39 protein-coding genes and 1 tRNA gene are annotated in these 40,928 nt (G+C 66.8%); 21 read left to right on the forward strand and 19 right to left on the reverse strand.

The window, feature by feature from the left end:
* Positions 1-119: 119 nt before the first annotated feature.
* On the reverse strand, positions 120-863 hold the full coding sequence (locus tag RH90_RS09265; protein WP_010185291.1) for a class I SAM-dependent methyltransferase: 744 nt from the start codon (positions 861-863) through the stop codon (positions 120-122).
* A gap of 383 nt (positions 864-1,246) precedes the next feature.
* Here RH90_RS09265 and mutM point away from each other — a divergent pair, with 383 nt between their 5' ends.
* From mutM to RH90_RS09290, 5 genes are all read left to right on the forward strand, one after another.
* Entirely contained in the window at positions 1,247-2,056 is an 810-nt protein-coding gene (gene mutM / locus RH90_RS09270; protein WP_010185293.1) for a bifunctional DNA-formamidopyrimidine glycosylase/DNA-(apurinic or apyrimidinic site) lyase, read from the forward strand.
* 91 nt (positions 2,057-2,147) lie between these two features.
* Positions 2,148-2,411, forward strand: a complete 264-nt coding sequence (gene rpsT, locus RH90_RS09275) for a 30S ribosomal protein S20 (protein WP_010185294.1) — start codon at positions 2,148-2,150, stop codon at positions 2,409-2,411.
* A gap of 499 nt (positions 2,412-2,910) precedes the next feature.
* Positions 2,911-4,314, forward strand: a complete 1,404-nt coding sequence (gene dnaA / locus RH90_RS09280; protein ID WP_029625187.1) for a chromosomal replication initiator protein DnaA — start codon at positions 2,911-2,913, stop codon at positions 4,312-4,314.
* 50 nt (positions 4,315-4,364) lie between these two features.
* Entirely contained in the window at positions 4,365-4,592 is a 228-nt protein-coding gene (locus RH90_RS09285; protein WP_010185297.1) for an AbrB/MazE/SpoVT family DNA-binding domain-containing protein, read from the forward strand.
* Positions 4,582-4,983 (forward strand): PIN domain-containing protein, encoded by a 402-nt coding sequence (locus RH90_RS09290; protein WP_010185299.1) that lies wholly within the window; start codon positions 4,582-4,584, stop codon positions 4,981-4,983. Before RH90_RS09285 ends, RH90_RS09290 begins: the two co-directional genes overlap by 11 nt.
* Here RH90_RS09290 and trpS read toward each other — a convergent pair.
* The 3 genes from trpS to secB all read right to left on the reverse strand — a co-directional run bounded on the left by trpS (position 4,980) and on the right by secB (position 8,283).
* Positions 4,980-5,981, reverse strand: a complete 1,002-nt coding sequence (gene trpS / locus RH90_RS09295) for a tryptophan--tRNA ligase (protein WP_010185300.1) — start codon at positions 5,979-5,981, stop codon at positions 4,980-4,982. The genes RH90_RS09290 and trpS overlap by 4 nt on opposite strands.
* Before the next feature lie 3 nt (positions 5,982-5,984).
* A complete protein-coding gene (gene murJ, locus RH90_RS09300) occupies positions 5,985-7,577 on the reverse strand; it encodes a murein biosynthesis integral membrane protein MurJ (protein ID WP_010185301.1) in 1,593 nt (530 codons plus the stop codon).
* A gap of 193 nt (positions 7,578-7,770) precedes the next feature.
* Positions 7,771-8,283, reverse strand: coding sequence for a protein-export chaperone SecB (secB, locus tag RH90_RS09305; RefSeq protein ID WP_010185302.1), 513 nt, complete (start codon positions 8,281-8,283; stop codon positions 7,771-7,773).
* A 191-nt stretch (positions 8,284-8,474) separates the two neighbouring features.
* Here secB and RH90_RS09310 point away from each other — a divergent pair, with 191 nt between their 5' ends.
* From RH90_RS09310 to RH90_RS09325, 4 genes are all read left to right on the forward strand, one after another.
* Complete coding sequence (locus RH90_RS09310) at positions 8,475-9,119, forward strand: Tim44/TimA family putative adaptor protein (protein WP_010185304.1); 645 nt, start codon at positions 8,475-8,477, stop codon at positions 9,117-9,119.
* A 71-nt stretch (positions 9,120-9,190) separates the two neighbouring features.
* Positions 9,191-10,435, forward strand: coding sequence for a murein transglycosylase A (gene mltA, locus RH90_RS09315; RefSeq protein WP_157134672.1), 1,245 nt, complete (start codon positions 9,191-9,193; stop codon positions 10,433-10,435).
* A gap of 55 nt (positions 10,436-10,490) precedes the next feature.
* Positions 10,491-11,060, forward strand: a complete 570-nt coding sequence (locus RH90_RS09320; protein ID WP_010185306.1) for a Smr/MutS family protein — start codon at positions 10,491-10,493, stop codon at positions 11,058-11,060.
* Between the two features lie 66 nt (positions 11,061-11,126).
* A complete protein-coding gene (locus RH90_RS09325) occupies positions 11,127-12,839 on the forward strand; it encodes a putative bifunctional diguanylate cyclase/phosphodiesterase (RefSeq protein WP_010185307.1) in 1,713 nt (570 codons plus the stop codon).
* A gap of 24 nt (positions 12,840-12,863) precedes the next feature.
* Here the strand turns inward: RH90_RS09325 and RH90_RS09330 are convergent, their stop codons facing one another.
* The gene (locus RH90_RS09330; RefSeq protein WP_051124778.1) at positions 12,864-13,496 is read right to left on the reverse strand and encodes a peptidylprolyl isomerase; all 633 of its coding nucleotides are present in this window, start codon (positions 13,494-13,496) and stop codon (positions 12,864-12,866) included.
* A gap of 267 nt (positions 13,497-13,763) precedes the next feature.
* Here RH90_RS09330 and RH90_RS09335 point away from each other — a divergent pair, with 267 nt between their 5' ends.
* On the forward strand, positions 13,764-14,129 hold the full coding sequence (locus RH90_RS09335; protein ID WP_010185311.1) for a hypothetical protein: 366 nt from the start codon (positions 13,764-13,766) through the stop codon (positions 14,127-14,129).
* 96 nt (positions 14,130-14,225) lie between these two features.
* Positions 14,226-14,501, forward strand: a complete 276-nt coding sequence (locus tag RH90_RS09340; protein ID WP_010185312.1) for a DUF3297 family protein — start codon at positions 14,226-14,228, stop codon at positions 14,499-14,501.
* A gap of 251 nt (positions 14,502-14,752) precedes the next feature.
* Here RH90_RS09340 and RH90_RS09345 read toward each other — a convergent pair whose 3' ends face one another.
* The gene (locus RH90_RS09345; protein ID WP_010185313.1) at positions 14,753-15,553 is read right to left on the reverse strand and encodes a LytR/AlgR family response regulator transcription factor; all 801 of its coding nucleotides are present in this window, start codon (positions 15,551-15,553) and stop codon (positions 14,753-14,755) included.
* Positions 15,550-16,674 carry a sensor histidine kinase gene (locus tag RH90_RS09350; protein ID WP_010185315.1) on the reverse strand — a complete coding sequence of 375 codons (1,125 nt, stop codon included), beginning with the start codon at positions 16,672-16,674 and terminating at the stop codon, positions 15,550-15,552. The genes RH90_RS09345 and RH90_RS09350 overlap by 4 nt, the downstream gene beginning before the upstream one ends.
* 204 nt (positions 16,675-16,878) lie before the next feature.
* On the opposite strand from RH90_RS09350, the gene RH90_RS09355 reads away from it, so the two are divergent.
* Positions 16,879-17,478, forward strand: coding sequence for an HD domain-containing protein (locus RH90_RS09355; protein WP_010185316.1), 600 nt, complete (start codon positions 16,879-16,881; stop codon positions 17,476-17,478).
* An 80-nt stretch (positions 17,479-17,558) separates the two neighbouring features.
* On the opposite strand, the gene RH90_RS09360 is transcribed toward RH90_RS09355, so the two are convergent.
* Positions 17,559-20,876: a TonB-dependent receptor gene (locus tag RH90_RS09360; protein ID WP_010185318.1), complete on the reverse strand. Its 3,318-nt coding sequence runs from the start codon at positions 20,874-20,876 to the stop codon at positions 17,559-17,561.
* Between the two features lie 179 nt (positions 20,877-21,055).
* Positions 21,056-23,191, reverse strand: coding sequence for an NAD-dependent DNA ligase LigA (gene ligA, locus RH90_RS09365; protein ID WP_010185319.1), 2,136 nt, complete (start codon positions 23,189-23,191; stop codon positions 21,056-21,058).
* Positions 23,192-23,382: 191 nt separating this feature from the next.
* Here ligA and RH90_RS09370 point away from each other — a divergent pair, with 191 nt between their 5' ends.
* Complete coding sequence (locus tag RH90_RS09370) at positions 23,383-24,213, forward strand: carotenoid biosynthesis protein (protein ID WP_198283399.1); 831 nt, start codon at positions 23,383-23,385, stop codon at positions 24,211-24,213.
* 275 nt (positions 24,214-24,488) lie between these two features.
* On the opposite strand, the gene RH90_RS09375 is transcribed toward RH90_RS09370, so the two are convergent.
* Entirely contained in the window at positions 24,489-24,695 is a 207-nt protein-coding gene (locus tag RH90_RS09375; protein ID WP_010185321.1) for a cold-shock protein, read from the reverse strand.
* A gap of 346 nt (positions 24,696-25,041) precedes the next feature.
* Between RH90_RS09375 and RH90_RS09380 the strand changes: the two genes are divergently transcribed.
* Positions 25,042-25,362: a hypothetical protein gene (locus tag RH90_RS09380; RefSeq protein ID WP_010185322.1), complete on the forward strand. Its 321-nt coding sequence runs from the start codon at positions 25,042-25,044 to the stop codon at positions 25,360-25,362.
* 34 nt (positions 25,363-25,396) lie between these two features.
* Here the strand turns inward: RH90_RS09380 and recN are convergent, their stop codons facing one another.
* On the reverse strand, positions 25,397-27,061 hold the full coding sequence (gene recN / locus RH90_RS09385) for a DNA repair protein RecN (RefSeq protein WP_010185323.1): 1,665 nt from the start codon (positions 27,059-27,061) through the stop codon (positions 25,397-25,399).
* 81 nt (positions 27,062-27,142) lie between these two features.
* Positions 27,143-28,093, reverse strand: coding sequence for an outer membrane protein assembly factor BamD (locus RH90_RS09390; protein WP_010185324.1), 951 nt, complete (start codon positions 28,091-28,093; stop codon positions 27,143-27,145).
* Positions 28,094-28,207: 114 nt separating this feature from the next.
* Here RH90_RS09390 and RH90_RS09395 point away from each other — a divergent pair, with 114 nt between their 5' ends.
* Both RH90_RS09395 and RH90_RS09400 read left to right on the forward strand, forming a co-directional pair.
* Positions 28,208-29,032: a class I mannose-6-phosphate isomerase gene (locus tag RH90_RS09395; protein ID WP_010185325.1), complete on the forward strand. Its 825-nt coding sequence runs from the start codon at positions 28,208-28,210 to the stop codon at positions 29,030-29,032.
* A gap of 69 nt (positions 29,033-29,101) precedes the next feature.
* Complete coding sequence (locus RH90_RS09400) at positions 29,102-30,274, forward strand: glycosyltransferase (RefSeq protein ID WP_010185326.1); 1,173 nt, start codon at positions 29,102-29,104, stop codon at positions 30,272-30,274.
* Here the strand turns inward: RH90_RS09400 and RH90_RS09405 are convergent.
* From RH90_RS09405 to yajC, 5 genes are all read right to left on the reverse strand, one after another.
* Positions 30,260-31,432, reverse strand: coding sequence for a DUF3089 domain-containing protein (locus RH90_RS09405; protein WP_010185327.1), 1,173 nt, complete (start codon positions 31,430-31,432; stop codon positions 30,260-30,262). The two genes, RH90_RS09400 and RH90_RS09405, sit on opposite strands and share 15 nt — an antisense overlap.
* Before the next feature lie 54 nt (positions 31,433-31,486).
* Positions 31,487-31,867: an Mth938-like domain-containing protein gene (locus RH90_RS09410; protein WP_010185328.1), complete on the reverse strand. Its 381-nt coding sequence runs from the start codon at positions 31,865-31,867 to the stop codon at positions 31,487-31,489.
* Complete coding sequence (gene secF / locus RH90_RS09415; protein WP_010185329.1) at positions 31,867-32,826, reverse strand: protein translocase subunit SecF; 960 nt, start codon at positions 32,824-32,826, stop codon at positions 31,867-31,869. Before secF ends, RH90_RS09410 begins: the two co-directional genes overlap by 1 nt.
* Positions 32,827-32,926: 100 nt before the next feature.
* Positions 32,927-34,513 (reverse strand): protein translocase subunit SecD, encoded by a 1,587-nt coding sequence (secD, locus tag RH90_RS09420; protein ID WP_010185330.1) that lies wholly within the window; start codon positions 34,511-34,513, stop codon positions 32,927-32,929.
* Positions 34,514-34,517: 4 nt separating this feature from the next.
* The gene (yajC, locus tag RH90_RS09425) at positions 34,518-34,859 is read right to left on the reverse strand and encodes a preprotein translocase subunit YajC (RefSeq protein WP_010185331.1); all 342 of its coding nucleotides are present in this window, start codon (positions 34,857-34,859) and stop codon (positions 34,518-34,520) included.
* 250 nt (positions 34,860-35,109) lie between these two features.
* On the opposite strand from yajC, the gene RH90_RS09430 reads away from it, so the two are divergent.
* The 5 genes from RH90_RS09430 (at position 35,110) to RH90_RS09450 (ending at position 38,515) form a co-directional block, all read left to right on the forward strand.
* Positions 35,110-35,784: a hypothetical protein gene (locus tag RH90_RS09430; RefSeq protein WP_010185332.1), complete on the forward strand. Its 675-nt coding sequence runs from the start codon at positions 35,110-35,112 to the stop codon at positions 35,782-35,784.
* A gap of 66 nt (positions 35,785-35,850) precedes the next feature.
* Positions 35,851-35,927, forward strand: a tRNA-Pro gene (locus RH90_RS09435).
* 65 nt (positions 35,928-35,992) lie between these two features.
* Positions 35,993-36,580, forward strand: a complete 588-nt coding sequence (locus RH90_RS09440) for a hemerythrin domain-containing protein (RefSeq protein ID WP_010185333.1) — start codon at positions 35,993-35,995, stop codon at positions 36,578-36,580.
* 47 nt (positions 36,581-36,627) lie between these two features.
* A complete protein-coding gene (locus tag RH90_RS09445) occupies positions 36,628-38,109 on the forward strand; it encodes a diguanylate cyclase domain-containing protein (protein WP_037492716.1) in 1,482 nt (493 codons plus the stop codon).
* 148 nt (positions 38,110-38,257) lie between these two features.
* Positions 38,258-38,515: a hypothetical protein gene (locus RH90_RS09450; protein ID WP_010185335.1), complete on the forward strand. Its 258-nt coding sequence runs from the start codon at positions 38,258-38,260 to the stop codon at positions 38,513-38,515.
* A gap of 93 nt (positions 38,516-38,608) precedes the next feature.
* Here the strand turns inward: RH90_RS09450 and RH90_RS09455 are convergent, their stop codons facing one another.
* Together RH90_RS09455 and metC are read right to left on the reverse strand one after the other, a co-directional pair.
* A complete protein-coding gene (locus tag RH90_RS09455) occupies positions 38,609-39,469 on the reverse strand; it encodes a TorF family putative porin (protein ID WP_010185337.1) in 861 nt (286 codons plus the stop codon).
* A gap of 195 nt (positions 39,470-39,664) precedes the next feature.
* Complete coding sequence (metC, locus tag RH90_RS09460; RefSeq protein WP_010185339.1) at positions 39,665-40,855, reverse strand: cystathionine beta-lyase; 1,191 nt, start codon at positions 40,853-40,855, stop codon at positions 39,665-39,667.
* Between the last annotated feature and the right edge of the window lie 73 nt (positions 40,856-40,928).

Raw genomic sequence — 40,928 nt, forward strand, 5'->3', positions numbered from 1 at the left:
AAGCCCCTCCCCTTCAGGGGAGGGGTTGGGGGTGGGGGAAGCCTCGCAGAGCGTGGCGCCCGTTACGGCCCCACCCCAACCCCACCCCTGAAGGGGAGGGGCTTTTGATTGGAGCCCCATCAAATCTTCCACCCGTGGTGGATCGCGACCAACCCGCCGAGCATCGGCTCGACGCCGGTCTGGACGAACCCCGCATCGCGGATCATCCCCTCGAAGCTCGGCATGTCGGGAAAGCGACGGATCGACTCGATCAGATAGCGATAGCTGTCCTCGTCCTGTGCGAGCAGCTTGCCGAGTTTCGGCACGAGCTTGTGCGAATAGGCGTCGTAGACGTCGGCGAATCCCGGCCACAATGTCGTTGAGAATTCGAGACAGTAGAAGCGCCCGCCACGCCGCAGCACGCGGTGCGCCTCGCGCAACGCCTTGGGGATGTCGGTCACGTTCCGGATGCCGAAGGCGATCGTATAGGCATCGAAGAAGCGGTCGGGAAAGACCAGCGTCTCGGCATTGGCCTCGGTCCACACCAGCCCGTCGATGCCGCGCTTGGCGGCACGATCGACGCCGACTTCGAGCATCTGCGGGTTGATGTCGGCGACCGTCACGCTCGCGCCCGATTCGGCGAGGCGGAAGGCGATGTCGCCGGTGCCGCCGGCCATGTCGAGGATCTGCTCGCCCTCGCGCGGCTTCACGCGCCGCACGAAGCGGTCCTTCCACAGCCGGTGCATCCCGCCCGACATCGCGTCGTTCATGATGTCGTAGCTGCGCGCGACGCTCGAGAAGACGCCGCCGACGCGGGCGGTCTTTTCGGTGGCGGGGATGTCTTCGTAGCCGAAGGAGACGGTGCCAGGATTTGGGTCGATCATGGGCCACGCTCTAGCCGAGCAAAGCGGCGGCGCAAACCGCTGCGTTGCGGCCGGGACAAATCGTCCCGCGTGGTCAAACTCTTTCTTCTCTCCGCGCCTTTGCGCCTCTGCGCGCAAAAAAGAATGTTTGGGTTCGCGCAGAGGCGCGGAGGCGCGGAGGCGCGGAGGCGGGAGAGCGCCCGGCCCCGCGGGCTTCCCCTTCTTCCTTCGTGGCTTCGTGTCTTTGTGTGAGAAAAGAAGGCGACCTCACACAAAGGCACGAAGCCACGAAGAGAAGGGGTGCGCGTTGACCCCTTTCGTCATTCCCGCGAAAGCGGGAATCCCGCTGCCTGCGGCGCCAGAAGAAGCGGGATCCCCGCTTTTGCGGGGATGACGGAGAGAGAATGCCCGAGCTTCCTGAAGTCGAAACCACCGTGCGCGGGCTTCGCCCGGTACTCGACGGCCAGCGCATCACGCTCGTCCAGCCGCGGCGCGGCGATCTGCGACGGCCGTTCCCCGAGGATCTCGGGCAGCGGCTGACCGGCGCGACCGTGACCGGGCTCAAGCGCCGCGCGAAATACGGGCTGATCCACACCGACCGCGGCGACACGATGATCTTTCATCTCGGCATGTCGGGACGCTGGCGGGTCGATCCGTCCGAACTGCTGCCGCACGATCATCTGATCCTCGAAACCGCGACGCAGCGACTCGCGCTCAACGATCCGCGGCGCTTCGGCTCGGTCGATCTCGTGGCAACCGAATCGCTCGCCGACTTTCCCGCCTTCAAGGCGCTCGGCCCCGAACCGCTCGGCCCCGAGCTGACGCCGGCCTATCTCCACGACAAGCTCGCCGGGCGAATCGCCTCGATCAAGCTGATGCTGCTCGACCAGCGACTCGTTGCGGGGCTCGGCAACATCTATGTCTGCGAAGCGCTGTTCGCCGCCCGCATCTCGCCTAAACGTGCGGCCGGAACCGTATCGCGCGCCAAGCTCGCGCGACTCGTCGCAGCGATTCGCGAGGTGCTGCTCGCTGCGATCGACGCGGGGGGCTCGAGCTTGCGCGATTATGCCCGCCCCGATGGCGAACTCGGCTATTTCTCAAAGCAGTTCGCGGTCTATGGCCGCGAAGGCGAGCCGTGCAGCTGCGGCGGCACCGTCGAGCGCTATGCCGAAGGCGGCCGCTCGACTTTCTGGTGCCCGAAATGCCAGAAATGATTGACCGCCTGCCTGCTTCTGGCTAAGGCGCACGGCTTCCGGGGCCGGGAGGTTACTCCCGCCCTTTCTTATTTACAGATCAGAGGGCTTCATGGCGAACACGCCACAGGCGAAAAAGCGCATCCGTCGTAACGCCGCGCGGACCATCGTGAACGGCAACCGTACCGGCCGCATCCGCACCTTCGTCAAGAAGGTCGAGAGCGCATTGGAAGCGGGCGACAAGGCTGCTGCAACCGCCGCTATGGCTGCGGTCCAGCCCGAGCTGATGCGCGGCGTCGCCAAGGGCGTGCTGCACAAGAACACCGCGAGCCGTAAATTCTCGCGCCTGACCAAGCGCTTGTCCGCGCTGGCCTAACCCGACTCGGGTACGCAACGCTGATCGCCCGCTGGACATGCGTCCGGCGGGCTTTTTGTCGTCCGTGCCGTCCGCCAAGTTCCTGATCAGTGTCATTGTGCCGCGATAACCCTGTACCCAAGAACGTTGCGCGAACATCTTTGGAGGGCAAAACCGCAAAGGCGCGGTTTACCGCGATTCGCAGAACCTTCATCAAAGTGTCATCGACAAAAAAGCCCGATTACATAGACTTGTGAGATTTTCGACGCGAAACCTTCGCTCAATCCGAGTCAACCGGGTATATTTAGAAAATGTGACAGGTCGGGGCCTTGCTCGACTCGCTGCGATCTTCATAAATGGCCATCCGCCGCGGGCGATGTTTCTGGCCCGCGACTCACTTTGAATAGCAAACGTCAGACGGATTGTGATTCCGCCTGGGGGGAAGTTTGTCTGTCGTAATTTGAGCGACGCGGGGATTCCCCGCGGTTCGCAATGCAAAGGTTTTGGCGTGGTCTTGACGGTGAACAGGGGGGTAGGCGCGCACGATACCGACTTTGCCCGCGGGCAGGACGAGACCGTCGCGCGCGCCTGGAACACGGTGCGCACGCATCTGCGCGAATCCGCCGGGGCGCGGTTGTTCGACCAGTGGCTCAAGCCGATCGCACTCGTCGCGGGGACCGATCCCGACACGGTGCGGCTGGCATTGCCCTCGGCGTTCATGACCAATTGGGTGCGCAACCATTACGGCGACCGGTTGCTGCAGGAATTCCGCGCGCTGCTGCCGGGCGTGCGCAGCGTGACGATCGAGACCGGGATCGCGGCGGCGACGCCGGTGCTTAAGCTCGCGCCGGCCCCCGAGCCCGTCGCAGCCCCCGCGACCGAGCCGGTGGTGATCGCCGAGCGTCCGACGCTCGACCCGCGTTTCACCTTCGACCGCTTCGTCGTCGACGCCTCGAACCGCGTCGCGTTCAACGCCGCCAAGGCTTTGGCCGAACCCGGCGTGCCGCGCTTCAGCCCGTTGTTTCTCCACAGCGGCACGGGGCAGGGCAAGAGCCATCTGATGCACGCGATCGCCGCCGCCTATCTCGTGGCGGTGCCAGAGGCGAAGGTGCTGATGATGTCGGCCGAGCGCTTCATGTTCGATTTCGTCCAGGCGCTGCGCAACCGCGACACGCACAGCTTCAAGCTGCGGCTGCGCTCGGCCGATCTGCTGCTGGTCGACGACCTCCAGTTCATCGCCGGCAAGGATTCGACGCAGGAAGAGTTCTTCCACACGATCAACGAAGTGATGGGCGCGGGCAAACGCCTCGTCATCTCGGCCGACCGCTGCCCGCAGGGGTTGGACGGGGTCGAGGCGCGGATCATGTCGCGGCTGTCGTGCGGCCTCGTCGCCGACATCAAGACCCCCGATCTCGCGCTGCGCCGCGCGGTGCTCGAGCGCAAGCTGCTCGACATGCCGGGCGCCAAGGTGCCCGGCGAAGTGCTCGATCTGCTCGCCGCGCGGATCACCGCGAGCATCCGCGACCTCGAGGGCGCGCTCAACCGCGTCGTCGCCTATGCGCAGCTCACCGGGGTCGAGGTCGATCTCGAATTCGCCGTGGCGACCTTGGGCGACGTGTTGCGTGGGGCCGAGCGCCGCGTGACGATCGACGAGATCCAGAAGGCGGTCTCGGCGCATTTCGAACTGAAGCCGGTCGATCTGGTCTCGGCGCGCCGCGCGGTGGTGGTGGCGCGGCCGCGCCAGATCGCGATGTACCTCGCCAAGCGCCTGACGACGCGCTCGCTCCCCGAGATCGGCCGCAAGTTCGGCGGACGCGACCATTCGACCGTGATCCATGCGGTCCGCCGGATCGAGGAACTGCGCGACACCGATCGCGAGATCGACACCGCGGTGCGCGTGCTGCTGCGCGAGCTCGAGGGATAGCGAGCGGGCCGGAATTCCGGTATGGCTAAGGCCATAGTCGGAGACAGGCGATGCAGTTGGCGAAGTGGGGCGACGACTTCGCGGTCCGTTTGCCCAAGGAAATGGTCGAGGCGCTTGCGGTCGAGCTGGGCGAGGAGTTGGACGTCCGGGTGCAGAACGGGTCGCTTCGTATCCGGCGCAAGCGGACGCGCGAGGACGTTTTAGAAAGCTTGAAACGGTTTCAGGGCTGGATGCCCGAGGACTTCACGTTCGATCGCGAAGAGGCGAATGCCCGGTAGCGCGTTCGACAGCAACGTCCTGCTGTACCTGCTCGCGGTCAATGATGAAAAGGCCGCGCGGGCGCGCGATCTCGTGGCGGACGGCGGGACGATCAGCGTCCAGGTCCTCAACGAAATCGCCAACGTTGGGCGTCGCAAATTCAAGATGCCGTGGCCGGAGCTCGACGCGCTTCTCGACGCGCTTAAAGACGAGCTGATGCTTGTCCCGGTCGATCTCGAAACGCACGAGACGGCGTGCCGCCTCGCTCGGCGATACAAGCTCGCTTTCTACGATGCAGCGATCGTCGCCGCCGCGCTGCTGGCGGAGTGCGACACGCTCTGGTCCGAGGACATGCACGACGGCCTCGTCATCCAAAGCCGTCTGACGATCCGCAACCCGTTCGCCGCCTAGACCTGCAGCCCCACTGCCGCTTGCGCCTTGGCGAGCGTAGGGGCCGCCAGCACAGCTGCCCGGGCCGCACCGTCGGCGAGCACCGCGCTCACCGCCGTCCGGTCCGCCAGCAACCCCGTCAACCGCTCGCGGATCGGCGACAGCGTCGCGACCGCGAGATCGGCAAGCGCAGGCTTGAACGCGCCAAAGCCTTGCCCTGCGAACTGCGCCAGCACCGCATCGGGCGTGCTGCCTTCGAGTGCTGCGTATATCGTCACGAGGTTCTTCGCCTCGGGGCGCTCGGCGAGCCCGGCGACCTCGCCCGGCAGGCCGTCGGCATCCGACTTGGCCTTGCGGAACTTGCTGACGATCAGCTCGTCCGAATCGACGAGGTTGATCCGCGACGCATCGCTCGGGTCCGATTTCGACATTTTCGCGCTCGCATCGCGCAGGCTCATGATGCGCGGCGCGGCCTTCGAGATCAGCGGTTCGGGGAGGGCGAAGGTGTCGCCATAGTCGGTGTTGAACTTGATCGCGATGTCGCGGACCAGTTCGAGATGCTGCTTCTGGTCGTCGCCAACGGGCACATGCGTCGCCTGGTAGAGCAGGATGTCGGCGGCCTGGAGCACGGGGTAGGTGAACAGCGCGACGCTCTGCGTCTCGCCCTTCTTGCCGGCTTTGTCCTTCCACTGCGTCATCCGGCTGAGCCAGCCCATCCGCGCCGTCCCGCCGAGGATCCAGTGCAGCGCGGAATGCGCCGGCACGCGCGCCTGGTTGAACAGGATCGAACGCTGCGGGTCGATTCCGCAGGCGAGCAGCGTCGCCGCCATCTCGGTCGTGTGCGCGTTCAACTCCGCGGGCACGACCGGCTGCGACAGCGCGTGCAGGTCGGCCAGGAAGAACAGGCATTCGTCGCCCGCGGCCATCGTATCTTGCATGGCGACCCATTGCTTGATCGCGCCCAGATAGTTGCCGAGATGGAGATTGCCGGTGGGCTGGATGCCGGAAAGGACGCGCATGGGTTATTCCTGAACGGGATTGGAGGTCGCGCCGCGCTTGCGCAGCAGCGCCTTGATGTCGGCGATGCGATACGCGCCGGTAAGGAAGCACGCCACGCCATAGACCGCGCTCCCCGCGCCGACCAGCACGCCGAGCGCGGCATAGCGCACGATCAGTGCACGCCCGAGATACGGGTCGAGCAGCCGCTCGAACGCATAGATCGTCGCGCCCATCAGCAGCGCCGCCAGCAGCAGCCGCGGCACCTTGCGGCGAAGCCCCGCATCGGCGACGAAATGCCCGCGCGCGGCGAGCGTGCGGTAGAGCATCGCAACGTTGACCGTGGAGGCGAGCGCCGTCGCGAGCGGCGGGCCGACATGGCCGATCAGCGGGATCAGGATGAGGTTGCCGACGATGTTGACCCCGATCGAGAGCATCGCATAGCGCACCGGCGTCCTTGTATCGCCGCGCGCATAATAGCCCGGGGTCAGCACCTTGACGAGCACGTACGACGGCAGCCCGATCGAAAAGGCGCTCAGCGCCCAGCCGCAGCGCGTCGCGTCGAGCGCGGTGAAATGGCCATATTGGAACAGCCCGCGGACGATCGGCTCGGCGGCGATCAGGAAGGCGATCGTCGCGGGCAGCGTGAGGAACAATGCGAGCTCGATCCCGCGATTCTGCGTCTCCATCGCCGCCGCGTCCTGCCCCGAGGACAGCAGCCGTGAGATCGTCGGCAGCAGAATCGTGCCGAGCCCGATGCCGATCAGCCCCAAAGGGAGCTGATTCAATCGGTCGGCATAATAGATATAGGTGATCGAGCCCGAGGCGAGCAGGCTGCCGGCGAGCGAAGTCGAGATCAGCAGATTGATCTGCGATGCCCCCGCACCCGCCGCGGCAGGGACGATCAGCCGCAGCATCTCGCGCACGTCCGCGTCGAGCCGCGGCATCCGCAGCCGCATGTCGACCCCGGCGCGGTGGCACGCGAGGATCAGCCAGGCGAGCTGCAGGACGCCGCCAACCGTGACCGAGATCGCCTGGACGCGCGCGGTCTCATATTCGTCGGCGCCGTGGAAGAACCACAGCCCGGCGATCATCGCGAGGTTGAGCAGGATCGGCGCGGCGGCATTGACCCAGAATTTGTCGAGCGAATTGAGGATCCCGCCGAGCAACGACGCGAGCGAGATCAGTGCCAGATAGGGCAGGGTGATCCGCGACAGCATCACCGCGAAGGCGAATTGCTCGTGCGTCGGATGCTGGCGCGCGAAGCCGCCCGACAGCAGCCAGGTGATCGGCCAGGCGGCGAACAGCATCGCGACCGTGAACAGGATCAGCACCGGCAGCAACACGGCGAGTGCGCGCTCGGCAAAGGCGTAGCCTGCGGGCAGGCCCTCGGGGCCGGCGGCCTTTTTGTTGAACAGCGGGATGAAGGCGGCCGAGAAGGCGCCCTCCGCGAACAGCGCGCGGAACATGTTGGGCAGCCGGAAGGCGACGCCGTTGAACGCGTCCGACGCGAACCCCGCGCCGACATAGCGCGCCGCCAGCGAATCGCGCAGCAGCGCCAGCACCCGGCTGACGAGCGTCAGCCCGCCGACCGAGCCCAAGGATTTGACGAGGTTCATAGAGCTGCCCTCGATCGATCTTCCGCCCTCCCCTTCAGGGGAGGGGGTGGGGGTGGGGGGAGCCTCGCAGAGACCGACGGAGATACTTCCCCACCCCAACCCAGTGGCGGGTCGGTCATGCCCCCGGCATGACCTGAACAGCGCGGGGCGCTGTTCACCCGCCACTCCTGAAGGGGAGGGGCTTTTATAGGCTTTACGCCGTACCGAACGCGCCCGACGCTTCGCCGGCTTCCTGCTGCTGCAGGAACACCGCGCCGAAATCGATCGGCTCGAGCAGCAGCGGCGGGAAGCCGCCGTCGCGGACCGCATCCGCCAGCACGCGTCGCGCGAACGGGAAGATCAGCCGCGGTGCCTCGGCGAGCAGGAACGGCTGGAGATGCTCGAGCGGGAAGTTGCGAAGCCCGAACAGCCCGGCATAGGAAAGATCGACGAGGAAGGCGACGGTGCCCTCGGCCTCGGCCTTCACTTCGATCCGCAGCACGATCTCATAGACGTCTTCGCCGACCTGCGCCGAGGCGATGTTGAACTGGACGTCGATCGCCGGCGCGGTCGGGTTCTGATAGATCGCCGGCGCATTCGGATTCTCGAACGAGAAGTCCTTGACATATTGCGAGATCAGACCTGCCGCCGGGGTCGTATCGGCCCCGTTTGCCAACGGCTCGCCGCCGCTTTGGGTGGAGATGAAGCCGTCATCCTGCTCGCTCATGGAACTCGTCCTTGCTTTGGCCGTATAGTCGCCACGGCTATGTGGCGTCGAAGGCGCGCGCCTAGCAGGGGGTGGCAGCGAGTTCAACTCACCGCCCGCCTCGCTCGACCGCGCCCGCGTACAATCACGTCGTTTGAAACATCGGCCGTTTATGCCTATGTAGCCCGTCTAGTGAAAGCCCCGGAGGCCGCGTGTTCCTGATTGTTATCCTCGCGATGGTCGCCGGTTTTCTGGCCCTGCGGCTCTATATGGTGCTCGGCAAGCGCACCGGGCACGAGCAGCCCTTGCCCAAGCCCGCCGAAGACCGCGCGCCGCTGACCGTCGTGCCGCGCCCGACCGAGCTGGTCGGCGAAGCCCGCGAGCCCGTCAGCCGCTTGGTCGAACCCAAGGCCGAGGCCGGGATTCGCGCGATCATCGCGGGCGATTCGACGTTCGACGTCGCGCGCTTCCTCGAAGGATCGAAGGCGGCGTACCGTATGATCCTCGAGGCGTTCTGGAAGGGTGAGGAGGAAGAGCTCGCCTGGCTGGCCGAAGACGAAGTCCGCGCCGCTTTCGCTGCCGCGATCGAGGCGCGCAACACCGCAGGGCACGTCCTCGAAAACCGCCTGGTCTCGATCGAGCGCGCGGTGATCTCCGACGCGACGCTCGAGGGCAAGGTCGCGCGCATCACGGTGCGCTTCGATGCCGATATCGCCGCCGTCACGCGCGATGCCGAGAATATCGTCATCGCCGGCTCGATGAGCGACGCGGTCGAGACGCACGACGTGTGGACCTTCGCGCGGACGCTCAAGAGCAGCGATCCGAACTGGAAGCTCGCCGACACCGACGAGGCGTGATGCGCGTGTCGGGGGGCGCGGCGGTTGCGCAAGCGGTGCGGGCGACGTTCGCGACACCGCGTAATGGATCGATGGCCGTGCGGCGGTCGCGCGCAACGTCTATCGGCGTGACGGCTTTGTCTTTGCTGCTCGCGGCGTGCGGCGGCGGCCAGATCGAGCGACCGCGGCCGATCAGCAGCGCGCAGCCGCCGGCGCGGCGGTCCGTCGCAGCGACGCCGCTTGCGCCGACCCAGGCCGTCACCGCGCCCGGACCGACCGCGCGCAGCGCCGGCGTCGTCGCCGGGCCGCCGCTCTACACGCTGCCGATCGACGATGCGCAGGCCGAGCGCGCGCTCGCCGCTTTCCGTGCGACCTGTCCCTCGCTCCAGCGGCGCAGCGATGCGAGCGGGCTCACCCAGCCCGGCGACTGGCAGCCCGCTTGCGCTGCCGCGCCGAGCGTCCGCCCGGGCGCGGCTCGCGCCTTTTTCGCGCAATATTTCGAGGCGGTGCAGGTCGGCGACGGCAAGGCCTTCGCCACCGGCTATTACGAGCCCGAAATCCGCGGGTCGCGCGACCGGCGGCGTGGCTATGACGTGCCGATCTATGGTCGTCCGGGCGATCTGGTCGATGTCGATCTCGGCCTGTTCAGCGCGACGCTCAAGGGCAAGAAGATCCGCGGGCGCGTCGAGGGCAAGAGCTTCGTCCCGTATGACGACCGCACCGCGATCGAGCAGGGCTCGCTCGGTGGCCGTGCGCCGATCATCGCCTGGGCGGCCGATCCGATCGACCTGTTCTTCCTGCAGGTACAGGGGTCGGGGCGGCTGCGGCTGCCCGACGGCGGGGTGATGCGGATCGGCTATGAAAGCCAGAACGGGCGCGATTATACCGGCATCGGCGCGCTGATGAAGCAGCGCGGGTTGCTCGCGCCGGGGCAGAGCTCGATGCAGGGCATCACCGGCTGGCTGCACGATCATCCCGAAGAGGGCCGTGCGATCATGCGCGAGAATAAGAGCTATGTGTTCTTCCACGAAATGGCCGGCCCGCCGCTCGGCGCGCTCGGGATCGCGGTGGTCGGCGGGGTGAGCGCGGCGGCCGATCCGCATTTCGTGCCGCTCGGCGCGCCGGTGCTGTTGTCGATGGACCGCGCCGATGCGAGCCGGCTGTGGATCGCGCAGGATACCGGCGGCGCGATCAAGGGCGCGAACCGGATCGACACCTTCTGGGGCGCCGGTGCCGATGCAGCGGCGATCGCGGGCGGGATGGCGGCGCGCGGCACCGCCTTCCTGCTGCTGCCGGTCGGCACGCTGCAGCGCCTGGGTGCTGCGGCCGCGGGCTGATCCGATGGGATCGCGCCCGCTCCGTCCCGAAGAAGCGGCCCTCTGGGCGCGGGTGATGGCGGGGGTACGCCCGCTCCGCGCGGTCGCGCCCGTGGCGAAGGCCGTTCCAGTTGCGCCGCCAGCGGAACGACGCCCCGCGGCACCGGTGCGCAGTCCCGAAAAGCCGATGCCGTCGTTCGAAGCCCTGCTCGGCAAGGGGACGCTTGGCTCGGTGCTCCCCGCGGGCCGCAAGCGGGTCGCGATCGCGGCGCCGCCGAAGCCGCCGGGCAACACGCTCGACGGGAGCTGGGATCGCCAATTGTCGCGCGGCCTGGTTTCGCCCGACCGGACGATTGATCTTCACGGGCATACGCTGCATTCGGCCTACGACCTGCTCGACGCCGCACTCGATTCGGCGATTCGCGCGGGCGACCGCGTGATCCTGCTCGTCACCGGCAAGCCGCCGCGCCCGGCGAGCGAACGCCCGCATGCGCGCGGCGCGATCCGCGCCGCAACGGGCGACTGGCTCGCCGGATCACGCCATTCCGCGGCGATCGCGGCGGTCCGCGGGGCGCATCCGCGGCATGGCGGTGCGGGCGCTTTGTATATTGTGCTCAAGCGCTTGCGAGTAGCGCAAAACTCTTAACCTTTTGCTGGCACGGTTCGGCCAAGCCTGAGCACTCGCGCGGGCCAGGAGCCGCGCACTGTCCCCATGAACGAGGTCACGCTCAAGAGTCGCGCGGTCGTGTTTGCGATCTGCGCCGGGGCGGTGGCCTTCTTCCTGGCGCTGCTCGCGACGTCGGCGGCGGGCCTCCATCTCGATAACATCGCCTGCGCGCTGATCCCCGCAGTGGTCTGTGCGGCGATGTGCTGGGCTTCGGCCGAGCGCAGCATTGCGGGTACCGCAGGCGCGATCGACGCCGCGATCGAACGGCTGGCTCAGGCCGCGCAGGGCGATCTTGCCAGCGCGATCCCGGGCCAGATCAGCGAGAGCGTCCCGCAGCTGGCGCGCGCGATGCACGGCCTGTTCGCGCAGATGAGCGCCAACCTCGACAGCGTCCACCGCCTTGCCATGTTCGATCCCGTCACCGGCCTTGCCAATCGCAGCAATTTTCGCGCGAGCTGCGACCGCATACTCGAGACGAGCGCCGCCTCCGGGCGGGAGACTGTCGGCGGCGCGCTGTTCTTCATCGATCTCGATCGGTTCAAGGTGGTCAACGACACGATGGGGCACGCCTGTGGCGATGCGCTGCTGGGCATGGTCGCCGACCGGCTGCGCGTCGTCGCCGAGGGCATCGCGCCTTCGCCCGGTGCGCCACCCCCGCTGATCGGGCGCCTTGCCGGGGACGAATTCACGATGTTCGTGCCCGCGATCCGCGATCCGGACGAAGCGGGGCAGGTCGGGCGCGACGTGCTGCGCGCGCTCGCCAGACCGTTCGAGCTGGGGGGCACCGAGGTCGGGATCGGCGCGTCGATCGGGATGGCGTTGCGCCCCCAGCACGGCGAGACGCTGACCGAATTGATGCGCGCCGCCGATGCGGCGATGTACCATGCCAAGGGCAGCGGTCGCGGTCGGGCCGAGCCGTTCAGCGTCGAACTCGCCGCGCGAATCGCCGAGCGCGCGACGCTCGAAGGCGATTTGCGCGAGGCGATCGACCGCGACGAATTCGCACTGGTCTTCCAGCCGCAGATCAGTGTCGAGCAGGGCCGGATCGTCGCCGCCGAAGCGCTGCTGCGCTGGCGGCATCCGCGCGAGGGCCTGCGCATGCCATTGACCTTTCTCGATTGCGCCGAGGAGACCGGCATGATCGTCGATATCGGCGATTGGGTGGTCGATTCGGTCGCCGAGACGATCGCGCGCTGGGGGCGGATCGGGATCGAGCAACGCCTCGCGGTCAATGTTTCCCCGCGGCAGATCGACCATGCCGATTTCTTCCACGGCTTGCGCGCCGCCTTGCGCAAGGCCCGCGCGCCGGCGCGGCTGCTCGAGCTCGAGATCAGCGAGACGCTCGCAATGCAGTGCAGCGAAGAGGTGATCGCCGCGATCGCCCAACTCCGCGCCGACGGCGCGACGATCGCGATCGACGATTTCGGCACGGGCTATTCGAACATCGCGCGGCTGCGCGCGCTGCCGATCGACCGGATCAAACTCGATTGCAGCCTGATCGCGCTCGTCGCCGACGACAGCGCGGCACGCACGATCACGCACGCGCTGGTCGGGATGATCCATGCGCTCGGCTGCGAGGCCGTCGCCGAAGGCGTCGAGACGCAGGCCCAGGTCGAGATCCTCCGGGTCATCGGCTGCGACGTGATGCAGGGCTATGCGATCGCCGCGCCGATGGAGGAATCGGCATTCGTCGCGTGGAGCCGCGGCAGCGCGCTGCGGGCCGGTGGGGACGGAGCGGCGCGCGCGCGGCGCGGCTGAGGAGTCGGGGGCGGGGCGTCGCGCTCAGCGCTTAACGCCGCGCAGCATCTGCCAGACCTTCATCCCGCCGGTCGGCTTGGCGACGCCGTCGAGCCGCTCGGCACGCACGATCGTCACCGGTTTCGCCATCATCTGGCCCTTGAACGCGCCGTCGCCACCGGGCAGCGTCGGCCGCGCGAGCATCGCCCTGACCACGTCCATCCCGGCGATGACGCGCCCGAACGCGGCATAGCCGACGAACCCCGGCCGCGCATCGAGCGACGGATTGGCGCCGACCATGATCGAGAAATTGCCCGACCCCGAATCGCTGCGCTCGTAACGCGCCATCGACAGCGTGCCGTCGAGATGCTTGAGCCCGGTCTTGCTGGTCGGCTCGAGCGGGACGACGCCGAGCATGCGATGCGAATCGGTGCCGATCCCGCCTTGCACGAAGCCGGTATTGGGCGCGGTCTTGCGCCGTGTCGCGCGGTAGAAGCTGGTGCCCTCGAACCGCCCGTCATCGACATACGCCAGGAAATTGGCGACCGTCCCGGGCGCATGGCGCGCATCGAGCGCGACGATGATCGGCCCCGCGGCGGTGACGAAGCGCACGCGCACGATCGGCGGCTCGTGCGTCGCCGCGGGCGGGGCCGCCGCGGCACCCCCGGTACTGGCCATGACGATCGCCACGAGACCCAATCCAAACCGCATCACTTCGCACCTTCTTGCTGCGCGCACGCCGACCATGGCCGCGGATCGGCGATACAGCGCGTCGCCGGCGGCGCAACCGCACAGCGCGCTATGGTGCAAACCGCTTGGTGAACGCCCCATAAATGGCGCATTCCGGGCACGTTCAGGGCGACTCGGATAGAGCTTGCAACAAGCTAGCCCGCTGGTGCGTTATTTGGCGATGCACGGGGAATGCTTGGAATGAGGAGATACGAGATGAACAGCCTGATGAAGAAGATCGGTCTCGGCCTCGCCCTTGGCGCGACCGCACTGACCGCAGCAGCACCGGCCGAAGCGCAGCGCTGGGGCGGGTATCGTGGCCATGGCGGCTATTATCGCGGCGGTGGCGCGGGCACGGCGGTGGTCGCCGGGATCGCCGGTCTGGCGGTCGGCGCGGCGCTCGCGTCGAACAGCAACCGTGGCTATTATCGTGACCGCGGCTATTACGACGGCGGCTATTATCGCGATCGTGGCTACTACCATGGTTATTATGCCGAGCCGTATTACGAGCGGCGCTGCTTCATCGAGCGTCGCTGGGACGGCTATTACGATCGTCCGGTCAACGTCCGCGTCTGCCGCTGATCCGGCGGGAACCGAACGGAATGCGGCGCGGGACTTCGGTTCCGCGCCGTTTTCGTGTCTGGCGTGGGGGCGCATTTTGCGTCATGAGCCCGGGCCATGACCGATACAGACCAGACCCCAGACCGCCTGTCCTCCAACCCGCGCAGCCCGCATTACGACGAGGCGGCGCTCGCGCGCGGGATCGGCATCCGCTTCAAGGGCCAGCAGCGCCACGACGTCGAGGAATATAGCCGTTCGGAGGGCTGGATCCGCGTCGCGCTCGGCAAGAAGGTCGATCGGCATGGGCAGCCGCTGACGCTCAAGCTGTCGGGCGAGGTCGAGGCGTGGTTCGAGCGGCCGGCTGATGGCGGCGCGGACGAAGCCTCAGAGTAAACCTGCCCACCGTCATCCCCGCAAAAGCGGGGATCCCGCTTCTTTTCCTGCCCAAGAAGAAGAAGCGGGACCCTCGCGTTCGCGAGGGTGACGGGGGTTTGATCAGTGCACGAACCGCGCGACCACGTCGCGGCACCAGCACAGGCTTACCCGCCTTTCCGTCATCCCCGCGAAAGCGGGGATCCCGCTTTTCAACCTCCCGGAGGAGAAGAAGCGGGACCCTCGCTTTCGCGAGGGTGACGGGGGTTCGACTAGTGCACGAACCGCGCGACCACGTCGCGATAGCTCCGCGACACCTTCACCTGCGCGTTCGACTGCAGCACCAGGAAGCACTCGCCATTGGTGTGCGGCTTCACTTCCTTGACGAGGTCGAGATTGACGATCGTCGAGCGATGCACGCGCTGGAACCGCCGCGGGTCGAGCCGCTTCTCCAGATCCTTCATCGTCTCGCGCAGGATCAGCGTGTTGTCGCCGGTATAGATGCACATGTAATCGCCCGCGGCATCGATCCGCTCGATCGTGTCGACATCGACGCGGAAGATCTGCCCGCGATCCTTGATGTTGATCAGCTTCTCGAAGCGATTGGCCGAAACCTGCTCGCCGCCCTCGGCGAGGTTCTCGACCGAATCGGGCGCGATCTCGGCGATCACTTCCTTCAGGCGATCGACCTCCTCGACCCCGCGCTTCTCGGTCAGCCGCTGGCGCACGCGGTCGAGCGTGTCGGCGAGGCGCGATTCCTCGACGGGCTTCATCAGATAATCGACCGCGTCGGTCTCGAATGCCTTCAGCGCATGGTCCGAATAGGCGGTCACGAACACGAACAGCGGCGGCTCGACCTCCATCAGGCCCTGGACGACCGAGAAGCCGTCGAACCCCGGCATCTGGATGTCGAGAAAGACCAGGTCGGGCTTGTGCGTCTTGATCGCGCGGATCGCCTCGCGGCCGTTCATGCAGGTGTCGACGATTTCGACGTCTTCATGGGCGGCAAGGCGCAGGGCGAGCCCTTGCGTAGCTAGTTTTTCGTCGTCGACGAGGATGGTGCGGATCGTCATGCAAACTCTTTCTTCGGTTCCTCGAGCTGGAACGGGATTTCAATCTCGACCCCGAAACCGCCCCCCGGGATCGATCGCGTCTCGAATCTATGGTCCGGCCCGTAAGCCTGGGCCAGTCTCTCCCTGATATTGGCAAGGCCAACCCCGGTTGAAAGAGCCTGGCTCGGAGAAACGCTCTGCCGCGCCTTGGTTTCGTTCAAGCCGGGGCCGGTGTCGGATACGACGATCTGCACCCGATCCCCGGTGAGCCGCGCGGTGACGGCGATTTCGGCGCCATCTTCCTGGGGGGTCACCGCGTACTTGATCGCGTTTTCGACGAGCGGCTGGAGCAGCAGCGACGGCAGCCGCGCCTTGGCGACGCGCGCATCGACGTCGAAGCTCGGGCGCAGCCGCTCCTCGAAGCGCATCTTTTCGATCTCGAGATACAGTTTCAGCGTCTCGAACTCCTGCTGCACCGTGACGTGCGCGGTCGGTTCGTTGGCGAGCGTGTAGCGCAGGAACGACGACAGCCGCCCGAGCATTGCGTTGGCGCGCTCGGTCTCTTTCAGCAGCACCAGCGTCGAGATCGAATTGAGCGTGTTGAACAGGAAATGCGGGTTGAGCTGGTAGCGCAGCATCGCGAGCTGCGCCGATGACGCGGTGTTCTCGAGCGTGGCGAGCTGGTCGATCTGATCCTCGACGATCAAATAGAAGTTGATGCCGAAATAGAGCGCCGTCCAGCCGGCGAGCACAGTGAAATTGAGGAAGATCGTGCCGAGCACCAGGCTGATATTGAGCCCCGGGCTCTGCAGCTTGATGAAGGAGAACGAGAAGGCGTCTAGCACCGCATACAGCAGCGTCGCGACCGCGAGCGTGACGATCGTCAGGATCGCCATCGCGAAGCGCGGCTGGCGGCGGTAGTAATTGTACACCGTCGCGAGCAGCAAGGTGATGCTGTAGCCGACGATCGATTCGATCACGACCGGCACCACCACCGACACGTCGGCGGCGTTCGACACGCTCGAGACGCCGCGCAGGATGAGGTAGCCGGTCCAGCCGGCGGCCTGCAATGTCCAGAAAGCGCGGCCCTTGTCTTCGAAGAAGGGCCGCGAGAAGATCGCTGGTCGGGTGAAGAGCGGCATGGGCGGGGGTCTTAGCCCGGCTGGGCGCAATGCGCAAAGTCGGGTATCAAGCGGCAACCACGCAACGACGCGGACCTCCCCTCCCTGGAAGGGAGGGACTGAGGGTGGGTCGGCCCGTAGGAGAGCGTAACACCCGCCCGAGGCCGACCCACCCCCGACCCCTCCCTTTCAGGGAGGGGAGGAAGAAGTAGGAGAGAGAGCATCATGAACGACCAGCCCGACCGCGCGCAGTTTACCGCGATGGAGCACGGCACCCAGGCCGACTGGAGCCTGATCGCCGGCCATTTCGGCCAGTTCGCCAAGACGCTCCCGCACCGCGTCCTCACCCACCTTCAACTGCTAGACGGCGATTACGGCGGCTTCCCGGTCGACCGGCTCGAACATTCGCTTCAGACCGCGACGCGCGCGCATCGCGACGGCCGCGACGAGGCCTATGTCGTGATGGCGCTGCTCCACGACATCGGCGACACGCTCGGCACCTACAATCACCCCGAGATCGGTGCTGCCATGCTGCGCCCGTTCGTCTCGGAGGAGATCCACTGGATCGCCAACACCCACGGCGTGTTCCAGGGCTATTACTTCTTCCACTATATCGGCGGCGACCGCGACCTGCGCGAGCAATATCGCGGCCACCCGCATTTCGAGGCGTGCGCCGAGTTCTGCGAGAAATACGATCAGGCGGCGTTCGACCCGACCTACGACAGCGCGCCTTTGTCGTTCTTCGAGCCGATGGTCGGCCGCGTCTTCGCGCGGCCGATCCAGTCGCTCTACGCCAAGGCGGCGGAAGGAGCCGCCGCAAGCTGAGGCACCCGCCTCGCGCCAAAGAAAAAGGCCGCCGCTCCAATCGGAGCGACGGCCTTTCTTATTCGGGTCCGTCTTAGGGCTTAGAACTTGAAGCGTGCACCGACGCGGATCAGGTAGAGCGACTGCGCGGTGTTGACGCTCTCGGTCGGCGACTTGAAGCTGCTGTACTGATATTTCGCACAGGCGTTGGCGGGGTTGGTTGCCGAACCGACCGGACCGGTCAGTGCAGCGCCCGCAGCGTTCAAGCAGGTAACCTGCACCACTGCCGAGGTGTAGGGGAAGCCGGTGTAATAAGAACCGCCCCAGTTCTTGTTGAGCAGGTTCGGCAGGTTCTCGATATCGGCAAAGATCGAGATGCGCGAGTGGAACACGAAGGTCGGGATTTCTTGCTCGAGATGCAAGTCGATCCGCGTGTTGGCGCGCGCGCGCGCGATGTTCTTGGGCGCAATCCGGCCACGGAAGTTCTTGAGCTGCGTGTTGTTGATCAGATTGTTGAGCGCTGCCGCGGTGGTGGTGTCGCCCGGTGCGTAGGTGACCAGCGGGTCGGAGGTGCTGGTCGGCACATAGAGCAGATAGTGATCGGTATTGCCGGTCGTGCCGAACACCGCCGAACGGCCCGATGCCGTGTCCTGCATCGAGAAGCTGTAAGGCTGGCCCGCGCGGGTTTCGCCGAACAGCTGCACGATGGTGCGATAGTCGCCGTAGAAGGCGTGATCGAAGCCGACGTTATACTTGAACTGCCACTTGGTCTGGTTGCTGCTGATCCCGTATGCGGCGTTGTTGGGGTCGATCGCAGCCTGCGCACTGTAAAGCGAGGTCGCCACCGACGACGTCGCGTTGCTGACGTCCTTCACGTCCTGCCAGGTGTAGCTGCCGCCGACCGACAGACCCCAGCCGAAGTCCTTGTTGGCGCGCAGCGTGAAGATGTGGCTGCGGCCCTTGCCGGTGTTGCCGATCTGAATGTCGGTGTTGGTGTCGCTCGTCTGACCCGTGACGCCGGGGGTTGGCACGAAGGTGTAGCGCGGACGACCGTCCGGCAGCGTGCCGACGACCCGCGAGCGCAGGTCGGTGAAGGTGACCGCGTCATTGACCTTCGAGAAGACGTAGTCGGCACCCAGATCGACACCGAACAGACGATAATCGACCGACAGCGTGGCGCGCGTCTGCGAGGGAAGCCGGAAGTTGTTGGCGACCGAGGCGGTCGGTGCGGTCGCAAGCGTCGTCGGCTGCTGCAGGAAGGTGTTGATCTGCCCGGGGATCGTCGTGCCGCTCACGCCGTTGAGCGCGACCTGGCACAGCGCGGCGTTGGCACCGGTATAAGGTGCGGTGCAGGCGGTCGTCCCGCCGACGCCACCGGCGGCGCGGTTCACAGTCGAGATGCGGTTCTGGATGAAGCCGCTGTTGCTGTACGAGTTGGAGAAATAGATGTCGGGCGTGCCGCCGCTGAAGATCCCGACGCCGCCGCGGACGCTGAGCTTCGAGGTCGGCTTGTAGCTGAAGCTCAGGCGCGGCTGGAAGGCTTCCAGACCATCGAAATTGTTGGTGTTGCTGAACCCGTAGCGATTGTAGAAATTCGGGTTGTTGATGACCGGGCTGCGCGAGCCATAGAGGTCATAGCGTGCGCCATAGGTGATGCGCAGTTCGGGGCTGATCGTCCAGTCGTCCTGCAGCGCGAAGCTGTAGACGCCATATTTGAAGTTCGACGTCGTGTCGTTCGGGTTGAGCGTCAGCGCATTCTGATAGTCGAACGAGCTGGCATTCTTTGCCTGGAAATCGGCGAGCGAATCGAAATAATAGCTGCCGGCGCTGTACTGCAGGAACGCGTTGGTGGTGCGGTTCTCGGCATATTCGAACAGGCCCTTGAAGTCGTGCTGACCGGCCTTGAGGCGCAGCAGGAACGAGCCGTCATAGGTGTCGGTGAACAGCGCGTTGGTCTGGCGGCTGATGTCCGGACCGAGCGCGACCACCGGGTTGCCGTTGCCGCACGACGTCGCATTGTCGCCATTTCCGGCAACGGGGGCGAGCACGCTGGTCGGTGCGGTGCAGACGCGGAACTGCGCGAAGCCGCGACCCAGCTCGGGGTCCTGACCACGGGTGTACGACTTGTAGACGAACCGCGTCTCGGTCGAGAGCTTGTCGCTCCAGTCCGAGTTCAACTGGGCGATGCCGGCGCGCAGCAATTCGGTGAGCTTATAGGCGTTCGACGCAAGGCCGAGGGCGGGCGAGGTCGTGCTGCTGCTGCTGTTCTGCAGATTGTCGTTCGAGTCGAAGGCGTTGATGTAGCTCAGCGAGAAACGCTGGCCCTCGGTCACGTTCCAGTCGATCCGCCCGACGATCTTCTCGTCGAGATTGTTGGTGATCGCGAGCACGCCGCCGGGGTCATAGCCATAGACGTTCTTGGCGATGTTCTGGACCGAGGCGACCTGGGCGTCGGTCAGGTTGGGAACCTGGTTTACCGCACCGGGCGACAGCGGACGCGGATCGGTGTTCTTCTCGTACGACACCATGAAGAACAGTTTGTCGCGGATGATCGGACCCGAGGCGGTGACGCCATAGGTCTCGCTCTTATACTTGGGCAGATTGACCGGCAGCGACTTGATCTGGTTGCCTTGCAGGCCATCGGTGCTCTGCGAATAGAAGCCGTTGAGATGATAGTCGTTCGTGCCCGACAGCAAGGTGACGTCGACGACGCCGCCCTGGAAGTTGGTCTGGCGCACGTCGTACGGTGCGATCGAGACCGAGACCTGGCCGATCGCGTCGAACGGGATCGGGCCGCGGCGCGTCGGGCTCGCGTCTGGGTTGAGGCCGAAATTGTCGCCGACCTGCGCACCGTTGATGGTGAAGCGGTTGAAGCGCGGATTGACGCCGGCGAACGACACGGCGCTGCCGCCGCCGCTGCTGCGGTCGAAGGTGGCGAACGGGCTGCGGCGCTCGATGTCGCGAATGTCGCGGTTGACCGAAGCGACCTTGGCAACGTCGCGCTGGTTCAGCACGGTCTGCGGACCGTCGGAGTTGATGCCGGCGCGCTTGATCGAGCTGGCCGTGACGACGATGTCCGCGCCATCGGCAGCGGTGCTCAGGTTGATCGGCAGATCATACGGCGCACCGATGACGGTGAAGACACCCGTGACCTGCGTGTTGCCCGAAGCGCTCGTCACGTCGATCGTGTAAGGGCCGCCGGCGCGCAGGCCCGACGCGGTGAACAGACCCGACGAATCGGTCGAGGATTTCGAAATGGTGCCCGACGACGTATCCGTAATCGTGATGCTGGCATTATTGACCGGTGCACCGTTCGCAGTGACCGAACCACGAATGATCGCAGTGGTTTCCTGCGCGCTCGCGGCAGCCGGAATGGCAAGCGCAGCGATCGCTACGCCCAAAAAGAGATTATGTCGCATGGTTGAGCCCCTGTTACCTGACGGCGAATTAGCACGACTGTCGCGTCGCTTGGCCGACCCCTTGGGCGAGAATTATTTCTCTTCTATTACAAATCGCGATCTAGCGGGTGGGTTAAGCATTCAGTCAGGATGCGTTGCAAAATGGCATCACCCGGAAAGTTCCCACCGAACCGAAAAAATCAGCGCGCCGCCGCGACGATCTCCGCCCAGCCCGCTTCGTCGATCACGCTAACCCCAAGATCGGCCGCCTTTTTGAGCTTCGAGCCCGCGCCCGGCCCAGCGACGACGAGGTCGGTCTTGGCCGAAACCGAGCCCGCGACGCGCGCGCCGAGCAGCTCGGCCTGCGCCTTCGCCTCGTCGCGACTCATCGTCTCGAGGCTGCCGGTGAACACCACGGTCTTGCCGCTGACGGGCGACTCGCGGGTTTCGTGGACGACGTCGAGCGGGGTCACTTCGCGCAGCAGCGACTCGACGACGTCGCGATTGTGCGGCTCGGCGAAGAATTCGAGCAGTGCGTCGGCGACTTCGGGCCCGATCCCCGCGGTCTCGATCGCATCGGCGAGCGCGCGGCCGCGCCGGACGACGAACTTGGCGTCGGTCTCGCCGAGCGCGGGCAGCGTCGCCGCGCGCACTGCGAGGACGCGCTCGATCATCTCGGAAAACGCCGCATAACTGACATAGCGTCGCGCCAAGTCACGCGCGGTGATTTCGCCGACATGGCGGATGCCGAGCGCGAACAGGAAGCGGTCGAGCCCGATCTCGCGGCGCAGCTCGATCGCCGCGAGCAATTTGTCGACGACGAGCTCGGACATGCGCTCGCGCGTCACCAGCGCGGCGCGGTGTTCGTGCAAGCGGAAGATGTCGGCGGGCGAGGCGATCAGCCCGTCGCGGAAGAATTCCTCTATCCGCACCAGCCCGAGCCCGCTGATGTCATAGGCATGGCGCGAGACGAAATGGATCAGCCGCTCGACGCGCTGCGCCGGGCAGATCAGCCCGCCGGTGCAGCGCACGACCACTTCGCCCTCGCCGCGCTCGGCGAGCGAGCCGCATTCGGGGCATTCGCTCGGGAAGGCGAAGGCGGGACGCTCCTCGGCGCGCGTCAGCACCTCGACGATCTGCGGGATGACGTCGCCCGCACGCTGCAGCACGACGCGGTCGCCGACGCGCGCGCCGAGTCGCTCGATCTCGTCGGCATTGTGGAGCGTCGCATTGGTGACGACGACGCCGCCGACGGTGACCGGCGCGAGCCGCGCGACCGGGGTCAGCGCGCCGGTGCGGCCGACCTGGATGTCGATCGCGGTGAGCGTGGTCTCGGCGCGCTCGGCGGGGAATTTGTGCGCGATCGCCCAGCGCGGGGTGCGCCCGACGGTGCCGAGCCGCGCCTGCCAGTCGAGCCGGTCGAGCTTGTAGACGACGCCGTCGATGTCGAACGGGAGGTCGGCGCGGGCCTGTTCGATGCCGCGATAGACCGCGAGGGCGGCGTCGGTGGTTGCGGCGTGCGCGAAGCCGCTCGCGATCGGAAAGCCCCAGCCGCGGATCGCCTCGACATTGGCGCTCTGCGTGTCGCCGGGGAGCGCGCTGGTCTCGCCCCAGCCCCAGGCGAAGAAGCGCAACGGCCGCGTCGCGGTGACCGCGGCGTCCTTCTGGCGCAGCGACCCGGCGGCGGCGTTGCGCGGGTTGGCGAACTGGCGCGCCTCCTTGCCCGCCGCCTCGGCCTCGGTGAGCAGCCGGGCGTTGAGGCCGGCGAAATCGGCCTTCGCCATATAGACCTCGCCGCGCACCTCGAAAATGTCGGGCGCGTCGGCGGGGAGCGACTGCGGGATGTCGGGGATGTGCGCGACATTGGCGGTGACGTCCTCGCCGACCTGCCCGTCGCCGCGGGTCAGCGCCTGGACGAGCCGACGCTGTTCATAGCGGAGCGAGCAGGACAGGCCGTCGATCTTGGGCTCGGCGGTCAGCTCGACCGGCGCATCGTCGGCCAGCGCGAGGAAGCGCCGCACGCGCGCGACGAATTCGGCGACGTCCTCGTCGGTAAAGGCATTGTCGAGGCTGGTCATCGCGCGGGCATGCGCGACCTTGGCGAGATGCGCGGCGGGCGCGGCGCCGACCTGGAGCGCGGGCGAATCGGCGCGGACGAGCTGCGGGAAGGCCGCCTCGAGCGCAGTGTTGCGCGCGCGCAGGGCGTCGAAGGCGGCGTCGTCGATCTCGGGCGCGTCCTCGGTGTGATAGCGCGCGTTGTGATAGGCGATCTGCTCCGCCAGCCGCGCGAGTTCGGCGGCGGCTTCGGTTTCGGTGGCGGGGAGGGGAGCGCTCATCGCTCGGCGTTACCGGAGAGCGGGGGGCGGCATCAAGCTGTAGCGTTGCGGGTGGTGCTCGTCGCATTGCGTGCAGTTCGGCCAACCGAACGGACCTAGCGCCGCAGGCTATCGATCGGCATAACGGTTGAATGTCAGAGACATGGCCGATTCCTTCTTCACGTCGCTCGGCCACATTGCGGTGGGGCTTGGTGTGGGTTTCGCTCCTCCTGCTGCCTGCCATTTTCTATCAGGGTGCGCGCACAGGTCCGCTCGCGCAGGGCGTGGCGGGGCTGTCGATTGCTTTCCTCGCCGTTCATGCCGTCATCGTCCTGGGGGCACCTAGAGCTGCGATGTTCGCCGGCATCTCCTTGGCGGTCACATTCGCGATCGAAAACATCGGTACCGCCACCGGCGTCCCGTACGGGCATTATGCTTTCCTGGTCGGCAGCACCCTGATCCATATCGGTGCGATCCCGATCATCGTCGGCCCGCTCTATTGCGCTTTCGGGTATCAGGCCTGGATCATCGCCTGCCTGCTCGTCGGTGCCGACATCAACGGACCGCGCGATCGCCTCTCGCTGATCGCGGTGCCGGTCGTAGCCGCCTTTACGATCACGCAATGGGATGTCGTGATGGACCCGCCGAGCGCCACGATCGGTCATGCCTGGATCTGGTTCGACGGTGGCGGCTATTTCGGCGTACCGCTGAGCAATTTCCTGGGCTGGTTTCTCACCACCTGGATTTTCTTGCAGCTCTTCGCACTTGCCACGTATCGGCTGCGCGATCGGCATCCGCGCGGGCCGAGCGCGTCCTATTTCCTGGTGTTCCCGATCCTGACGTACATGGCATCGGGGTTGAGCCATCTGATGCCGTTACTCGATCCCGATATGCGGGTGTTAGACGGTGCCGGACGGGCCTGGTCGAGCGCCGACATCCGGACGAGCGCCGCGGTCATCGCGCTGTTCACGATGCTGCCGACGTCCTTGCTCGCGCTGATACGGCTTGCTCAGCAGCGTGCTGCCGTTGGCGATGACGGGTGAAGACGCCCTAGTCGTCATCCTCGTTGATCTCGGCCGCAAGCTTGGCCTCTTCGTTGGTCGACTTGCGCTCGGCGGTCTTCTCGGCGCGGGTCGCCATTTCGTCCCAAGCCTTGGCGGCGCGCAGGAAGCGCGTGCGGACATTGTCGAGCGTGGCGGTGGAAGCGTCGGACTCGGCCTGGCGGGCACGGTCGCGATAGAAGATGGCGGTGGTGTTCGTTGGATCTCTCCTGCCAAATGAAAAGGGGTGCCGCCGGCTGGCGACACCCCGAAACGCGTCAGGCCTGGGCGAGACGGACGGCCGAGACCTTGCCGCGGCGATCCTCTTCGAGCTCGTACGAGACGCGCTGGTCGCGATCGAGCGTCGCCATGCCGGCGGCTTCGACCGCGCTGATATGGACGAACGCATCGCCGCCGCCGCCCTCGGGCGCAATGAAACCGTAACCCTTGTCGGCGTTGAAGAACTTAACGGTGCCGATAGCCATAGTGTATTCCTTAGTGCCGGATCGCCGCGCACCGCGTGCGAAAGCGCCGGAGTGGGGCCGAGATCAAAGACGGATGCGACGTCCGGCCCCGGCCGGCGCATCCGATCATGGTGTCACCCGCGCGCGGTGGGTCCGCAGCGGGCAGGGTGACGAAAGGGAAAGGAGACAGGAACCAAGCGCGCATCCGATGCCACAAGCGGGAGCACGGAAGGTCTCTCAGTCACGCGAAGCTTGAAAGCGGACTCGCGCGATGATCGGTGTCTAGCAGGTTGTTGCGCAGATGTCGCGACCTTTACGCGGCGGGGCGGGCGGGCTAGCCTCACCGCCTCGACCGGAGGGACGTCCGATGCCGTTGTTGATGGCGCTCGCCTTGCAGACCGCCACGCCGCCCGATCCTCTACCCGCACCGCGCGCGAGCGTCGACCTGCCGCCGCGCTGGCATCCCGGCGGATGTTCGAACAGCGAACCGTCGAGCGACATTGTCGTGTGCGGCCAGCGCGACGCCGCCGAACAGTATCGCGTGCAGCCGTTGCCCGAGAAATATGCCGAGGTCGGCGGCCCGGGGATCGGCATCGATCTCGGCAAGGGCGCGCGCGGCAATCTCTATGCGGCGCAGGGGCGGACCAACGACAAGGGCATCATGTTCACGGTGACGATGCCGTTTTAACCGAACCCGTTCGGGGCGGCGCACCGCGGCGCGCTTACGCCGTCTCGATCAACCGCTCGGCCTGCGCGCGCGCCTCGGGGGTGATCGTCGCGCCCGACAGCATCCGCGCGATCTCCTCGCGGCGCTGGTCGATGTCGAGCGCGGTCACGCCGGTGCGCGTTACGATCCCGTCGTGGCGCTTGGCGATCAGCAGGTGCGCACCGCCGCGCGCCGCGACCTGCGGGCTGTGCGTGACGACGAGCAACTGCGTGCCGGTCGCAAGGCGCGCGAGTCGCTCGCCGATCGCGCTGGCGACAGCGCCACCAACGCCGCGGTCGATCTCGTCGAAGATCATCGTCGCGGCCCCGCCCTGCTCGGCGAGCGCGACCTTGAGCGCGAGGATGAAGCGCGACAGCTCGCCGCCCGACGCGATCTTGACGAGCGGCGCGAACGGCGCGCCGGGGTTGGTCGAGATCTCGAACTCGACCCGGTCCTTGCCCGCCGCCGACCACGCCTCGGGCGGGGCGGAGGCGACGACGGTGCGGAAGCGCGCGGCGTCGAGCTTGAGCGGGACGAGCTCGCCCTTCACCGCCGCATCGAGCTGCAGCGCCGCGGCGGTGCGCGCCTTGGTCAGCGCGGCGGCGGCGGTGTCGTACGCGGAGCGCGCCTTGGCGAGCTTCGCCTCGAGCGCGGCGAGCCCTTCCTCGCCCGCCTCGAGCGCGGCGAGCTTGGCCTCGAGCTCGCTCGCCAGATCGGCGAGCTCATCGGGCTGGACGCGGTGCTTGCGCGCCATCGCGCGCAGCTCGAACAGCCGCGTCTCATCCTCCTCGAGGCTGGCGGGGTCGAACCACAAATCGGCCTTCGCCTCGCGCAGCTTCTCCTCGGCGACCGCGCCCTCGATCACCGCGCGGTCGACCGCGGCGAGTGCATCGGCGAGCGCGGCATGGTCGCCGGCGATTCGCTCGAGCACCCGCGCCGCCTGGCGCAGCTGCGACAGCCCGCCGTCCGAGCCTTCGAGCCAATTCTCGATCGCGAGCAGATCCTCGGCGATCTTCTCCGAGCGCTGCATTGTGCGGCGGCGATCGGCGAGCGCTTCCTCCTCGCCGGGTTCGGGCGCGAGCGTGCGGAGTTCGCCGACGGCATGTTCGAGCCATTCGCGGTCGCGCGCCGCGGTGTCGATCGTCGCGCGGGCGGCGGCGAGCGCCGCCTCGGCATCGCGCAGCGCCTTGTAGCTCGCGGCGGTCGACCCGGCGGCGACACGCCCAAATGCGTCGAGCAGCGCGCGGTGGCCGCGTGCGTTGAGCAGCCCGCGATCGTCGTGCTGGCCATGGATCTCGACGAGATAGGGTGCCAATTCGCGAAGCAGTCCGGCGCTGGCGGGCTGGTCGTTGACGAAGGCGCGGCTGCCGCCATCGGCCTTGACGATGCGGCGGATCATCAGCGGTTCGCCCGGATCGAGCTCGAGCCCGTTTTCGCTGAGCAAGCCGACGATCGGCCCGTCAGCCGCGGGCGTGTCGAAGGTCGCGGTGACGATCGCCTGCGCGGACCCCTGCCGTACCAGCCCGGCCTCGCCGCGCGCGCCGAGCGCGAGCCCGAGCGCATCGAGCAGGATCGACTTGCCCGCCCCGGTCTCGCCGGTAAGCACGCCGAGCCCCTGCCCGAACTGCAGGTCGAGCGCTTCGATCAGCACGACGTCGCGAATGGCGAGAGAGATCAGCATGGGGTCGCGCCACCCTTTAGCCGCGTTTACCGCGTTCTGGTATCGTTCTTTTCAGCCATGTCGAGCATGGCTGGCGACCCGTCACGGATTGGGATTGCCCGGATTGGTCGTCGAGCCTCCCGCGACCGGCGAGGCGGCGCTGGTGTCGCGCTTCAGCTCGCCCGTCTTGCCGTGGATCGAATCGGACACCTTGGTGCGATCGGGGACGATCAGTTGGCCCGGCGCGAGCGCGGCGACGGCGACCGGCGGATGCTCCCCGCTGAGCTTGTAGGCGCGCTCGTACCACTGCGTGCCGGGATAATTGGCGCCGAGCACCGCGGCCGACTTGCGCGCCTCGTCGGGCACGCCGAGCGCGAGATAGGTCTCGGTCAGCCGCATCAGCGCCTCGGGCACGTGCGTCGTCGTCTGATAGTCCTCGACCACCTTGCGGAAGCGGCCATTCGCGGCGAGCCATTGACCGCGCACTTCGTAGAAGCGCCCGATCTCCATTTCCTTGCCGGCGAGATGGTCGCGGACGAGATCGACCTTCAGCCGCGCGTCGGCGGCGTAGCGCGTATTGGGATAGCGGCGCATCAGCTCGCCGAGCGAATCGAGCGCCTGCTGGGTGATCTTCTGGTCGCGCGTGACGTCGCTGATCTGCTCGTAATAGCCGAGCGCGACCAGGTAATAGGCATAGGGCGCGTCGCGGTTACCGGGATGGACCGTCAGGAAGCGCTGCGCCGACTGGATCGAGGCGGTGTAGTCATGCGCGAGATAGTAACTGAACGCGCTCATCAGCTGCGCGCGCCGCGCCCACACCGAATAGGGATGCTGGCGCTCGACTTCGTCGAACAAGGCGGCGGCGATCTTGTAGTTGCGCTGGTCGAGCTGTTTGCGCGCCGCGGTATAGAGCGTGCCGACGTCGCGTGCGACATAGGGAATGTCGCCCTTTGTCTTGTTGCGTGCGCACCCCGTGGTGGTGAGCGCGGTCGCGGCGATCAGACCGATCGCAAGGCTGCGGAAGAAGGGCGAGCGGGGCAGGGGGGTGCGCATTGGCGCCAGCCTTAGCGCAACCCCTCACGCGCGAACAATCCTTTTAACGCGCACGGATCGCTTGGACGCAACGATGCGTTCGCGTAGGGAAGCCCCGACAGGAGAATCACCGCCGTGACTGCCACTCTGCTTGCCACCAAACGCGTCGAAAAGCCCTGGGGGCGTCACACCTTGTGGCCCGGCTTCGCCGATCCCGCGCCAGGGGGCGAGAAGATCGGCGAAGTGTGGTTCCAGACGCCGCACGCCGGCGAGCCCGAGCTGCTGATCAAATATCTGTTCACCAGCGAGAAATTGTCGGTGCAGGTGCACCCCGACGACGCCGCTGCACAGGCGGCGGGCTATCCGCGCGGCAAGGACGAGGCCTGGCTGATCCTCGCTGCCGAGCCCGATTCGACGATCGCGATCGGCACGCTCGAGCCGATGACGCACGAGCAACTGCGCGCAGCCTCGCTCGACGGCTCGATCGAGCATCTGCTCGACTGGAAGCCGGTCAAGGCGGGCGAATTCTATTACAACAAGGCCGGCACGATCCACGCGATCGGCGCCGGAATCACGACGATCGAAGTCCAGCAGAACGTCGACCTGACCTATCGCCTGTTCGATTATGGCAGCGACCGCGAGCTGCACCTCGACGCCGGCGTCAAGGTGTCGGACCCGGTGCCGTTCGTTCCGCTGCCGACTCCGCCGTCCGACGGCAAGGATCACCAGATCCTGTCCGAGGGGCCGAAGTTCGTCACCGAGCGCTTCGCCGGCGGACATCGCGTGATCGAGCTGCCCGCCGGGGTTCCCGGCTGGTTCGTGCCCGTTGCCGGCGCGGGTACGGTCGATGGTGTCGCGTTCAAGGCGGGCGAGTGTTTGCTGCTCGATGGCCGCTGCGAGATTTCGGCCGATGCTGGGAGCGACCTGTTGCTCGCTTATCCGGGCGACAAGCGGATCTGACGCGCCTGTCTCCCCTCCCGGTCACGGGAGGGGAGAAGACCTTTACACTCTCGTGCTAGCGATGCGGCCATGCTCCGCGTGCTGACCCTCTCGACCTTGTTTCCCGACGCATCACGGCCCAATTTCGGGGTGTTCGTCGAGCGCCAGACGCTGGGATTAGCGGCGCATCCGGATGTCGATCTGCGACTGGTCGCGCCGATCGGCATGCCACCATGGCCGCTGTCGCGGCATTCGCATTATGCCGGCCTTGCCGCGCTGCCCGGGCGCGAGACGTGGCAGGGGCTGACGACCTACCGCCCGCGATTCACCACGTTGCCGGGGACGGCCGGACGCTTCCACGCGCGCGCGCTCACCCGGCGGTTGATCCCTTTGCTGACCGAAATCCGCCGCGATTTCGCGTTCGATGTGATCGACGCCGAATTCTTCTTTCCCGATGGGCTCGCAGCGGTGGCGCTGGGTCGGCATTTCGGGGTGCCGGTGTCGATCAAAGCGCGCGGCGCCGATATCCACCATTGGGGTACTGCACCGGCGACCGGTGCGCAGGTGGTGGCTGCCGGGCAGGCGGCCGATGGCGCGCTCGCGGTGTCGCACGCGATGCGTGCCGACATGATCGGGCTCGGCATGCCGGCGGATCGAATTCGCGTCCACCATACTGGCGTCGATCTCGACCGCTTCGCGCCGGGCGATCGCGGCGCGGGCAAGGCGCGTTATGGCATCACCGGACCGCTGGTGGTCGCGGTCGGCGCGCTGATCCCGCGCAAGGGGCACGATGTGGTGATCGACGGGGTCGCCGCGCTTCCCGGCACTGCGCTGCTGATCGCGGGCGAGGGGCCTGCGCGGGCCGCGCTCGAGGCGCAGATTGCAGCACGCGGCGTGGCGGAGCGCGTGCGGTTGCTTGGCGCCGTCGCGCACGGCGATCTGCCGAGCCTGTTCGCGGCAGCCGATGTGATGGCGCTGGCCTCTGCATCCGAAGGTCTGGCGAATGCCTGGGTCGAGGCGCTGGCATGCGGTACCCCGATCGTCATCACCGCCGCCGGCGGGGCGGGGGAGGTCATCACCGACGCCGTCTACGGCCGGATCGCGGATCGGACGCCGAGCGCCTTTGCGGCGGCGATCGCCGATCTTCTCGCCGATCCACCCTTACCGGGCGCGGTGCGCGCCGGCGCCGCGCGCTTCACCTGGGCGGCGAACACCGTCGCGCTATACGATCACCTTCGCCGCTTGGTCTCACTGCGCCGCTGAAATAGGCTGCTTGCCCGCCCAGACCCTCGCTTGCGCGTCGCTCAGTTCGACCAGATTGCCCATCGCGACCGGCATGTCGATCAGATGCAGTCCCCATTCCTTGAGCGTCCGCCCACCGACGACGACGTCGCCGACGATCGTCTGCGTGCGTTTGTCGGTCGGCTTGGCGTTGACCGTGACTGCAAGATAGCTGAACTTGCCCGTGGTGGTGCATGCGGTGCTGATCAGGCCGGGCACCTTGACGAACGGCGTCGTCACCGCGGCGCCGTCGCTAGACCACGGCCCCATCGGCGCGCTCGCGAGACCCGCGCCGCGCGCGCCGAGATAGGCGTCGGCCACCGCCGCCCCGCCGCCAAGCGCCGCCGGATTGACGCACGCCGCGACCATGCCGGGCTGCGGCACGATTCCGAAGCGGCTGTTCTCGGGCGGGGGCGAGTCGGCGCGGAAGCTGACATAGCTGACGACGCAGCCGACATCCTTGGCGTTGCGGCACAGCGGCGTCGACTTGAAGTCGCCGCCGACATCCTTGCCCGCCGGCACCGCGACGTTGGTGCCGGGAATGAGCACCGAGATGATCAGCTTCTGCGACGGCGTGCCCTCGATTGCGTCGGCGACGAGTTGCTTGAGGATCCCCGACCCTTGGCTGTGGCCGATCAGGACGACGCCGCGGCCGTGATTGTCATAGGCGAGATATTCGTCCCACGCCGCCTTCACGTCGCGATAGGCCATCGCACGGTCGGCGACCACCGGCTTGCCCTGGAGCAGCGCCTGCAGCGCGGTGAGCGTCACCTGGCGATAAAGCGGCGCGAACACCCGGCAATACTTGGCGAAGCGCCCGGCCTGGAAGGCGGCGACGGCGTTTTCCTCGGGGCCTGCGGTCATGTCGCTATTGGGCGTCGGGTCGAGCGACACCGTTGGATAGACATAGAAGCAATCGAACTTCGGGTCGGGTGTCGCCGAGAATTTCTCGGTGCTCCGCGAGCCGTCGGACTTGATGATCGTCGCGTCCTGATCGGCGTCACAGGCATCGACCTTGCCAGGCCGGCACAGCCAGTTTTCAGGCTTGCCGTAATCGGGCGAGGCAGCAGGCGACGGGGTCTGCGCCGTGGCAGCGGCCGGCGCGAGCAGCAGACCTACGCCCAGCAAAATCCGTTTCATATCCCGTCTCCCCCAATATGTTTGACGGGGAGAATAGCGCTGCGGCGCCGGCCTTCAAAGGGGATACAGCGCGCCCACGACCCAGCGCGTCTCACCGCGCAGTACCGCCCAGGCGCGCGCCGCCGCGCGGCTGTCCATCGCCTCGACCCCGATGCCGAGCGCCTCGCACGCCTTGACGAAGCTCGGCGGCGGCCGCTGCATCGTCGCGCCGGTGCCGAGCAGCAGGAATTCGGGACGCGGCTCGATCGCGAGCAGCGGGCCGAGCGCTTCGAGCGTCAGCGTTTCGATCGGCGGCGGCGCCCATTCCTCCGACCCGTCGGGCCAGATCAACAAGGCGCGATAGACCCCGACGAACTCGCCCGCCTCGACCTTGAAACCACCGCGCGAAAACGCCGTGATCACCGGCCCGACGCCGCGCTCGCGCTCGACCTGCATCAGCGCGCCTTGGACTTTCCGGCAGTCGCGGCGGGGACGTCCTCGAGTTTGGGATCGGGGCGCAGGCCGAGCGTTATCAGCAGCGACGACGACACGTAGATCGACGAATAGGTGCCGACGAAGATGCCGAGGATCATCGCCGCGGTGAAGCCGCGCAGCACGTGGCCGCCAAAGATCAGCAGCGCGAACAGCGCCAGCAGGATCGTCAGCGAGGTCATCACGGTGCGCGGCAGCGTCTCGTTGACCGAGAGATCGACGATGCTCGACATGTCCATCTTGCGATAGCGGCGCATGTTCTCGCGGATGCGGTCGTCGATGACGATCTTGTCGTTGATCGAATAGCCGATGATCGTGAGCACCGCCGCGACGATGTTGAGGTCGAATTCGAACTGCGTCAGCGCGAAGAAGCCGAGCGTCATCAGCACGTCGTGGACGATCGCGACGACGGTCGAGACGCCGAACTGCCATTCGAAGCGGAAGATCGCGAACAGGCCGATCCCGAGCACGGCGAGCACGACGGCGAGGATGCCGTTCCAGATCAGCTCCCCCGACACCTTGCCGCCGACCGCATCCTGCTTGGAGAATTTGGCGTCGGGGAAATCCTTGACCACCGCGGCCTGGACCATGGCGACGACGCGATCGGTCGCGCCCTTGTCCTGGCTCTTGGGTGGCGGCAGCTTGATCGAAACGATCTTTCCGTCATTGCCCACGGTCTGAAGGCGGACTTCGCCGAGGTTGAGCCGATCGATCGTCGTGCGCAGCTTGTCGGTCGACGGCGGCGTCGAGAATTTCTCTTCGATCATCAGGCCGCCCCGGAAATCGACGCCGAGGTTCAGCCCCTTTGCAAAAACGAGGCCGATCGCGGCGAGCGACAGCAGCATTGTCAGCCCGAACGCCCATTTGCGGAGCGACACGAACGGCAGGTTGGTATTGTCGGGAACGAGTTTCAGCAGGCGCATAAGGACCTCGTCGCCCCGGCGAAAGCCGGGGCCGCTGTGGGGCGGGTGTTGCGCGAACAACATGGCGGCCCCGGCCTGCGCCGGGGTGACGGAAGAGCGGTCATATGTGGATCTCGGTCGGGCGATTCTTGCGAATCCACAACACGACCAGCATCCGCGTGAAGGTCACCGAGGTGAACACCGAGGTGACGATGCCGATCAGCAGCACGACCGCGAAGCCCTTCACCGGGCCGGAGCCGAGCATCAGCATGATGAGGCCCGAAATGGCATGGGTCGCGTTGGCCTCGAAGATCGTGCGGCTCGCTTCCTTGTAGCCAAGCTCGACCGACTGGATCACGCTGCGACCACGGCGGCGTTCCTCGCGGATGCGCTCGTTGATCAGCACGTTCGCATCGACCGCCGTGCCGATCGTCAGCACGAAGCCCGCGATCCCCGGCAGCGTCAGCGTGCCGTTGAGCAAGGCGAGCATCCCCATGATGACGATCACGTTGATGACCACGGCATAGTCGGCATAGAAACCGAAGCGGCCATAGGTTGCGATCATGAACAGGATGACGAGCACGACCGCGATCGCCGAGGCGAGGATGCCGGCGTGGATCGAGTCTGCACCGAGATCGGCACCGACGCTGCGCTCTTCGACGACCTTCAGGCTGACCGGAAGCTTGCCCGAACTCAGCGCGATCGCGAGGTTGTTGGCCGATTCGACGGTGAACGAGCCTTCGATATAGCCCGACCCGCCGAGGATCGGCGTGTTGATGCGCGGCGCGGAAATCACCTTGTCGTCGACGATCACCGCGAAGCGCTTGCCGGTCTGTTCCTGCGTGATTCGCGCGAACTTCTTGCCACCTTCGCTGTTGAAGCCGAAATTGACGATCGGCTCGTTGCTGTCCTGCTTGAAGCCCTGGCTCGCGGTGAGCAACTGGTCGCCGGTCAGGATCGCCTGACGCTTGACGAGGATCTGCGCACCCGGGCCGGCTTCTGCGTAGGGCAGGACCTGGCTGCCCGCAGGCACGATGCCGCCGGGAACATATGGCGTATCGTCGACCATCTTGAATTCGAGCTTCGCGGTCTTGCCGAGCAATTCGCGGAGCGCCTTTGGATCCTTCAGGTTCGGGACCTGCACGACGATGCGGTCGTTCCCCTGGCGGACGATCGTCGGCTCCTTGGTGCCGAGCTTGTCGATGCGCGCGCGCACCACGTCGGTCGCGGTCGCCATCGCCGTGTTGATCGCCGCGGTGATGCCCGCCTGGGTCGGCGTCATCACGACGCGCGACGAATCGACCACTTGCAGGTCCCAGTCGCGCTGGCCGGTATAGCCGACGCCGCCGGTCAGCTTGTTGAGCCGCTCGCGCGCCGCATCGAGCTGCGTCACGTCGCGCAGCAGGAAGCTCAATTTGCCGCCGTCGGTCGCAATGTCGCCGATCGAGATCGGCGGGCCCTTGGCCATTTCGGTGACGATCTGCTCGCGCATCGCCTCGAGCCGGCTCTTGACCAGCTCGTCGGTGTCGGCCTCGATCAGCATGTAGCTGCCGCCGACCAGATCGAGCCCGAGGTTTACTTTGGGATGCGGAAAGCCGCCCCATTTCGACGTGACCGAATCGGGCAGGAAACTTGGGATCGCCAGCGCCATCAGGCAGGCGAGGAATCCGAGGATCGAAACGACCTTCCAGCGCGGGAAATCGAGCATCGGATCAGTCGTTCGCGGGCTTGGAGCCGAGCGGCGTCACGTCGGCGAGCGTCGACTTGACGACGCGGATCTTGATCGACGGGGCGATCTCGACCTCGACCGTGGCGTCCTCGACCTTGGTCACCTTGCCGAGCACGCCGCCCGCGGTGACGACCGAATCGCCCTTCTTGACCGCGCCGATCGTCGCGGCCTGGTCGCGCGCGCGCTTCTGCTGCGGGCGTAGGATCAGGAAGTAGAAGACGACGAAGACGAGCAGCAACGGCGCGAACTGGATAATCATCGCGAGGAAACCATCGGGGCCGGCGGCGGCGCCTGCGGTCTGGGCAAAGGCTGGGGTGGCGAACATGGGCTACCTTGGTAAGACTGGACCCGCCTGCTGTGCGGCATACGGGATCGCGCACTCTTTCGGGCACGCTACAAGCTCGGCGCGCTATCAGGTACGATGCTTTGGCGCAACGCTCTCGCGAGCGCGACTGTTACGCGCAGCCCGAAGCGCGCGCCGCAGCAGTCGATGTACCCGGTGCTACGCGACGGGTTGATCGGCGGGCGAAAGACCGTACCATCCCGGTCCTTCCTGTTGCGTAGCGAAGGCCTTGATGAAGCATCGCATAGTGTCAGCCCTGCTGTTGCTCGCCACTCCCGGCATCGCCTGCGCCGAGAGCGGTCGCGAGACGCTGATCCAGACCGCGTTCGTCGTCCGCGACCGCGACGCCGCGCTGGCGCAACTCGCGAGCGTCGAAACGGCGTCGGCGGCCGCGCTGGCCAAGGCGCCCGGCGACAGCGAAGCGGCATTGTCGCGCGCGATGGCGACGAGCTATCGCGCCAAGCTGATGCACAGTCGCAGTGACGCATTGTCCGCCAAGGTGCAGTTCGAAGCCCTGGTCGCGAAGAACCCGCGCGATGCCGAAGCGCTGGCGGCGCTCGGCGCGTGGCATCTGAGCGCGGTCAAGGCGCTCGGAGCGCTGGTCGCGCGCGGGGGTCTCGGTGCCCGCAAGGCCGCCGGGCTCGAGGCAATCGACCGCGCGCTCGCCGCGGGCGGCGACCGCGCGCTGTTCCCTGGGATTGCCGGCCTGCTGCGGCTGGCGATCGACCCGACCGACCCGCGCGGCGCGGCGCTGATCGCGCAGGCAGCGCACGCATCGACTCAGACGACGGTCGATCGTCTGGTGCAGCGCCGCGCGGCGCAGCTCGAACTGGTGCTCAAGGGCGGCAATGCGAAGCTGATCCAGGCGCTCGCCAATCGCCTGTTGCCGCTCGGGCAGTTCGGCTGAGATCGCAGCGCGCGCCGAAGTCGCTTGCATCGAAACGCATGTCGGCTTAGACGCGCCCCCCTCGGTCGGGGCGTAGCGCAGCCTGGTAGCGCATCACACTGGGGGTGTGGGGGTCGCAGGTTCGAATCCTGTCGCCCCGACCAGAGACTTCTCCCTCACGCTCATGCCAGCTGCTCGCGAGGACAGCTCGCGCGTAAGGACCGATCCCATGACGCCGCTCCCAGCCGCCATGCAGCTCGCCGAGCGCACCGGATTGCCCGACGACATCGCCTATCTGCGCGCCGCGTATCCGGCGCCGCAATGGCGCGCGCATCGCAATTATGGGGATCTCACGGCCTTCTGGCTGCAAGTCCACGCCAGCCTGCGCTCCGAGGCGCAGCGTGTCGCGCAGACCACGCGTGCCTTCCGTGAGGGCGGGGGGCGGATCGGGCGCGAGGCGTTCCAACGCACGTTCGTCCCTGGCTTCAACCATTTCCTCCAGCATCTGACCGCGCATCACGGAATCGAGGATCAGGCCTATTTCCCGAAATTTCGCGCGCTCGATCCGCGGATGTCGGCCGCGTTCGACGTGCTCGAGAGCGATCACCGGATGATCCATGCCAGCCTCGAGGCGACGCTCGATGATGCCCGCGCGTTGCTCGGCGCGCTGGGCGAACCCGGGGATCCGCGCGCGGCACTCGACCGCTATGCCGATACGAGCGAGCGCCTGTTCGCTCTGCTCGGCCAGCATCTCGCCGATGAAGAAGAGATTGTCATCCCCGCGATGCTCGAACATGGCGAACGCAGCGTCAGCTGATCGCGCTCGCTAGGATTTCGTTAACCCGCGCAGCGCTAGCGTTGGGCATGACGACGCTTACCTTGTCGGATAGTCCGAGTGCTCACCTCGAGGAAGCCCGCCGCCTGGCGGTGCTCGATGGCCTCGATATCCTCGATACGCCGCCCGAGGCGGAATTCGACACGATCATCGCCTGCGCGCAGCGGCTGCTCGGTACCAAGATCGCCTTATTGTCCCTGGTCGGCGAGGACCGCCAATGGTTCAAGGCGAAACACGGGATCGGGCCGCGTGAAACGCCGCGGCCGCAATCCTTCTGCGCGCACGCCATCCGCGGCGATGGCCTGTTCGTCGTCCCCGATGCGACACGCGATGCGCGGTTCGCCGACAATCCGCTGGTGCGCGGCGGACCGCAGATCCGGTTCTACGCCGGCGTCCCGATCCACGCCGCCGACCCGGCGCGGCCCGAGTGCGCCTATGCGATGGGGACGGTGTGCGTCATCGACGATCATCCGCGCACGCTCAGCCCCGACGAAGCGGCGCTGCTCGCCGATCTCGGACGGCTCGCCGAATCGCTGCTCAGCGCGCGCACCGCCGCGCGGCGCGCGTCCAGCCTCGCGCAGGAACGCGGCGCGACGTTGCAGCGGCTCGACATCACGCACCGGCAGTTCCGCCAGGCCGAACGGATGGCCGATATCGGATCGTGGCGGCTGACGCTGGGCGACAATCGCACCGAATGGTCGGATCAGCTCTATGCGATCCATGGGATGGCGCAGGATGCTGCACCCGAGCTCGACGAAGCGCTCAGTTTCTATCCGCCCGAAGCGCGAACCCGGGTGACCGACGCGCTGGCGCGGACGATCGAGAGCGGCGATCCCTTTTCGATCGAGACCGATCTCGTCACCGCGCAAGGGGTGGTGCGGCGGATCCGCTCGATGGGCGAGCTCGAGCGGCGCGACGGCAAGGCCGTCGCGGTGATCGGCGTGATGCAGGACATCACCGCCTGGCACCGCATGGAGCAGCAATTGCAGCGCCAGGCGCGCCGCGACGATCTGACCGGGCTGGCCAACCGTGCCTATTTCAACGAAGTGCTCGACGCAGCGCTCGCCACGGCGCGGCGCGACGGCAGCGCGCTCGCGCTGGCGCTGATCGATCTCGACCATTTCAAGGCGGTCAACGACACGCAGGGGCACCTCGTCGGCGACGCGGTGCTGCGCACGATGGCCGCGCGGCTCGGCGCCGACTATCTCGCGGGGACCTTCGCGGCGCGGCTCGGCGGGGACGAGTTCGTCCTGCTGATCCCGCACGACGCGGGCGCGCGCGATCTGGACGGGCTGCTCGCGCGGCTGTCGGGCGACCTGCAGCGCCTCGCCAGCTTCGAAGATGCGGCGCTGGTGGTGTCGGCGACGATCGGCGCCGCCTGGCTCGACGAGACGGTCGACGATCGCAGCGATCTGCTCCACCGTGCCGATCTCGCTTTATACGAAGCGAAGCGCGCCGGGCGTGGCACGATCCAGCTGTACCGGCATCGTGCGGCCCGACGCGCGGGGTAGCCATTGTGCGGGGTGTTTGCGATGCGCTATCGGCTGCGCTGCGGTCGTGCCACGCATGACGCTGCGACGGGGCATCGGCGCGCCGGTGCTGGAGGCTGCGATGACCATCGATGATGAGGGCGCGCGGCTTGGACGGATCCACTGAGCCATGGCGAAGAAGCGCTTTCTGACGGCCACGCTGCCCGACGGCTATGTCAAGACGATCGGGCCAACCGCTACCGCCTTCACGCATTATTGGCGGATCGTCGCGGTGCTCGCCAATGGCAAGAGCGAGGTGTTCTGGGGACACACGAAATCGCTGGCCGAAGCCAAGCGCAAGAAATCGGCGCTCGCCGAGGCCGCCGCGCAACGTGGCTGGACGCGGCATGTCTTCGAGATTGTCGAACTGGTCGAGACGCAGCCTTAGCGTCGCCGTCCCGACGGTCGCCGCCCACGCTGGGCTGGGGCGCCGTTCCGGACAAAGCAGCGGGAGCGCCCGCTCGGGCGCTCCCGTCGTCGATCAGAAGTTCACTCCTACATAGGCCAGCACGGTCGAGCCGCGGCCGAAGCGCGAGGCATAGCCGTGGCGATACAGGCCGCCGACCGTGTTGTTGGTGATGTCGGTGTCGAGATAGGTCACGCCAACCTTGAACGGACCGCCGACCGCCTCGGCGGTGGCCGACCAGTCGAGATAGTTGCGGTCGTTCGGGTTGAGATTGGCAAGACCGAGCGACCCGTCGGTGTATCCGACATGGCCCTTGAGCGTGACCGGCGTCTTGGGCACCGCGACCGAGGCTTCGCCATAGACGTAGATATTGTCGTCTTTGTTATTCTTGGTGAAGTCGAGGCCCTTCTGGCCGCCCCACGCATAGTTGCCGCCGACCTTGGTCGAGACCGGCCCGATCGTATAGCTGAGCGAAGCGTAGGGTTCGAAGAAGTCGGTATTGGGCGTGATCGCCTTGTCGTGGCTCGGATAGTAATAATAGAGCAGGCCGGCATCGACCGTCAGGCCGTTGAAGGTCTTGGTATAGCCGCCGTACAGATCGACCTCGGCATCGCCATAGCCGGTGAGCAACGGCGTCTTGCCGCTGCCGTCGATCGTCGAGGCCCAGGTGCCGATATAGAAGCCGACCGAGCTGTTGATGTTGATCGTGCCCTGAACGGCGCCTTCGCCATTGGTCTGGGTCAGGCCACGGAAGCGATAGTCGCTGATCAGCGTTGCGCCGCCGGTGATCTTGAACGGCTTGTCGGGCGCGGCGGGCGCAGCGGCGGGCGCGTCCTTGGCGTCGGGCGTGGTGGTGGTCGGGACGTCCTGCGCGAAGGCGGGCGTGGCGGAGGCGGCGAGCAAGAGCGCGCCGAGCGTAGTCGTGGAGAAGCGCATCGTTTCCCTTTCGAAAATGCGACTGTCCCCGCCTGCTTTGCCGGTGCGGCGTCTGTCGGAGGCGCAAGACCTCCCGCGCTGCTAAAGCGGCAAGGTCTTTCATTGCCGAGCTACGCCGCAGCGCACAACTTAATTTTAACGGCGCGCGGCGGATAGCGGGGGATTGTGACTGTTGCGCAACACTGCCGTGTCAAATCATTGCTGCGCAAAGCGGGCCAAGCCGGCGGCGAGATCGACGATCAGGTCGGCGGGGTCTTCGAGCCCGATCTGCAGCCGGACGATCAGCCCGGCGTCGTTTCGCCGCGTCACGCTGCGATGCCGCTGCGGATCGACCGGGAGCGCAAGGCTCTCGAACCCGCCCCAGCTATAGCCGATCCCGAAATGGTCGAGCCCGTCGATCAGCCGCGCGCGCGCGGCTTCGCCCCCGCCGTTGAGGACGAACGAGAAGAGGCCGGACGAGCCAATGAAGTCGCGGCGGAAAACGTCGTGGCCGGGGCAACTCGGCAGGGCAGGGTGGAGCACAGTGGCCACCTCGGGCTGCGCAGCGAGCCAGTGCGCGATTTCCAACGCACTCGCCTGATGCTGCCTGAGCCGGATCGCCATCGTACGCAGCCCGCGGCTGGCGAGCCAACTGTCGTCGGGGCTGGCGATCTGGCCGAGCTGGAAGCTGGTGTCGCGCAGTCGGGCGAAATGCCCCGGCGCGGCGGTGACCGAGCCGAGCATCACGTCGCTATGGCCGACGATATATTTGGTGCAGGCGAGGATCGTCAGATCGACACCGTGCGCGATCGCCGGGAAGAAGAGCGGCGTCGCCCAGGTGTTGTCGAGCAGCGTGGTAACACCGCGCGCCTTGGCGACCGCGACGATCGCGGGGACGTCCTGCACTTCGAAGGTCAGGCTGCCGGGGCTCTCGAGCAGGATCGCGCGCGTGGCGCCGGTGATCAGCGCGGCAATGCCCGCGCCGACCATCGGATCGTAGAAGCGCGTCTTGACCCCCATCCGCTTGAGCAGGCCCATGCCCATCGCGCGGGTCGGGTCATAGGCCGAGTCGGGGATGAGGAGCTCGTCGCCTGGCGACAGTACCGAGAGCAAGGCCGCCGCGATCGCCGCCACGCCCGAGGGATAGAGGAAGGTCCCCTCGGCACCGGGCTCGAGCTCGGTCAGCGCATCGGCGAGGCTCCACTGCGTCGGCGTGCCCTTGCGACCGTAGAACAGCCGGTGATGCGTGTCGCGCCCGCCGGCTTCGCGCAGCTCGGCGACCGAATCGTAGAGGATCGTCGAGGCGCGCCAGACGGGTGTGTTGACGATCCCCTGCGTCCATTCCTTGCGCCGGCCAGCGCCAACGACGCGGGTCGAATCGCCCTTGGGGGTATCGGTCTTATTCATGGCGCGGCTTCCTGCAATGCCGGCCTTGCAAAGCGGGAGCGCAGTCAGAAGGCAAGCGCGGAATCCTTAAGCC

Source organism: Sphingomonas sp. PAMC 26605, from assembly GCF_000241485.1.
Lineage (GTDB): Bacteria > Pseudomonadota > Alphaproteobacteria > Sphingomonadales > Sphingomonadaceae > Sphingomonas.

Coding starts and splice junctions, on each gene's coding strand:
- RH90_RS09360 (WP_010185318.1), bottom strand. CDS start 20,876: ATGCGACATAATCTCTTTTTGGGCGTAGCGATCGCTGCGCTTGCCATT.
- RH90_RS09440 (WP_010185333.1), top strand. CDS start 35,993: ATGACGCCGCTCCCAGCCGCCATGCAGCTCGCCGAGCGCACCGGATTG.
- RH90_RS09330 (WP_051124778.1), bottom strand. CDS start 13,496: ATGGCCAGTACCGGGGGTGCCGCGGCGGCCCCGCCCGCGGCGACGCAC.
- RH90_RS09340 (WP_010185312.1), top strand. CDS start 14,226: ATGACCGATACAGACCAGACCCCAGACCGCCTGTCCTCCAACCCGCGC.
- RH90_RS09265 (WP_010185291.1), bottom strand. CDS start 863: ATGATCGACCCAAATCCTGGCACCGTCTCCTTCGGCTACGAAGACATC.
- metC (WP_010185339.1), bottom strand. CDS start 40,855: ATGAATAAGACCGATACCCCCAAGGGCGATTCGACCCGCGTCGTTGGC.
- trpS (WP_010185300.1), bottom strand. CDS start 5,981: ATGCGCGTCCTTTCCGGCATCCAGCCCACCGGCAATCTCCATCTCGGC.
- RH90_RS09355 (WP_010185316.1), top strand. CDS start 16,879: ATGAACGACCAGCCCGACCGCGCGCAGTTTACCGCGATGGAGCACGGC.
- RH90_RS09335 (WP_010185311.1), top strand. CDS start 13,764: ATGAACAGCCTGATGAAGAAGATCGGTCTCGGCCTCGCCCTTGGCGCG.
- RH90_RS09390 (WP_010185324.1), bottom strand. CDS start 28,093: ATGCGCACCCCCCTGCCCCGCTCGCCCTTCTTCCGCAGCCTTGCGATC.
- secF (WP_010185329.1), bottom strand. CDS start 32,826: ATGCGCCTGCTGAAACTCGTTCCCGACAATACCAACCTGCCGTTCGTG.
- RH90_RS09380 (WP_010185322.1), top strand. CDS start 25,042: ATGCCGTTGTTGATGGCGCTCGCCTTGCAGACCGCCACGCCGCCCGAT.
- RH90_RS09350 (WP_010185315.1), bottom strand. CDS start 16,674: ATGCCGCTCTTCACCCGACCAGCGATCTTCTCGCGGCCCTTCTTCGAA.
- RH90_RS09410 (WP_010185328.1), bottom strand. CDS start 31,867: ATGCAGGTCGAGCGCGAGCGCGGCGTCGGGCCGGTGATCACGGCGTTT.
- RH90_RS09455 (WP_010185337.1), bottom strand. CDS start 39,469: ATGCGCTTCTCCACGACTACGCTCGGCGCGCTCTTGCTCGCCGCCTCC.
- RH90_RS09430 (WP_010185332.1), top strand. CDS start 35,110: ATGAAGCATCGCATAGTGTCAGCCCTGCTGTTGCTCGCCACTCCCGGC.
- recN (WP_010185323.1), bottom strand. CDS start 27,061: ATGCTGATCTCTCTCGCCATTCGCGACGTCGTGCTGATCGAAGCGCTC.
- mltA (WP_157134672.1), top strand. CDS start 9,191: ATGGCCGTGCGGCGGTCGCGCGCAACGTCTATCGGCGTGACGGCTTTG.
- RH90_RS09285 (WP_010185297.1), top strand. CDS start 4,365: ATGCAGTTGGCGAAGTGGGGCGACGACTTCGCGGTCCGTTTGCCCAAG.
- RH90_RS09375 (WP_010185321.1), bottom strand. CDS start 24,695: ATGGCTATCGGCACCGTTAAGTTCTTCAACGCCGACAAGGGTTACGGT.
- RH90_RS09400 (WP_010185326.1), top strand. CDS start 29,102: ATGCTCCGCGTGCTGACCCTCTCGACCTTGTTTCCCGACGCATCACGG.
- secB (WP_010185302.1), bottom strand. CDS start 8,283: ATGAGCGAGCAGGATGACGGCTTCATCTCCACCCAAAGCGGCGGCGAG.
- RH90_RS09325 (WP_010185307.1), top strand. CDS start 11,127: ATGAACGAGGTCACGCTCAAGAGTCGCGCGGTCGTGTTTGCGATCTGC.
- RH90_RS09320 (WP_010185306.1), top strand. CDS start 10,491: ATGGCGGGGGTACGCCCGCTCCGCGCGGTCGCGCCCGTGGCGAAGGCC.
- RH90_RS09445 (WP_037492716.1), top strand. CDS start 36,628: ATGACGACGCTTACCTTGTCGGATAGTCCGAGTGCTCACCTCGAGGAA.
- RH90_RS09450 (WP_010185335.1), top strand. CDS start 38,258: ATGGCGAAGAAGCGCTTTCTGACGGCCACGCTGCCCGACGGCTATGTC.
- ligA (WP_010185319.1), bottom strand. CDS start 23,191: ATGAGCGCTCCCCTCCCCGCCACCGAAACCGAAGCCGCCGCCGAACTC.
- rpsT (WP_010185294.1), top strand. CDS start 2,148: ATGGCGAACACGCCACAGGCGAAAAAGCGCATCCGTCGTAACGCCGCG.
- RH90_RS09290 (WP_010185299.1), top strand. CDS start 4,582: ATGCCCGGTAGCGCGTTCGACAGCAACGTCCTGCTGTACCTGCTCGCG.
- murJ (WP_010185301.1), bottom strand. CDS start 7,577: ATGAACCTCGTCAAATCCTTGGGCTCGGTCGGCGGGCTGACGCTCGTC.
- RH90_RS09345 (WP_010185313.1), bottom strand. CDS start 15,553: ATGACGATCCGCACCATCCTCGTCGACGACGAAAAACTAGCTACGCAA.
- RH90_RS09405 (WP_010185327.1), bottom strand. CDS start 31,432: ATGAAACGGATTTTGCTGGGCGTAGGTCTGCTGCTCGCGCCGGCCGCT.
- mutM (WP_010185293.1), top strand. CDS start 1,247: ATGCCCGAGCTTCCTGAAGTCGAAACCACCGTGCGCGGGCTTCGCCCG.
- secD (WP_010185330.1), bottom strand. CDS start 34,513: ATGCTCGATTTCCCGCGCTGGAAGGTCGTTTCGATCCTCGGATTCCTC.
- yajC (WP_010185331.1), bottom strand. CDS start 34,859: ATGTTCGCCACCCCAGCCTTTGCCCAGACCGCAGGCGCCGCCGCCGGC.